The following is a 54953-nucleotide window of genomic DNA, read 5'->3' on the forward strand; positions in this document are numbered from 1 at the left end:
AAGGCCGGGCGCGGCACGATCGTCAATATCGCATCGGTTGTGGCATTGTTTCCCGAGCGTTTCAACGCGACGTACAGCGCCAGCAAGGCCTATGTATTGAGCTTGACTCAATCGTTGAGCGCCGAACTGAATGGCACTGGAGTGAAGATCCAGGCGGTGCTGCCCGGTGTGACACGAACCGAGATCTGGGAGCGCTCCGGTATCGATGCGTCGCAGATTCCTGCGGAAATGGTGATGGAGGCGGGTGAGATGGTCGATGCTGCGTTATCGGGTCTGGATCAGGGTGAACTCATCACCATTCCTTCGTTGCCTGATGCGGCGGATTGGGATGCGTTCGTGGCGGCGCGTCTTGTGATGGCGCCTAACCTTTCGAAAAGCAAGGCCGCAGCCCGTTATCGGTAAGCGCCATCAATCGGCTTGAGGTGTATTTGGTATGAATGATCGTCGAGTGGTTGTAACGGGCATGGGCCTGGTGTCACCGCTGGGGAGCGGTGTCGAAGCGGTCTGGGAGCGGCTGCTGGCCGGGCGTTCCGGGCTGCGCAATTTACCGCAAGAGGTGGTGGCCGATCTGCCGGCCACGGTCGGCGGTGCAGTGCCTGGGCTGGCGGATGATCCCGAGGCGGGGTTCGATCCGGACCGGGCAACCCCACCCAAGGAACAGAAGAAGATGGACCGCTTCATCCTGTTCGCCATGGAAGCGGCGCGTCAGGCACTGGAGCAGGCCGGCTGGCAAGCGCTGGATGCCGAATCCCAGGAGCGCACGGCCACCATCATCGGTTCAGGTGTGGGTGGTTTCGGCGCGATCGCCGACGCGGTGCGCACTACCGATAGCCGTGGTCCGAGACGTTTGTCCCCATTCACAATCCCTTCATTCCTGGTCAACCTCGCGGCAGGTCATGTGTCGATCCAGCATGGCTTCAAGGGGCCATTGGGAGCGCCGGTCACGGCGTGCGCCGCCGGGGTTCAGGCGATTGGCGACGCGGCGCGGCTGATTCGTGCAGGTGAGGCGGATATCGCGGTGTGCGGCGGCGCGGAAGCGGCGATCGATCGGGTCAGCCTGGCCGGGTTTGCGGCTGCTCGCGCCTTGTCCAGCGCTTACAACGAAACGCCTGAGCGCGCTTCGCGACCTTTCGACAGTGGTCGCGATGGTTTTGTCATGGGGGAGGGGGCCGGGCTGCTGGTCATCGAGTCTCTGGACCATGCGCTGGCCCGGGGCGCTCAACCCCTGGCGGAGCTGGTCGGCTACGGCACCAGCGCCGATGCCTTTCACCTGACTGCCGGACCCGAAGACGGCAACGGTGCGCGACGGGCGATGTCGTTGGCATTGGCACAGGCCGGTGTTTCACCAACTCAGGTTCAGCATCTGAATGCCCATGCAACCTCGACTCCGGTGGGGGATCTGGGTGAGCTGGCGGCGATCAAGGCGTTGTTCGGTGCGCAAAACGGCATTGCCGTGACATCGACCAAGTCGGCGACCGGGCATTTACTCGGTGCAGCGGGGGGAATCGAGGCGATCTTTACGCTGCTGGCGATCCGTGACCAGGTTGCACCGGCGACCCTCAATTTCGAGAACCCGGACCCTGCCACTGAAGGTGTCGACATCGTTCATGGCAACGCGCGGCCGATGGCCATCGAATATGCGCTGTCCAACGGCTTCGGATTTGGCGGGGTCAATGCCAGTGTGCTGTTCAAACGTTGGCAGGGTTAATCCTGCGAGTGCTTGAGGTGTTCGCGTGCGACGTCGAGAATCCGTTGGGCAAACTCGGCGTCGGCGACGCTGCGCGATAACAGCAAGGCGCCGACCAGCGTAGACATGATGACGATGCTGCGGTCGGCGGTGTGCTCACCCTCAAGGGTGTGCTGGATCTGATCGAGTCGCGCCTGGAGCACGACGTCGCTGGTCGGACTCGGTTGACCACGCAGCCCCAGTTCCGAAGAAATGGTCAGCAGAGGGCAGCCTTCGTGGGGTGAGGTTTGATGCCATTCGGACAGGTAGGCGTCAATGAAGGCTTCGAGTGGCTTTTCCTCGGCGAAGATTTGCGCGCACAACTCGTCGACTTGTGCGCCAGCCTCCTGCAAGGCTTTTTCTACCAGTTCATCTTTGGACTTGAAGTGCGAGTAAAAACCACCGTGAGTCAGGCCCAGTGCTTTCATCAGGGGTTGCAGCCCGGTCGCGCCGATACCGTCGCGTCGAAATCGCGCTGAAGCTTCCTTGATTATGCGTTGGTGGGTCTGGGCTTTATGGTCCTGCGAGTAACGCATCTGATATCTCCGCATCAATGCGGCCCATATTAACCAATGAAAATTGCATGGTGACTGTACTTCTACGTCTAAAAAGCATGCAGATGCTTCGATATGGGTACAAAGCGGCATGATTTCAGGGGAAGCCACGCAAAAACAAACCCCGCCGTCCAAGGCGGGGTTTTCAGTCAGCGGTCCTGCGCTTCCTTGGCGTCCATTTCCGCATTGCGTTCGGCGACGCGCTTGCGTTGTTCTTCGGTCAGTTCGACCTTGTTGGCGGTGTCGCGCAGCAGCATCAGACCACCAACGATCGAGCCGATGGCAACGACCAGGATCAACCAGGCATACCAGGGCATAGGACTCTCCTTGAAAAGCAGGCGGTCGGCGAGGGGTCGCCAACCGATCGTGCATACCGTTTTGAGTGATGGGGTTTCATCGCAGTTCCATCGCCATCATCCCCATTCTATGCCTGTTACTCGAGGTCTACCCGAACGCTTTCACAGTCCGGTCAGCATCGCATCCGCCGGCGCGTCGGCGCGCAGTTGTGCGGTGAGCATGAAGTACACGAAACCTGCCGCCATGAAGCCCAGAAAAATCACGCCGATCAAGGTGTTGAACCAGGCCATCGCCACCAGGCACACCACGGCCAGCATCAGTGCAATGAACGGCACCAGCGGGTAGCAAGGGGCACGGAAGGTGCGTTCCAGGTTCGGCTCGGTTTTACGCAGTTTGAACAGGCTGAGCATGCTCATGATGTACATCACGATAGCGCCGAAGACAGCCATGGTGATCATCGCGGCGGTCAACGTCATGCCGCCAAGGTTGATCAAGCCATCGCTGTAGATGGCTGCGATGCCGATGACACCGCCGACGATGATCGCCCGGTGCGGGGTTTGAAAGCGCGACAGCCTGGCCAGGGACGCCGGCAGGTAACCGGCCCGGGCGAGGGCGAAGAACTGCCGCGAGTAGCCAAGGATGATCCCGTGGAAGCTCGCCACCAGTCCAAACAGGCCGATCCACACCAGCATGTGCAGCCAGCCCGAGCTTTCGCCAACCACGGTTTTCATCGCCTGGGGCAGCGGGTCGTTGATGTTCGACAGGGTACGCCAGTCGCCGACGCCCCCGGCGAAAAACATCACGCCCATCGCCAGCAGCACCAGGGTCAGAATTGCGCTGATGTAAGCCTTGGGAATCGTGCGTTTCGGGTCCTTGGCTTCTTCGGCGGCCATGGCTGCGCCTTCGATGGCGAGGAAGAACCAGATTGCAAAGGGGATCGCCGCGAACATCCCGGCAATCGCCGGAGTACCGAAAACATCGGAGCCGGCCCAGCCATTGAGGGCGAAGTTGCTGAAACTGAATGCCGGGGCGACCACGCCCATGAACACCAGCAATTCAGCGACAGCCAACACGCAGACCACCAGTTCGAAGGTGGCTGCCAGTTTCACGCCGAGGGTATTGAGGCCCATGAATACGATGTAGGCACCGACTGCCGCGTGTTTCGGGTCCAGGGCTGGAAACTGGACATTGAGGTAGGCGCCGATGGCCAGGGCAATCGCCGGTGGGGCGAAGACGAATTCGATCAGAGTCGCCAGCCCGGCGATCAACCCGCCTTTCTCGCCAAAGGCGCGACGACTGTAGGCAAATGGACCGCCGGCGTGGGGAATGGCGGTCGTCAGCTCGGTGAAACTGAAGATGAAGCAGGTGTACATGGTGGCGACCATGAAAGAGGTCACCAGAAAGCCCAGGGTTCCGGCCACGCCCCAGCCATAGCTCCAGCCGAAATACTCTCCGGAAATCACCAGCCCGACCGCAATGCCCCACAGGTGCAAGGTGCCCAGCGTGGGTTTGAGTTGTGTGTTCATGGGTTTGCTCCCTGAGTGGTTTGGAAAGCTCGGGGGAGGCCAGTGCAGTGGGCGTGCCATTTTGTGATGTTGCGTCGTAAAGCGCTGAAAGCTGTCGTATCGGGGATGATCGCTGCTGGATGCGTGCTTTTTGATGCGCCAGTTGGGTGCGTTGTTGTCTGTTGTGCCGCCATCGCGAGCAAGCTCGCTCCTACAGTGGAGCCATGTTGTATGGGCTGACGCATCTCCAATGTGGGATCGCGATGAGGCCCGCGCATGCGCCATCAAACCTCGCTGTAACAAAGCCATAAACCCACTCTTTACGCTTTCTTTATGCCCCGCCCGCACCCTCGGTCTCGTTCCTTTACAGCCTCCTTACCGACAATGACTCCACACGCGGCAATACGCCGTAACACGGAGAACTTCCATGAGCGTTCTGGACGGGGTGTCGCTGCTGCTGGCAGTGGGGCTGTTCATTTATCTGTTGGTTGCGCTGCTGCGCGCGGACCGGAACTAGGAGCGGCTATGCACAGTTATGACTATTGGCTGATCCTCGGGTTTTTCGCCCTGGTATTGGTCCCGGCGCCGTTTCTCGGGCGCTTCTACTACAAGGTGATGGAAGGGCAGCGCACCTGGCTGACGCCGGTTCTCGGTCCGGTCGAACGCGGTTGTTATCGTCTGGCCGGCGTCGATCCGCAGGCTGAACAGAGCTGGCAGAAGTACACGCTGGCCTTGCTCGCCTTCAACCTCGCGGGTTTCCTGCTGCTGTTCACGATCCTGCTGTTGCAGGACCACCTGCCGCTCAATCCACAGAACCTGCCGGGCCAGGAGTGGACGCTGGCGTTCAACACCGCCGTCAGCTTCATGACCAACACCAACTGGCAGGCCTATAGCGGCGAAGCGTCCCTGAGCTACCTGAGCCAGATGGTCGGCCTCACCGTGCAAAACTTCGTCAGCGCCGCCACCGGCCTGGCGGTACTGGTCGCGCTGTGTCGCGGTATCGGCCGCAAATCCACCCGGACCCTGGGCAACTTCTGGGTCGACATGACCCGTGCCACCCTCTACGGCTTGCTGCCGCTGTGCCTGCTGCTGGCGCTGTATCTGGTCTGGCAGGGCGTGCCGCAAACTTTCGCGCAGTACGTGAATGCGGTGACGATGCAGGGTGTAGACCAAGTGATTGCGCTGGGGCCTGCTGCCAGTCAGATTGCGATCAAGCAATTGGGCACCAACGGTGGCGGTTTCTTCGGCGTGAACTCGGCGCATCCGTTCGAGAACCCGACGGCCTGGAGCAACCTGTTCGAAATGGCCTCGATCATTCTGATCCCCGTCGCGCTGGTGTTTACCTTCGGCCATTACGTGAAGGACCTGCGGCAAAGCCGCGCGATCATCGCCTGCATGCTGGCGTTGTTCCTGATCGGCGGCGCGACTTCGCTGTGGGCCGAATACCAGCCGAACCCGGCCCTGAACAATGTCGCCGTCGAACAGACCGCGCCGCTCGAAGGCAAGGAAGCGCGCTTCGGCACTACCGCCACTGTGTTGTGGTCGGTGACCACCACGGCCGCGTCCAACGGTTCGGTGAACGGCATGCACGACAGCCTCAACCCGCTGAGCGGCATGGTGGCGCTGGTCAACATGATGGTGGGCGAAGTGATCTTCGGCGGCGTCGGCGCCGGGCTCTACGGCATGTTGCTCAACGTGCTGATCGCGGTGTTCCTCGCCGGCCTGATGATCGGTCGTACTCCGGAATACCTCGGCAAGAAACTGCAAGCCAAAGAAGTGCAATTGCTGGTGGTGACCCTGATGGTCATGCCGATTGGCGTGCTGGTGCTCGGCGCGATTGCCGCCAGCCTGCCAGGTCCGGTGGCCGCGGTGAGCAACCCTGGTGCTCACGGTTTCAGTCAGCTGCTCTACGCCTACACCTCGGCCAGTGCCAACAACGGTTCGGCGTTCGGTGGCTTCGGTGCCAACACGCCGTTTCACAACCTGATGCTGGGCCTGGGCATGTTGATCGGTCGCTTCGGTTACATCCTCCCGGTGCTGGCTCTGGCCGGCAGCCTGGCGATGAAGAAAACCGCACCGATTGGCCAGAACAGCTTCCCGACCCACGGCCCGCTGTTCGTAACCCTGCTGACTGTGACCATTTTGCTGGTGGGTGGCCTGACATTCCTGCCGACCTTGGCGCTGGGCCCGATTGCTGAACATCTGAGCATGGGCTTCTGAGGACTATTTGATGAATATGCCCGTAATTAAACCGGCCACCGTAAAGGCACCGGAACAACCGAAAACCGCGATCTCGGCCCTGTGGCGTCCGGCGCTGGTGCAAGCCTTCGTCAAGCTCGATCCACGGCAATTGCAACGTGCGCCGGTGATGCTGGTCGTTGAACTTACCGCGATCCTGACCACCGTGCTGTGCTTTATTCCTGACACGGCGGTGCCGACTTTCGTCGCCGCGCAAATCGCTGTGTGGCTGTGGTTCACCGTGCTGTTCGCCAACTTCGCCGAAGCCCTGGCCGAAGGTCGCGGCAAGGCCCGCGCCGACAGCCTCAAGGCCGGCAGCGAAGGCCTCAGCGCCCGGCGCAAGACCGGCAACGGCAGCTTTCAGGTGGTGCCCGCCGCCAACCTGCGTAAAGGCGATGTGGTGCGCGTCGAAGCGGGGGAGATGATCCCCGGTGACGGCGAGGTGATCGAAGGCATCGCGGCGGTCAATGAAGCGGCGATTACCGGTGAATCGGCGCCGGTGATCCGTGAGTCCGGTGGCGACCGCTCGGCCGTCACCGGCAACACACGGTTGGTATCGGACTGGCTGCTGGTGAAGATCACCGCCAACCCCGGTGAGTCGACCCTGGACCGCATGATCGCCCTGGTCGAAGGCGCCAAACGCCAGAAAACCCCGAACGAAGTGGCGCTCGATATCCTGCTGATCGGCTTGACCCTGATCTTCCTGCTGGTGGTCGTTACCCTGCAACCGTTCGCCCACTTCGCCAATGGCAGCCTGCCGCTGGTGTTCCTGGTGGCGTTGTTGGTCACGTTGATTCCGACCACCATCGGCGGCTTGTTGTCGGCCATCGGTATCGCCGGCATGGATCGTCTGGTACGCCTGAACGTGATCGCCAAGTCCGGTCGTGCGGTAGAAGCGGCGGGGGACGTGCACGTGCTGCTGCTGGACAAGACCGGCACCATCACCTTCGGTAATCGTCGTTGCTCGGCGGTGTATGCCGCGCCTGGCGTAACAGCCAGGGAATTGGCCGAAGGCGCGTTGCTGGCGTCGCTGGCCGACGACACGGCTGAAGGCAAGTCCATCGTCGAGTACTTGCGTGGCCTTCACCCTCAGGCAGAGCCATCCGCCGAGCTGTTGACCGCTGTGCCGTTCAGTGCTGAAACCCGCTTGTCCGGTGTCGACTATCAAGGGCGCGTGTACCGCAAGGGCGCGGTGGATTCGTTGTTGGCGTTCGTGGGCCTCAAGCGCGCTGATCTGGCTGCACCGTTGTCCCGTGAAATCGACAAGATCGCCCAAAGCGGCGGCACCCCGTTGCTGGTGTGTGCCGACGGCAAGTTGCTCGGGGCGATCCACCTCAAGGACGTGGTCAAACCCGGTATCCGCGAGCGTTTCGCCGAGTTGCGCAAGCTGGGAATCCGCACCGTCATGGTCACCGGCGACAATCCGTTGACCGCCGCTGCCATCGCCGCCGAGGCGGGTGTGGACGATGTGTTGGCGGAAGCCACTCCGGAGAAAAAACTGGCGCGCATTCGTCACGAGCAAAACGACGGTCGTCTGGTCGCCATGTGCGGCGACGGTGCCAACGACGCCCCGGCCCTGGCCCAGGCGGACGTCGGCATGGCGATGAACGACGGCACGCAAGCGGCTCGTGAAGCGGCCAACATGGTCGACCTCGACAGCGACCCGACCAAGCTGCTGGACGTGGTGCAGATCGGCAAGGAATTGCTGGTCACCCGTGGGGCGCTGACGACCTTTTCCATCGCCAATGACGTGGCCAAGTATTTTGCGATCCTTCCGGCACTGTTCGCCGCGATCTACCCGCAACTGGGCGTGCTCAACGTGATGCAACTGAGCAGTCCGCAGAGCGCGATTCTGTCGGCGATCGTTTTCAACGCGTTGATCATAGTGGTGCTGATTCCCCTGGCATTGCGTGGTGTGCGCGTGCAGGCGGCGAGTGCGGCGGCGTTGCTGCGGCGCAACCTGCTGATCTATGGCCTGGGCGGGATCCTGGTGCCGTTCGTGGGCATCAAGGCGATCGACATGCTGTTGACGGCGTTTCATCTGGTTTGACCTGACACCCCCACAGGTTTTTCCTGTGAATTCGAGGATTTTGATATGTCCACATTGATACGCCCGGCCCTGAGCCTGCTGGTCCTGATGACGCTGATCACCGGGGTCGCTTATCCACTGGTGGTCACCGGCGTGGCCCAGGTCGCGTTCCCGGATCAGGCCAACGGCAGCCTGGTGCGCGATGCCGAGGGCAAGGTTCGCGGCTCCTCGCTGATCGCCCAGGATTTCGTCGGCGACGCCTGGTTCCACCCGCGTCCTTCGGCCGGTGCCTTTGCCACCGTGTCGAGCAGTGCCAGCAACCTGTCGCCGAGCAACCCGGCGCTGGCGACGCGGGTACTCGAAGATGCCAGCAAACTGCTGGTGCCCGGCCAGGGACCGGTGCCATTGGCGCTGGTCACTACGTCGGGCAGCGGTCTCGATCCGCACTTGCCACCGGCGGCGATTGCCTATCAACTGGCGCGTGTCGCGACGGCGCGCAACTTGCCGGTAGCGACGCTGCAACAACTGCTGGACGCCCACATCGAACAGCCTCTGATAGGCCCGCCGGTGGTGAATGTGCTTGAGTTGAATCTGGCGCTGGAAAAGCTTTAGGTCCGTGGTGCTGCCATTCGCGAGCAAGCCCGCTCCCACAATTGGAATGCGTACTCCTGTGGGAGCGGGCTTGCTCGCGAAGACGGTTTGACAATCACTACATCAACATCTGAAAGACGAGAACTCCAAGCATGAGCAACTCCGGCCGCGCCGACGCGCTGTTAGCAGACCTGCCCCGCGATGGCCGTGGCCGGCTAAAGGTATTTCTCGGTGCCGCGCCGGGTGTCGGCAAGACCTACGCCATGCTGCAAGCGGCCCACACCCAGTTGCGCCAAGGGGTGAAAGTCATCGCCGGCGTCGTCGAAACCCATGGCCGGGCGGAAACCGAAGCACTGCTCGGCGGCTTGCCGCAGCAGCCGTTGGTACGTTCCGAGTACCGTGGCGTGTTGCTTGAAGAAATGGACCTCGACGGTCTGATCAAAGCCAAGCCGAAGCTGGTGCTGGTCGACGAACTGGCGCACACCAACGCACCCGGCAGTCGTCACGAAAAACGCTGGCAGGACATTCAGGAACTGCTCGCCGCCGGCATCGATGTGTACACCACGATCAACGTTCAGCACCTGGAAAGCCTCAACGACCAGGTGCGCGGCATCACCGGCGTGCAGGTCCGCGAAACCCTGCCGGACTGGGTATTGCAGGAAGCCTATGAATTGCTGCTGATCGACTTGCCTCCACGGGAGCTGCTCGAGCGTCTGCGCGATGGCAAGGTCTATGTGCCGGAGCAGGCGCGGGCGGCCATCGACGCGTTCTTTTCCCAGACCAACCTGACAGCCCTGCGCGAACTGGCAATGCAAACCGCGGCGGCGCAGGTCGATAACGATCTGGCCCAAGGGTATCGTCAGTTGGGGCAAGCGGCGCCGGCCGTGCGCGGGCGTTTGCTGGTGGGGGTCGACGGCGATGCCCAGGCCGAACGCCTGGTGCGTCATGCCAGTCGTGTGGCCCAGCGGCGGCACCTGCCCTGGAGCCTGGTGCACGTGGACAACGGCAGCGTGCGTGACGAGCAGTCGCGCCTGCGTCTGCAGAGTGCCCAGCAACTGGCCGAGCGCCTGGGCGGCGAGGTGGTGTTGCTGCGCGCCGGTGAAGTGGCGAAAACCCTGATCCAGCATGCCGCCGAACGCCGCGCCAGCCTGGTGCTGGTCGGCCAGTCCCGGCCGCGATTGCGCCGGCGTCTGTTCGGTGGTGGGTTGGCGGCGCGACTGCTGCGCAATGCGCGCGGGCTGGAGATCAACGTTCTCGACAGCGATCACCAACAGCTGCAACCCCATCGGCGGTCGATGCATTCACTGGTCTGGTTCGACTACGCATTGGCCGTGGTCGCGACGGTACTGGCCAGCGCATTGGCCTGGGCTGTGGCGAGCGTGCTGCCACTGCCGAATATCTCTCTGGTGTTCCTTGCGGCGGTGTTGCTGGTGGCGGTGCGCAGCAGCCTCGGTCCGGCGTTGGCCTGTGCGGCGCTGTCGTTCCTGACCTATGACTTCCTGTTCATTCCACCGACTTTTTCTTTGAGCATACAGCGCGAAGAAGATGTGCTGACCTTGCTGTTTTTCCTGTTGATGGCTGCCCTCACCGGCAACCTCGCGGCGCGCCAGCGCAGGCAATTGCAGGCGCTGCGCGATACCCAGGAAGAGACCACTGAATTGCTCGACCTGTCACGCAAACTGACTGCCGCCACCGACCGCCAGGCCGTGGTCAGTGCGGCCGCCCAGCACCTCAACGGTTGGAGCGATGTGCAACTGTGCCTGCTCAATCGCGACGGGCAGAGTGGCTGGAAAGTCGAAACCGGTGGCCCGCTGGAGTTCAGCGAAGCCGAACGCGCCGCCGCCGACTGGGCCTGGCAGCACGATCAACCGGCAGGTGCGGGCACCGGTACATTGCCGTTCGGCCGCTGGTGGTGGTGGCCATTGTCGGTGGAAGACGGCCCGCTGGCGTTGCTTGGCGTGTGCGCCAGGGAAGGCCAGACCCTGAGCGGCCAGCGCCGACGCTTGTTGACCGCGCTGAGCCAGCCGCTGGCCCAGGCGCTGGCCCGGGCGCAACTGGCCGATGATCTGGAGGCGGCGCGGCTGCACGGCGAAACCGAGCAACTGCGCAGCGCCTTGCTGGCTTCGGTGTCCCACGATTTGCGCACTCCGTTGACGTCCATGCGCGGCAGTATCGATAGCCTGCTGGCCCTGGGGGAAGCGATCCCGCTGGAGGACCGGCGTGAACTGCTCGAAGGCACCCGCGATGAAGCCGAGCGCCTGGACCGTTACATCCAGAATCTGCTCGACATGACCCGCCTCGGCCACGGAGCCCTGAAGCTGGCGCGGGACTGGGTATCGCCGGCGGACATCGTCGGCAGTGCGCTCAATCGCCTGCGGGCAGTTCTTGCGTCGTTGCAGGTCACTACCGAGGTGCCGGCCGAGTTACCGCTGCTGTATGTGCATGCCGCGCTGATCGAACAGGCCCTGATTAACGTGATGGAAAACGCCGCGCGGTTTTCGCCACCCCACGGGCGCTTGCAACTGCGCGCCGGGGCCGATGACAGTGAGCTGTTTTTCTCGGTCTGCGATGAGGGCCCGGGGATACCGGAAGAGGAACGGGCGAAGATTTTCGACATGTTCTACACCGCGGCCCGGGGGGATCGTGGCGGGCAGGGTACCGGGCTGGGGCTGGCGATTTGTCAGGGCATGGTCGGTGCCCATGGCGGGCGCATCAGCGTCGCCGACGGCATCGAGGGGCGCGGCACCTGCATCACGTTGCACTTGCCGCTACAGGCTCAGCCGGGATACGAAAGTGAAGCCTGACCGCGCTTGCGCTACTCTCTTGCAACTTCTTTGTTTTGATGTGAATTCATGAGCCAGACCGCGACCATTTTGGTCATTGACGACGAACCGCAGATCCGCAAGTTCCTGCGCATCAGCCTCGCTTCCCAGGGCTACAAAGTGCTGGAGGCGGGTACCGGCAGTGAAGGATTGGCGCAAGCGGCGTTGAACAAACCGGACTTGCTGGTGCTCGATCTTGGCTTGCCGGACATGGACGGCCAACAGGTATTGCGCGACTTTCGCGAGTGGTCGACGGTGCCGGTGCTGGTGCTCTCCGTGCGCGCCGGTGAAGGGCAGAAAGTCGAGGCCCTGGATGGCGGCGCCAATGACTACGTGACCAAGCCATTCGGCATTCAGGAGTTCCTGGCGCGGATCCGGGCGTTATTGCGCCAGGCGCCCGCAGGCGAGGTGCAACAGGCGGCGCTGAGCTTCGGTCCGTTGACGGTCGACCTGGCGTATCGCCGGGTGCTGCTCGACGATGTCGAAGTCGCGCTGACCCGCAAGGAGTACGCCGTGCTGGCGCAACTGGCACGGCATCCCGGGCGGGTGATCACCCAGCAGCAATTGCTCAAGGACATTTGGGGGCCGACGCACACCGAAGACACTCATTACCTGCGCATTGTGGTCGGGCACTTGCGCCAGAAACTGGCGGATGACCCGACCCGGCCAAGGTTTATCGTCACCGAGGCGGGGGTGGGGTATCGGTTGTTGAGTGAGTAGTTTTGAAATTTTGTGGTGACTATCAGGGCCACTTCGCGGGCAAGTCGGATCGCCGCACCGCCGCTCCCACAGGGTTCGCGTCGTACACATGAATTGTGACCGACGCGGTCATTGTGGGAGCGGGCTTGCCCGCGAAGAGGCCCTGATAGTCACCTGAGAACTTTCAGACGTTCAATTCTGCTCATTCTCATACCGATCCAGCGTATCGCGCGCAATCTCCCGTCCCAGCGCGATCAGCTCCGGCGCCTTGTAGAACTCGAAAAACCGGCACACGCGCTTGGGCACGTTGATCAGGATGTCCGGCGGATACCCGGCAATCTTGTATTGCGCCAGCGACGTCTGCATCACCTCGAAACTCTGGTTGATCAAGTCGAGCAAGGACGCTGGCCCGACGTTGTCGATGATGAACGAACCGGTGGCGGAGCGGGGCGCGCCACTGGCTTCCGGAGCGGCGGCGGGTTGCTGCGCTTCGGGCTCGGCGGATTCGATCCACGGATTGAGGTCCGCCCCTTCGGCCCTCAGGGCTTCCTGCTCGAGGATCAACAATTGCTCGGCCTGTTTGCGGCGGAACGGCAGCTTCGAGCCCAGGGAATTGATCAGGCTGTCGAAGCGGGTCTTGAAGGCGGCGGGACGCTGGATGACCGGCAATTGATAGTGGCGCTGGTTGGTGGAGTTGAGGTTGACCGCAATGATCAAGTCGCAATGACTCGACACCACCGGCACGATCGGCAGCGGGTTGAGAATGCCGCCATCGACCAGCATGCGGTTGCCCTGCATCACCGGAGTAAACAGGCTGGGAATCGCTGCCGAGGCGCGCATGGCCTGATGCAGGCAACCTTCCTGGAACCAGATTTCCTGCTGGTTGGTCAGGTCGGCGGCCACGGCGGTGTAGGGGATACGCAAATCTTCGATGTTGATCTCTCCGACGATCTTGCGGATCTGCCCGAAGACTTTTTCGCCACGAATCGCCCCCAGACGGAAACTGACGTCCACCAGGCGCAACACGTCGAGATAATCCAGGCTCTCGATCCAGTCGCGGTAATCATTGAGTTTGCCGGCGGCGTAGATCCCGCCCACCACCGCGCCCATGGAGCAACCGGCGACACAGGCAATGTCATAGCCGCGCCGTTCGATCTCTTCAATGACGCCGATATGCGCATAACCCCGGGCTCCACCCGAGCCCAATACCAGTGCGACACGCTTTTTCATGGATCGCCCTCGTTTGAATGGTTCAACAATGCACCCATCGAGGGTCATGCTTCAATCGCCATGGTCGTTCGAGGGGACAAGTGCGTCGTATTTTCGACACTCCATGGCGGCACATGATTATTCTCGTCAGCGCTATAGTTGCATAGCGGACCAACGGCACTTTTCAGGTGCCACACCGTCTTACCTGCACGACTGTTGACCTATCTTTGAGGAATGAGTGATGAAAGCCTGGATCTGCTTGCCATTGATTGCCCTGGCACTCGCCGGTTGTGCCGGCAAAACCGCATATCGCGACAGTTGCGGGAGTAACCTGGATGCCGCGTGGCATGAGCTGGACCTGGCCAAGGCTGAAGGTTTCGCCGGGACCGTCAGCTACTCCAAGGCCTTGTCGCTGTTGACCGCAGCCAAGACCCAGCAGCAATTCGAGGGGTTCGAAGGCTGCGCCAAAAAAGCCGAGAAGGCCCGTTTCTATATTCGTGAGTCGCGCGCGGGGCGTTGAAAGCGAAAGGCGGCTACAAGCTCTAAGCTGAAAATTGCGAGACCCATCGAGCTTGCAGCCTGGAGCTTGCAATCTGGCGCTGTTTACGGAGTAAACCCCCATGATCGATCGCTTGGTGGCTCAGATTCTGGGCCTGGAAGTTCGTCTGCTGGCCTGTCAGGCCCGCTTGAAAGAGCGTACTGATCCTGAAGCGTTACACGACCTGCGCACGACCATGCGGCGGTTGCGCAGCCTGCTACGACCTTTGCGCGGGCTGCCTGGCGTCGAACAACTGGAAGCGGCGGCCTCCCGGTTGGGGGGGCTGACCACGCCATTACGTGATCGCGAAGTGCTGGCGGCGTACTTGCTCCAGCACCATCAACCCCAAGCCGCACAGTGGCGCATGGCGCAAATGGCCGAGGCCTATCCGGCCGTGGCTGCCTGCCCCGAGCTCGCGCAAATGCTGATCGTCCTCGATGCTTTTCCGCGTTTTCTGCGTGCCGCCCAGCGCCAGGGACTGCTCAAGGGCCTGCGCAAGCGCATCCAGAAACGCCTGGGCAAGCAGTGGAAAAAACTCGACGAGGCACTGCACGATCCGACCCATGACCGTCATCGGCTGCGCCTGCTGATCAAGCGCGTGCGCTATGGCATCGACGCTTACCCCGAGCTGGACCGTTTGCCGAAAGCGGCCATGCCCCGGTTGAAATCGGCCCAGGGCGCGCTGGGCGACTGGCATGATTGCGTGCAATGGCTGGCCATGGCCGAACGGGAAGCGGATTTGCAGCCCTGTGTTGCAGTGTGGCAAGCCACCATGGCCGAGGCGGAAAGCCGTGCGGACCAGGTGCTGGAAAAACTCAGCCGCGATTGCTTCAAATCCTGATCACCACCGATCAAATGTGGGGGCGGGCTTGCTCCGGGCGGCGCTCCGACGAAAGCGGTGTGTCAGTCAGCATTGATGCTTAGGCTGATGGCCTCTTCGCGAGCAAGCCCGCTCCCACAGGGGGGTTATGTTCGATATGAAACCTGCGCGACTTATCTGTCAGTCAATTTGTCCGGAATAGGCGATGTATCCACCTCGCCAGATGGTTAAGATCCCTTCATCTTTTTCCGACCCCTGAGGTTTTCATGCGTTTTTCCGAACTGCTCGATGCTGTCCGCAGCCAGCCGCTGGAGCTGTCTATTCCGGCCTCATGGGCCCAGGGGCGCGCCAGTTTCGGTGGCCTGGTGGCGGCTTTGCAGTACGAAGCGATGCGCGCCCGGGTTCCGGCGGATCGGCCGGTGCGTTCGTTGGCGATCACCTTTGTCGGCCCGGTTGAGCCCGAAGTACCGGTCAGTTTTGAAGTCGACGTATTGCGCGAAGGCAAGGCCGTCAGCCAAGTGCTGGGCCGGGCGGTGCAGAAGGGCCAGGTGGTGACGTTGATCCAGGGCAGCTTCGGCGCCTCGCGCCCTTCGGAAGTGGCGGTGGCCGCTGAACCGGCACCGGAAATGAAGCACTGGGACGAATGCCAGGAATTGCCTTTCGTCGAAGGCGTCATCCCGGAATTCATGCGCCATCTGGCGATGCGCTGGAGTGTCGGCGGGTTGCCGTTCAGCGGTAGCACATCCCGGCAAATGGGCGGCTGGGTACGCTTGCGCGGCGACGTAAAGGAGGAAGCTATCGGCGAGGCGCATATCCTGGCGCTGGTGGACGCCTGGCCGCCGGCCCTGATGCCGTTTTTGAAGAAGCCGGCGATGGGCAGCACGCTGACCTGGACCATCGAATTCGTGCAGCCGTTGCTGGAACTGACCACCCTGGACTGGTGCAAATACCTCGTCGAAACCGAATACGCCGCCGACGGCTACGGGCATGCCGCCGCAAAAATGTGGAGCGCGGATGGCCGGTTGATCGCCATGAGCCGGCAGACGGTGACCGTGTTCGCCTGATCAGTGACGGCGGTGGCGCTCACGCCAGGCGCGCCACCAGCCACCGCTGAGGAAGAACCGCGGAAACGTCAGGAACTGCTCGACCAGCAGGCGCGATACCGCATCCTTGCGATCACTGAAGGGTTCGGAGGCTTGGGTCTCCAGGCTGTGGCCGTGGCGTTGCAAGGCCAGCGCCGCAATCAGTCCGATCACGCCGATGGCGATGTTTGCCAGGCTCAGGCTGAACACCCCGGACACAATCAGCAGAAATGCCACGATGAACAGCGGCACTGCGATCAGGTGCAGCACCAGATTGGTCGGGTGCTGATGATTGTTCGGGTACGCTCGCCATTGCCAGGCGGGTAGGTTGGGGTGACGTTTGCCCATGATGCCGATCCTCGATCCATGTTGAACACATGTAGGAAGAATAGGCCCGGTCTATGCTGGCGGCGAATCAAGGCTGGCTATTGGCTTGATAGGTGTCATGACTGGAATAGATGGTGCCAGTTCTGACGCCTTCGCGAGCAAGCCCGCTCCCACATTTTGACCGTATTCCAATGAAAGAACGCGGTCCCCTGTGGGAGCGGGCTTGCCCGCGAAGAGGTCCTCAAAGTTTGAGCTGACCGATAGCCTTGCTCAACTCCCCGGCCAATGCCGCCAGCTCATTGCTGGTGGTCGCCGACGTCACCGTCTGCTGCACCGTGTTCTCGGTCACGTCACGGATGCTCACTACCGCCCGGTTCATCTCTTCCGCCACTTGGCTCTGCTGCTCGGCCGCCACCGCGATCTGCGTGTTGCTTTCACGCATCTGCGCCACCGCGCCGGTGATCTCGGCCAATGCCGCGCCGGCCTCTTGCGCCTGTTGTACGCAGTCGTCGGCCTTGAACGAGCTCTCCTGCATGAAATCCACGGCGTCCCGCGTGCCAGCTTGCAATGCCGACACCATGATCGTTATTTCATCCGTGGAGGCCTGCACGCGTTTGGCGAGGTTGCGTACTTCATCGGCGACCACCGCGAAACCGCGACCCATCTCGCCGGCTCGGGCCGCTTCGATGGCGGCGTTCAATGCCAACAGGTTGGTCTGCTCGGCGATGCTGTGAATCACGTTGACCACGCCATTGATCTTCTGGCTGTCCTCGGCCAGGCGTTGAATCATCTCGGCGGTCTGCTGGACACCGGTTGACAGTCCGGCAATCGAGCGCTGCACCCGCGTCACGACCTCTTGCCCGCTGCCGGCCAGGGTATTGGCCGATTGCGAAAGGTCACGGGTGGCACCTGCGTGTTGGGCGATGTGATAGACCGTGGCGGTCATTTCATTGATCGCCGTGGCGGCCTGATCGGTTTCGCTTTGCTGGCCCAGCATGCCGTGGCGCACGTCATTCATGCTGGCCGCCAGCCGTGCGGCGCCGATGTCCAGTTGTCGGGCGGTGCTGGCGACGGTGTTGACCACCCGTTGATAACCGGCCTGCATGGCGTTGAAGGCGTTGGCCATTTGCCCGACTTCGTCGCTGCAAGCCAATGGCACGCGGGCCGACAGATCGCCGCTTTTCTCCACGTGCAACATGACGTCTTTCAAAGTGTTGAGCTGGGTGAGCAGGAAGCGGATCAATAACTGCGATGCGCCGAGCATTGCCAGCATCAGGATGAACACGGCCAGCGCGTAGTTGGCGAAGCGCTCGCTGAAAACCTGACTCAGGCTTGGGCCGTGGGCAATTACGGCGACCTGCTGGCCGTCGGCACGGGTAAACACTTCGGCACCCATCAACGGGTTGTCACCGAACAGCGGCATCACGTTGATCTCGACCCAGCCGTTTGAGTCGGTGAGTTCAAGCACGGGTTGTCCATCCAGTGACGGCGCCTGTCCGCGACTGAATGTCAGAAGGTTATCGGCCCTGGGTAGCGGCTGCGCGGCAGGCCAGTCACCCAGCAATCGCGCTTGTGCCTGGGCCGAGGCCCGGGACGCATGACTACGGGCCTGCTGTTCAAGCTGCACCGCGTACAGCACTAACAACAGGGTGGTGACGAACGCGACGGCATTGACCGCCCAGAATTTGTATTTCAGCGAGATATTGCTAAGCCAGGCACCCATGGAGGTCTTCTCTGATAGCGGAAACAGTTTTGGCAAGGTGCCATTATTGTGCCGCCATGCAGAATTCGGATTTTGATACAGGTCAATGTGGGAGCGGCGGTGCGGCGATCCGACTTGCTCGCGAAGGCGGTGTGTCATTCAGCATTGAAGTCGATTGATACAGCGCTTTCGCGAGCAAGCCCGCTCCCACAGGAGGTTCTGTGTTTACTGTGGGATGGAGGGCAACCCGAAGAACGCCCGGGCACAGGCTGTGGTGTGCGCCGCCAGGTCTTCCTGGCTTTCCCCGCGATGCAGCGCCACTTCGCGCAATACTTCGGTCAGGTACGCCGGCTCGTTTCGCCCGTTTTTCGGCTTGGGGCGAAGGCTGCGCGGTAGCAGATACGGTGCATCGCTTTCGAGCATCAGGCGCCCGCGCTTGATCTCCTTGACCAACGGATGCAAATGCGTGCCCCGGCGCTCGTCGCAGATCCAGCCGGTGATGCCGATGTGCAGATCGAGGTCGAGGTAGCTGTACAGCGCCTTCTGTTCGCCAGTGAAGCAGTGCACCACCGCGGCCGGCAGCCGATCGCGGAAGTCGCGCAGGATTTCCAGCAATCGCTGGCTGGCGTCGCGTTCGTGCAGGAAAACCGGCAGCTGCAATTCAACGGCCATGGCCAGATGTTCTTCCAGGACCTTTTCCTGCTGCGGGCGCGGCGAGAAATCACGGTTGAAATCCAGCCCGCATTCACCCACGGCCACCACATTCGGCTCGTTGAGCAAGGTGCGCAAACGTCGGGCGCTGTCGGCGTTCCAGTCGCTGGCGCAGTGAGGGTGAATACCGGCGGTGGCGAACAGGCGCAGGGCGCTTTCGTCCAGTTGCTGGCACACTTCGAGGGCCTGTTCACTGCCCTCGACACTGGTGCCGGTCAGCACCAGTTGGCACACGCCGGCTGCGTAGGCGCGATCGAGTACGGCCTGGTGTTTGTCGGCAAAACTGGCGTTGGTCAGGTTGACGCCGATATCGATGAGTTGCATGGTGCTACCTCGGCCCAAAGGCCGGAAAGCATATCAGAGCCGTGGATTTATAAGAAAAGCCAAGAACTACAACGGGTTAACGCTGTCTCTTGAGCCGTGGACCAGGCTGGGTTGGTAGTTTTGCCATCATTGTGCCAGTCTTTCGTGCGTTGTCAGCGCCCTGGGCGCCCTGTTTTTGTCGCCGCGCTTCATTGAAGCGGCCTCATATTCTTTCCGGAGAGTGGATGATTCGTCCCTCGGTTTTGCTACTGCTGTGTTGTTCGCTGCTACTGCCGATGACGGCGGTCGCGCGTCTGCCCGGGCCGCTGCAAGCCGTACCGGCCAGCGAGGTGCGCGACCTTGCGCAGATCCGCAGCAGTCGTGTGCTGCGGGTTCTGGTCAACCAGAGCCGCAACAGTTCCGGCGAAGTCCAGGGGCAGGCGATCGGGGTCGAATACCATCGCCTCAGAGCGTTCGAGCAATACCTCAACGGCCACGCCCGTGACGGCCAGGAAATCACCCTCAAGATCATTCCCAAGGCCAAGGATCAACTGCTCGGCGCATTGCAGCGCGGGGAGGGCGATCTGGTGGCGCCAGGCGAGTTGCTCGATCTGCAACCGGGGTTCGCCGTCAGCACCAGTGAGCCGATTGCCAGCAACATCCCGTTGGTCCTGGTGGGCATCAAGGGCGAACGCCGTTACACCCGGCTTGAACAGCTTTCCGGCAAGACCCTGGCATTACCCGCCGGCAGCGCCGCCGGGGATGCCGTCAGCCAGATCAATCAAAAGCTCGCCCTGCACAAACTGCCACCGGTCACCATCGAATGGGTCGATCCGAGCCTTGCCGTCGAGGACGTACTGGAAATGGTGCAGGGCGGGATCTTCCACCTGACCATCGTCGAGCAGCCGATCGCCGAGCGCTGGGGCAAGATCCTGCCCAAGTTGCGTTTCGACAAGCAGGTACTCATCAGTGAGCCAGGCGAAGAGTTCTGGTTCGTGCGCCGCGATGCGTCGATGCTGCGGGCCAGCATCAATCGCTTCCTCACCGTCTACAAAAAACCATCGGATCAGGACGCTGCATTCCTGCGCATCTATCGTCGTCTCTATCAAGTGCACTATCCACTGGCCAAGGCGGACCGGCAGCGCCTGGAAAAACTCCGCCCGGTGCTGCAGAAACACGCCGATGCCCAGGGCATGGACTGGCTGAACCTGGCGGCGCTGGCCTTCAAGGAGTCAGCGTTGCAGCCCACCGCCCGCAGTGGCGGCAGCCCGACCGGCCTGATGCAGATCACGCCTTCTGCGGCGCAACGGGTGGGGGTCAGCAATATTCAGGACGTAGACGGTAATGTGCAGGCCGGGGCCAAGTACCTGGCGATGATCCGGCGCAAGTTCTTTGCCAGCCCGAAACTCAACGAGCGCGAACGCATGGCCTTCGTGTTGGCGGCCTACAACATCGGGCCGGAGCGGGTTCAGGGCATGCGCACCGAAGCCCGGCGGCGAGGCTTGAATCCCAACCAGTGGTTCTTCCAGGTCGAACGCGTGGCCATGGAGCAAGTGGGTATGGGGCCTGTCAGCTATGTTAATAGCGTGAACAAGTATTACTTGGCGTTCGATCGGGAGCGGGAGTCGTTGGAGCCCCAGGGGCAAAAGGTTGCCTCACGCAAATGATCAACTAATCTGATTGTTATGACGGGTTTTTTGCGCTTTTAACATGTGAATTACTGATTAATATAGCGGCCAACCAACACACACCTACAAGGAATGAAACAGCATGAGCACTCTGATCAACAAGGTACTGTCCACCCGCGCTGGCTACGGCCTGACCGTTCTGCGCATCGTGGTCGGCATTATTTTCGCCGCTCACGGCTCGCAGAAACTCTTCGGGGCATTCGGCGGCTATGGTCTGGCTGGAACCGCGCAGTACATGGAAAGCATCGGACTGACGCCGGGTTACCTGATGGCGGCACTGGCGGGCGGCACCGAATTCTTCGCCGGCCTGGCCCTGATCATCGGCTTGCTGGTTCGCCCGGCCGCGCTGGGCCTGATCTTCCTGTCGCTAGTCGCAATTTTCTCGGTGCACATCAGCAACGGTCTGTTCATGGCCAACAACGGTTATGAGTTCGCCCTGGCGTTGCTCGGTGGCAGTATCGCGGTATTGATCGAAGGTGCGGGCAAACTCTCGGCGGACCGTGCCATTGCCGGTTGACCGCTCTGGCTCAACGAAAAGGCCCGCATTGCGCGGGCCTTTTTTGTTGAGCGTCATTCTTGACACTGTCCAGTCAGCTTCTCTAGGATGTTGCTCATGCGCCGATTTAAACAGCTACTTGCGGGGCGCCAGGTGACTCATCCAGTTGCCGATAGAAGCCGGAACAGGCTTCGAAATTCCGCTAAAGCGCTGGTTCGGTGTTGCCTCTCACCTGCCATGCAGACTTTTGAGGCAGAGACACGACACAATGAATGCACTCAACTCCGTTGTACGTCCCGCGCCGATCACGGCACACCTGACCCAGCGCAATCCAAAAATCCTGCTTGGCGGCAAACATCAGCCGACGCTCTTGCGTTATCTCGATGGCTGGCCACGTCGTACCGGCGGTCCCGCTGCCTTCCTGATCCAGTTTGTCGAAGACGGTGAGTCCCTCGCTCGTTTCGCCGACGACAGTTTCGATCTGGCAGTGATTCAGTCCCCCAGCCTCGAAGATGCGCCTGAAGTGATCCGGCAACTGACCCGCGTTGCCCGGCAAGGGTTGATTACCCGGCGTTAAGGCTCACGGATAGTCGATTGCCACAATGTACACACACTGTTCGCCGGTCGGTGTCTGGACCCGGACTTCGGCGTCCAGTGCCTTGCCGATCAGTGCGCGGGCCAGGGGCGAGTCGATGCTGATCAGGCCCTGTTTGAGGTCCAGTTCATCGGGCCCGACAATGCGGTAGCGCGACTCCTTGCCATCCTCGTCCTCGATCGTGACCCAGGCGCCGAAATAGACCTTGTTCGGATCGCTGGGTTTTTCGCTGACAACCTTGAGCGCTTCCAGGCGTTTGGTGAGAAAACGCACGCGGCTGTCGATCTCTCGCAGCATCTTTTTGCCATAGGTGTATTCGGCGTTCTCCGAGCGATCACCCTGGGCCGCGGCTTCGCTGACAGCCTGGGTAACCTGGGGCCGACGAACATGCCACAGCTCATGGAACTCGGCGCGCATCCGCGCTTCGCCCTCGGGGGTGATCAGCGCGGTGCCGGCAGTGCGGGGAGGGCGGTAACGGCTCATGACAGCTTCTTGTGGTGAGGATGGCAGGAGTCTATCAACCCTCGCGCAGGACTGTCAGCGGGCTGGCGTTCAACGCCCGACGGGTGCCGAACACCCCGGCACCACCAATGAGCACGGCGCCCAGCAGTGGCAGCAATAACAGCCATGGATGCGGATGCCACGGCAGGTCAAAGGCATAGCGGTACAGCACCCAACTGACGACTTCCGAACCCAGCGCCGCCAGCAAACCACTGACCGCGCCCAGCAAGCCGAACTCGATGCGTCGAGCCTTGATCAGCAACTGCCGCTCCGCGCCCAGTGCCCGCAGCAATGCACCCTGGCGAATGCGTTCGTCCAGCGTCGCTTGCAGGCCGGAGAACAGCACTGCCATCCCCGCCGCCAACACGAACAACAACACGTACTCCACCGCCAGGGTCACCTGGGCGAGAATGCTGCGCAGTTGCTCCAGCAAGGCTTCGACCTGCAGGATCGTTACCGCCGGGAAGGCGCGGGACAGGTCGACAATCTGTTGGTCATGACCGGATGCCAGATAGAAACTGGTCAGGTACGTCGCTGGCAGATCCTTTAGGGTGCCGGGCTGGAAGATCATGAAGAAGTTCGGCTGGAAGTTGTCCCAGTTGATCTCCCGCAGGCTGGTGACTTTCGCCTCGCGATTGGCCCCGCCAACGCTGAAAACCAGATGATCGCCGAGCTTGATTTTCAGGCTTTCAGCGACCTTGCCTTCTACCGACACACCGGGAATATCGTCCGGCGTTTGTTCGTTCCACCAGTTGCCGGCCGTGAGCTTGTTGCCCGACGGCAGGTCCGCGGCCCAGGTCAGACTCAGGTCGCGCTGGATCGCCCGGTCGCCAGCCGATTCTTTGGTGACGATTTGCTGCACTGGCTCGCCGTTGATACTGATCAAGCGCCCCGGCACTACCGGGTACAGCGGCGCCGATTGTGCCGACACGGTGATCAGGTGGTCGGTGAAGGCCTGTTTGTCCGCTGGCAGGATGTTCAGCGCGAAATAGTTTGGCGCGTTCTTCGGCAGCTGGTTCTGCCAGGTGTCCAGCAACTCGCCGCGCAGCAGCGCAATCAGCGCCATCGACAGCAGAATCAGGCCGAATGCCAGGGACTGCCCGGCGGCAGCGAGGGGATGGCGCAGCAGTTGGCCCAGTCCCAGGCGCCAGGGCAAGGACGCACGGGCAAGCATGCGCCGCAGACTCTTCAACAGCAGCAACAACAAACCGCCCAGCACCAGTGCTGCAATCACGCCGCCGCCGAGCAGGGCAAAGGTCAGCACCAGGTCCAGGCTCAGACGCCACATGATCAGGCCGAGGGCGCCCAGCGCTGCGCCGTAGACCATCCATGTACTGGAAGGGATCGGCAGCATGTCCCGGCGCAGCACACGCAATGGCGGAACCCGACCCAGAGCCGCCAGCGGCGGCAAGGCGAAACCGGCCAGCGCCACCAGCCCGGTGCCGATCCCGGCGACGGCCGGAAACAGTCCGCCCGGAGGCACGTCGGTCGGCAGCAACTCATGCAGCAGGGCAAACAACCCCAGTTGTGCGAGCCAGCCGAGGAAGGCGCCGCTGATGCTGGCCAGTAGCCCGAGCACGGTCAGTTGCAGGCTGAACAACACCATGGTTTCCCGGCGCGACAGTCCGAGACAGCGCAGTAAGGCACTGGCATCGAAGCGGCGGGTGGCGAAGCGGGTCGCCGACAACGCCACCGCTACGCCGGAGAGCAGCACCGCCACCAGACTGGCCATGTTCAGGTAGCGCTCGGCCTTGCCCAGGGCGCCACCGATCTGTCGATTGCCGTCGCGGGCGTCCTGCAGGCGCTGGTTGGCGGCGAGCCCCGGTTTGATCAGTTGCCGATAGGTCTCGAGTGCCTGAGCGTTGCCTCGCCACAGTTCGCGATAGCTAACCCGGCTGCCGGGCTGGACCACGCCGGTGGCCGCAAGGTCGTCGAGGTTGATCAGCACCCGCGGCGTCAGGCTGTAGAAATTGCCGGCGCGATCGGGTTCGTAGGTCAGCACCCGCGCCAGTTTAAGGGTTTTCATGCCGACATCGATGCTGTCGCCGATCTTCAGGTCCAGGGCGGTCAGCAGGCGTGCCTCGACCCAGGCTTCACCGGGTTGCGGTCCGCCGCCGACTGTTTCCGTGGCGAAGGGGGCGGGCGCGCTTTTCAATTCGCCCCGTAGCGGGTAGGTGTCATCGGCCGCCTTGATGCTGGACAGTTGAATGCCGTTGTCGGTGGCGATGACGCTGGAGAACTCCACCACTTGGGCGTGCTCCAGACCCAGTTCGGTGCCGCTTCTGATCTGTTCGGGACGCGCAGGCGAACTACCTTCGAGCAGCAGGTCGGCACCGAGGAATTCGGTAGCGCGCAACATCATGGCGCCGTTCAGACGGGCACCGAAATAGCCAATGGCGGTGCTGGCGGCCACGGCCACCAGCAAGGCGAAGAACAACACGCGCAATTCACCGGCGCGGGCATCGCGCAGCAATTGGCGGATGGCGAGACTGAACAGGCGCAACAGCGGCAGACGTGCCATCAAGGCTCCAGAGGGGCGACCAGCAGGCCGGCTTCAAGACGGATCAGGCGCCGGCAGCGATGGGCCAGGCGTTCATCGTGAGTCACCAGCACCAGGGTCGTGCCGCGTTCCTGGTTGAGCTCGAACAGCAAGTCGCTGATACGCTCACCGGTGTGGCTGTCGAGGTTGCCGGTCGGTTCGTCGGCGAACAGCACATCGGGCTCGGCGGCAAACGCGCGGGCAATCGCCACGCGCTGTTGCTCGCCTCCGGAGAGCTGGCGCGGCGAGTGAGTCAGGCGTTTGCCCAGTCCCACCCGTTGCAGCAATTGGGTGGCGCGTTCGCGGGCGTCTTTGCGGCCCTCGAGCTCCAGCGGCAGCATGACGTTTTCCAGGGCATTGAGACTGTCGAGCAGCTGAAACGATTGAAAGACAAAACCCACGTGCTCGGCGCGGATGCGCGCACGCTGGTCTTCATCGAGGTTGCTCAGGCCTTGCCCGGCGAGGGTGACTTCGCCGCTGCTCGGCAGGTCGAGGCCGGCGAGCAGACCCAGCAGGGTGGACTTGCCGGAGCCGGAAGCGCCGACGATGGCCAGGCTGTCGCCCTTGTTCAGTTCCAGGCTGAGTTGGTGCAGGATGGTCAGTTCACCTTCCGCGCTGGGAACCACTTTGCTAAGGTCCTTCGCGATGAGAATGCTTGCGCCCATGGAGAGTCCGATGCGTGTGTGGTTTTTGAGTGCTGGCCTGGCCTTGATGTGCATGGCCCAAAACGCAGCGGCGGGTACAGTCCTGATCGTTGGCGATAGTATCAGCGCCGGTTTCGGGCTGGATACCCGGCTGGGGTGGGTGTCGCTGCTTGAGCAACGGCTCAGGCGCGAAGGTTTCGACGACAAAGTGATCAATGCGTCCATCAGTGGCGACACCAGTGCCGGAGGCCAGGCGCGCCTGCCCGCGCTGCTTGCAGAGCATAAACCGGAGCTGGTGATCCTCGAGTTGGGCGGCAATGACGGCCTGCGCGGAATGCTGCCAACTCAATTGCAACAAAATCTTGCTTCGATGATCGACAGCTCTCGGGCCAGCGGTGCCAAGGTGTTGCTGCTCGGCATGCAATTGCCACCCAATTACGGTGCGCGTTACACCAAGGCGTTCGCCGAGGTCTATAGCAACCTGGCCGACGAGAAAAAGATCCCGTTGGTGCCGTTTTTCCTCGACGGCGTGGGCGGCCATCCGGACTTGATGCAGGCCGACGGCATACACCCGGCGGCCGGGGCCCAGGACAAGTTGCTGGAAAATGTCTGGCCTACCCTAAAACCGCTGTTATGACACTTTTCTAGAAGCAGGCTTTCGGCTAAGGTGGCGCCCCCGATTTGGAGCCCCCGATGCCGCGTCCCGCCTGGTCACTATTTGCCTACCAACTGATCGAGCCTGACGAACAGCTGGATCTGTTCGCCTGCCAGGAAGTGCGGGTGCATCTGGTGACCCGTCAGCTGGAGTTGGGCGGCTCGGCGGACCGGACCCTGTGTGGCAGTCTGTTGCCGGCTTCGCCTCGCTGGTCGAGTGTTGATCGCCGGGTGTTTCAGGATCAGCGACTGTGTTCGTTGTGCCGGGCCATTCTTGAGTCGCAGAAGCGGGGCACTTCACCGATCTGGCCGGAGTTGCGATTCGAGCTTTGACCCGCCGAACGGCGCTGCGCGCCTTCCCCCCGGATGAACACCGGAACGAGGCCTCCCGAGGGGGCGGGTGGATCAAGAGCAAGAGCTGCAGGCGAGCTAACGCTCGGCCTGATGAGTGGTGAAGAGCGAAGGTGTACGCCGCTCGGCCTTTGCTCTTCTGTGGGAGCGGCGGTGCGGCGATCCGACTTGCTCGCGAATGCGGTTGATCATTCAACATCTCTGTTGGCTGACACTCCGCTTTCGCGAGCAAGCCCGCTCCCACAGGGATCTTCAGTGGCCAGGGGACCCAATGTGGGAGCGAGAATAATCGTAAAATCGCCTTACAGTGCCTGCAATCGGGGCATCTCCCCGAAATAACGGACAGCGGTGTACAATCGCGTTCTTATACCCTCTGTTGATCATGCGAAGGATTTTCCGGATGTTGCCGCGTTTTCCTGCCGTCACCCGCTGCCTGACTCTTGCCGCCCTCTTTGTGGCCGGCCCAGTCGCAGCATTGGAGTTTCCCCTGCCACCGCCAGGTGAGGACATCATCGGCCAGGTGCAGGTGATCAAGGCCAAATACGAAGATACCTTCGCCGACCTTGGTACCGCCTATGATCTGGGCTATACGGAAATGGTCGCGGCCAACCCGGGTGTCGATGCCTGGTTGCCAGGCGCCGGCACGGAAATCATCCTGCCCACCCGCTTCATCCTGCCACCAGGTCCGCGTGAAGGCATCGTGATCAACCTGGCCGAGTACCGCCTCTACTACTACCCCAAAGGCAAGAACGTGGTGTACACGTTCCCGCTGGGTATCGGTCGTGAAGGCTGGGGTTCGCCGATTGCCCACACCAGTATCACCGCCAAGACACCGAACCCTACCTGGACGCCTCCGGCTTCGATCAAGGCCGAGCACGCAGCCGACGGTGATCCGCTGCCCAACGTCGTGCCGGCCGGCCCTGACAACCCGCTGGGGCCGTTCAAGTTCACCCTGGGCACGCCGGGCTACCTGATCCACGGTTCGAACAAGAAGTTCGGCATCGGCATGCGCACCAGCCACGGTTGCTTCCGCATGTTCAACAACAACGTGCTGGAAATGGCGGGCATGGTGCCGGTCGGTACGTCGGTGCGGATCATCAACGACCCGTACAAGTTCGGCCTGAGTGGCGGCAAGGTCTATCTGGAGGCGCATACGCCGCTGGACGACAAGGGCAACCCGTCGGTGGTCGACAAGCACACCGCGGTCATCAATGCGATGCTCAAGCGCGAAGACATCACCAACAACCTGCGCATGAACTGGGATGTGGTGCGTGATGTGGTCGCCGCTGAAGACGGCCTGCCGGTCGAGATCGCTGTGCCGGGCAACGGCGTTACGCCGATGGTGTCCAGCATGCCGATCGACCCGCTGCAGTAACGCTGGCAAAGAGCCCGTCGACGCTGACCGCGTCGACGGGTTTTTTATTGCCTGGAGAAACGCCGGGCAATAAAAAAGCCGACCCAAAAAATGGGTCGGCTTGATAACAATCCCGAAGGATTATTACTTGCGGCTAGCTTTGTCCAGCATGCGCAGAGCACGCTCGTTAGCTTCGTCAGCAGTCTGTTGTGCTTTTTGAGCAGCAGCCAGAGCTTCATCAGCTTTACGGTAAGCTTCGTCTGCACGAGCCTGGGAGCGAGCAGCTGCGTCTTCAGTAGCGGTCAGACGTGCTTCGGTTTCTTTCGATGCGCTGCTGCAACCGGTAGCCAGAACTGCGGCCAGAGCCAGAGCAGAGAATTTCAGAACGTTGTTCATCGTGTTCCCCTTCAAGGACTTTCTATTAAGTAGCTATCTCCTCCGATTGAGGAAATAGCCGGCGTACATACTACCCATTACTTGTAGTAAGTAAAACTGACGTGACGCAAGAAGCAAAAAAAATTGTAGGCGTTGATTCTTTTTCGAGCAACTTTTAACTGAATTGTTTAAAAAATATCCAGCTGCAAGGCCCGTGGCTGAGCGAGCCGACGAGAAAAAGTTCCTGTGGCACGGCGCTGTTTTTCAGTCTGGCTAAAGTCCACCTACATGGATTCGTCTACACTTTTGTTCGGCTTTTGTGTAGCGCCTCTCAATATCTTTCTCGATGTTCAGGTGACTTTAACAACGGGTGCTCGTCTTAAGTCTCAACATCCGGCAATGTACAGGCTATCGACCTGGAGTGATCTTCGGTCGAGCGCAATCCTGCGTGATCCGGAGCAGCACCCGCCAACCCGCACGATGACGAGCGCACCTTGAGCATTTCTGCCAATGGTGCCTACTATTTGTACGTGCTCGGTAGCGCGAGATCGGTGCAGCTCTTCTCGGTGTCCATTCAGGCACGGGGTGGCGTAGATGTTCCTTCGCCGGAAAAACATCGGTAAGGTAGGGGTCGGAATTCCAGACCCGCGAGGAGTAGTGATGAGCGAGGCGTTGTCCATCCACCATGACCAGGCTGGTCATCAGTTCGAGACCAATGTGGACGGTCATCGTGCCTATCTGACCTATATGGATCTGGGGAAACAGACCCTGGATATCTATCGCACCTTCGTGCCCAACGCATTGCGTGGTCGCGGTATTGCGGCAGCCTTGACCGAGAGGGCGCTGGAGTACGCTGACGAAATGGGCTACACCGTCATTCCATCGTGCTCCTACGTCGAGCGCTACATGGAGCGTCACCAGCGGCATGCGGCCAAGCTGAGTCAGTGACCTTCAACAAAACGAATGCATAAAAAAACGCCGGGTTCAGCCCGGCGTTTTTTTGTGTGCGCTTTTTGCACCGCCAAACAGGCGATCAGCTGCGATCGCGTTTAGGCAACACATCCTTGAGCTTGGCATGCATGCTGCGCAAGGTATTTTCGGTCGCGGTCCAGTCGATGCAGGCGTCGGTGATCGACACGCCGTACTGCAGGTCGGCGAGGTCTTTCGGGATCGCCTGGGCGCCCCAGTTCAGGTGGCTTTCAACCATCAGGCCGATGATCGACTTGTTGCCTTCGAGGATCTGGTTGGCGACGTTCTCCATCACCAGCGGTTGCAGGGCCGGATCCTTGTTGGAGTTGGCGTGACTGCAATCGACCATGATGTTCGGCTTGATCTTCGCCTTGTTCAGCGCCTGCTCGCAGAGTGCAACGCTGACCGAATCGTAGTTCGGCTTGCCGTTGCCGCCGCGCAGCACCACGTGACCGTAGGCATTGCCCTTGGTGGTCACGATCGACACGCCACCTTCCTGGTTGATGCCCAGGAAGCGATGCGGGCTGGAAACCGACTGCAGGGCGTTGATCGCCACGGTCAGGCCACCATCGGTGCCGTTCTTGAAGCCGACGGCCGAGGACAGGCCGGAGGCCATTTCACGGTGAGTCTGGGATTCGGTGGTACGCGCGCCGATAGCCGACCAGCTGATCAGGTCCTGCAGATACTGCGGGGAGATCGGGTCGAGGGCTTCGGTGGCGGTCGGCAGGCCTTTTTCCGCCAGATCCAGCAGCAACTGGCGACCGATGTGCAAGCCGTCCTGGATCTTGAACGAGTCGTCCAGGTACGGGTCGTTGATCAAGCCTTTCCAGCCGACGGTGGTGCGTGGCTTCTCGAAATACACGCGCATGACCAGATACAGGGTATCGGACACTTCAGCTGCGAGGGCTTTCAAGCGATCGGCGTATTCGTGGGCAGCCTTGATATCGTGGATCGAGCAAGGCCCGATGACGACGAACAGGCGATGGTCGGTGCCATCCAGAATGTTGCGAATGACTTCGCGGCCTTTGGTGACGGTGCGCAGTGCGGCGTCGCTCAGGGGAATATCGCGCTTGAGCTGATCGGGAGTGATCAGTGTCTCGTTGGAGGCGACGTTTAGGTCGTTGATCGGTAAATCAGCCATCGTTTACTCGTCAGGTCACGGGTGCCGGCCGCCAGCGAACCCGCGCGGCGGAGCACAGCAAATTAAGCGCGTCGGGGAGCTGAACCTTAGCGCGTTACACCGTGGCTCGACAATGGGCAGACGCCGGTTTGGTGGGCTTTCGCAGTCAGTTTCCCTGCCGTGAGGGGTAAACCGATCAAGAATGCCTCTATTCCAGCACCGGTTGCGCAAAAGCCTTGCGCACCGAATCGTGAGAGAACTCGTCGGCATGCTCCTGGACCCATTCGAGGGCCAGGGCCTGGATATCCTGCAAGTCTTCGTGGGCGTCATGCAGGCGGCAGTAGCGTTCGATCTGGCACACCTGTTCGCCCATCCGGGCGCTGAACAGCGTTTGTTCGTCGACGAAAGCGATGCCTACCAGGTAACCGTGCTTGCGTCGCAGGCACCAGGCGACATAGCCCAGGTAGCGCATGTCCGGGTTCACGGTCGGCATGCGTACCTCCAGCGCCGTGCCGTGGCGCCACGCGCGGTGATAATTGCAAGCCATGCCGCCGAGGCTGATAGTGTGCAGCTGTCGTCGCGAAATACACTCAGGTTTCAGCAACGTTAACTCGACGGGCACATCGTCAGGGTGAGGAATAAAACGTCCCATGAACACAGACTCCATGTGTCGGCCATCTGACATTGTTCCCCCCAGTATAGTGGTCGAATTGGAACTGACCGATTTTGACGCCGACCAACGGCTGCTGGCGATGAGCGGTGTATCGCTGGTCATTTTCACCAGTGTCGGCTGCTCCGGTTGCCGTTTTGCCCGCGAGCAATTGCCGACACTCGACCTGGCAGTCGACCGACTGTGCTGGATCGATGCCGGCAACAACGGCGGGGTGGTCGAGCGTTATCAGGTCTTTCACTTGCCGGCGCTGTTTGTCGTTCGCGACGGCGAATTCTTTGGAACACTGAAGTCGCGCCTGACCGACACCGAGCTCAATCGGGCCGTGCGCCAGGCGCTGAGTCGAACAGCAGAGGAGTTGCCATGATGGGAGCAGTTGCCAGGCCGACGATCGGCATTATCGGGACCGGCGCAATCGGCGGTTTCTACGGGGTGATGCTGGCGCGTGCCGGTTTTGATGTGCATTTTCTGCTGCGCAGCGAGTTTTGCGCCGTGACCGAGCACGGGTTGCAAGTCGATAGCGCGCCCCACGGTGCGCTGAAACTGAATCCGGTACAGGCTTATTCGAACGCTGAAGACATGCCGCCCTGCGACTGGCTGCTGGTGGGGGCGAAAACCACCAGCAACGCCGACCTGGCACCCGCCATCCTGCAGGCGGCGGCACCGAACGCCAAGGTACTGCTGCTGCAAAACGGCCTGGACGTCGAAGACAGCCTGCGCGCGTTGCTTCCCGATTCGCTGCATGTGCTTGGAGGCCTCTGTTACATCTGCGTCCATCGCGAGGCGCCGGGCGTCATTACCCATCAGGCGCTGGGCGCGGTGCATGTGGGGTACCACAGCGGTCCCGCCGATGGGCCGGCACGCACTGCGATTGTCGAGGAGGGCGTCGGGCTGTTTCGCAGCGCCGGCCTCGATTCCCAGGCCATGGCGAATTTACATCAGGCGCGTTGGCAAAAACTGGTCTGGAATATCCCTTACAACGGTCTCTCGGTTTTGCTGGGAGCGAGCACTACACCGTTGATGGCCGATGCCGACAGTCGCGAGCTGATCAAGGCGCTGATGGCTGAAGTGGTGCAAGGCGCAATCGCCTGCGGGCACGACGTACCGGCAGGGTATGCCGAGCATTTGTTCATGGTGACTGAAAAGATGCCCGACTACTGGCCGAGCATGTACCACGATTACTTGCACAAGCGACCGCTGGAACTGGCCGCGATCTACGCCCGGCCTTTGGCGGCGGCGAAGGCGGCCGGGTGTGAGATGCCACGCATCGAGGCCTTGTATCGCAGTTTGAGTTTCATTGATCGACGCAACACCTGAGTCGACCGACCTGAGGGGGAAGGGCATGCCAAAGGCAATTGACGACAAACTGGTGCTGGCGATTTCTTCGCGGGCGCTGTTCGACCTGAGCGAAAGCCACAAGGTCTACCTGTCGAGTGGCGTCGAAGCCTACCGGCAATATCAGATCGAACATGAAGACGAAATCCTCGAGCCCGGCGATGCCTTCCCGTTGGTGCAGAAACTCCTGAACCTCAACAACAGCCTCGGCCGCGCCCGGGTCGAGGTGATTCTGGTGTCGCGCAACAGCGCCGACACCGGGCTGCGGGTGTTCAACTCGATTGATCACTACGGGCTGGCGATCTCCCGTGCGGCTTTTGTCGGCGGGCGCAGTCCATATCCCTACCTCAAGGCCTTTGGCTGCGACCTGTTTCTCTCGACCCACGCCGAAGACGTACGCAATGCGCTGGACGCCGGGTTCGCGGCAGCGACCATTCTGTCTGGCGGTGCCAGCCGTGCGGCCAGCGACGAGTTACGCATTGCCTTCGACGGAGACGCGGTGCTGTTTTCCGATGAGTCGGAGCGCATTTATCAGGCCGGTGGTCTGGAAGCGTTCCAGGCCAGCGAACGTGAGGCAGCCCGCGAGCCGTTGCGCGGCGGGCCGTTCAAGGGTTTTCTTGCGGCCCTCAATCTGTTGCAGCGTGAGTTCCCGCAGGACACCTGTCCGATCCGTACCGCACTGGTCACCGCGCGATCGGCGCCAGCCCATGAGCGGGTCATTCGCACGTTGCGCGAATGGGACATCCGTCTCGACGAGTCGCTGTTCCTCGGCGGCCTGACCAAGTCGGCCTTTCTCGAAGCCTTCGCGGCCGACGTGTTTTTCGACGATCAGGCCGGCCACTGTGAATTGGCCCGTGAAGTCGTGGCCACCGGTCATGTGCCCCATGGCATAAGCAACGAGCAAAAGGTTTAAGCCCACCGTTCAATGCGTTGCGCCGGACGCCGTAGTCGCCAAGGCACTGCTAAGCTGAATCAAATCTCCGCCATGTTGGCAGTCGAGGAGGTCATATGATTCGTACGATGCTGTATGCCACTGACCTTGGCCTGTACGCGCCCGTGGTGATGCAGCATGCCCTGGAACTGGCCAGGACCTTCAATGCCGGTTTGTATGTCGTGCATGCGGTTGAACCCATGGGGTTGTTTGCCGAATCGGTGCTGCAAAGTTATCTCGATGAGCAGGCGCTGAATGAGTTTCACAGCCAGGGCCTGAATACGGTGATCGCCAGTATCGAGCAGCGGGTGCTCGCCAGTTTTCGTGAGGAATTGGGGGATGAAGGGGAGCACGACCTGGAGCGGATTCAAGCAGTACGGGTGCTGCAGGGCGATCCATCGCAGGTGATTCTGGACCAGGCGCAGAAACTCTCTGTGGATTTGTTGATCGTAGGTAGTCACAGCCACGGCGCCGGTGCGGAAACGCCTCTGGGACGAACCGCCGCCCGTGTGTTGCAACTGTCCAAGGTGCCGGTCTATCTGGTGCCGCTGGTGCAACGTCGTCGTCAAGGGGACCGCTAGGACACGAATAATGGCAATTTGATAAAAAAGTTCTAGATTTATTCTTCGAGCCATTAATATAGTTATATATCGTCGCTGATGCCCGTGGCGTCTACCTGCTTTGAGGGATTCATATGAAGCTTCAACAATTGCGCTACATCTGGGAAGTGGCGCACCACGACCTCAACGTTTCCGCTACAGCCCAAAGCCTTTACACCTCTCAACCCGGCATCAGCAAACAGATCCGTCTGCTGGAAGACGAACTGGGCGTCGAGGTTTTTGCCCGCAGCGGCAAGCACTTGACCCGCGTTACCCCGGCCGGCGAGCGCATCATCACCACCGCTGGCGAAATTCTGCGCAAGGTTGAAAGCATCAAGCAGATCGCCCAGGAATTCTCCAACGAGAAGAAAGGCACCCTGTCGATTGCCACCACTCACACCCAGGCGCGCTATGCATTGCCGCCGGTGATCAGCAATTTCATCAAGCAATACCCGGACGTTGCCCTGCACATGCACCAGGGGTCGCCGATGCAAATCGCCGAAATGGCCGCTGACGGCACCGTGGATTTCGCCATTGCCACCGAAGCGCTCGAGCTGTTCGGTGACCTGGTGATGATGCCGTGCTACCGCTGGAACCGTTGCGTGGTCGTGCCTCAGGGCCACCCGCTGACCAAACTGTCGAAGCTGACCCTCGAAGCACTGGCCGAATACCCGATCGTGACGTACGTGTTCGGTTTTACCGGCCGTTCGAAGCTCGACGAAGCCTTCAGCCATCGCGGCCTGACGCCGAAAGTGGTGTTCACCGCCGCCGACGCCGATGTGATCAAGACCTATGTTCGCCTGGGGCTGGGCGTGGGCATCGTGGCGAAAATGGCTGTCGATACCAAGCTCGACAGCGACCTGGTGGTACTCGACGCCAGCGAACTGTTCGAGTCCAGCGTGACCAAGATCGGCTTCCGCCGCGGTACCTTCCTGCGGGGTTTCATGTGCGACTTCATTGAGAAGTTCGCGCCGCACCTGACCCGCGAAGTCATGGCCAAGGCCATTCAGTGCCACAACAAGCAGGAACTGGAAGAACTGTTCGAGGGCGTTGAACTGCCCGTTCACTGACAGCGTTTCTGCCGGTCAAACCACCTCGGTGACAGCGAACTGTTGCCGAGCGCCCGCCACCATGATCTCCACCTCGTCACCCTCGAACTTGCCCAGCAGGCTTTTGCCCAGCGGTGAGCGCGGGGTGATGACGGTAATCAGCTGCCCCACCAGATCGACCTTCAGGCCGGCTGCATCGGGGGCCAGAAACAGCCATTGTTCGCGCCCCTTCTCGTCCTCGAGCCCGAGCAGCGCGCCCACTTCGATGCCCCTCCGATCGTCATACGGGCGCAGGGTCAGGTTCTGGCAGAGGCTCAGTGACTGGCGAATTTCCTCGACCCGCCTGGCTTGCCCGGCCGCGAGATAGGACGCTTCCAGTCCCAGGGTGTCGTACTTGTTCTCGGCGATGTTTTCTTCGTGGGTCGCCGTTTCGTACGCGGTTTGCGCGGCCCGTTCGGCGATGTCGAGATCGATCCGCAGCTTGTCGAGAATCAGTTGGTGGACGGTTTGCTTATTCATGATCAATCGCAGAATTGCAGGACGTTGGCGCGGCTTTTTTCGCTGGGTGCAGTCCGGTCCTGTTGCAGCCAGAACTGACAGCTTGGGTTGGCCAGGTTGCGACTGCTGCTGCGCGCCTGATCGAGCCGTTGCTGCTGCTCGTTCTTGCGCAGGTTTTCTTCATATTGCTCGAACAGTGGGCTCTGTGGCGCAATGCTCGGTATCGGTTGAGTCTCCATCGGCGGTTTGGCCAGTTGCTCCACTGCCGCTGCCACGGGTGCCAGTTGTTCGCTGAAAAGCAGGCGCGAAGCGAGCCAGCAGGTCAGCACGATGGCAATGAACCCCAGCCACATGCCGAGGGCGATGCTGCCGGTCAGTTGCAGGGCGTTGAGGCTGATCGGGAAGGATCGGCGCTGAGTGGGGCGGTGGGGCATGGTTGCCTCCTGGCGAAAGGTCACTGGCGAGTGGCGATTGTCGCATGAAGAATAATCGTCGTCGGCTCTTCTGCACGGGGTAATTTATGCGGACAATCGGCGCCTTTGCCAACGGGAGCCTGCAATGCCTGAAATGAAAACCCGCTGGGATATTTTTTGCACCGTGGTCGACAACTTCGGCGACATCGGCGTGACCTGGCGACTGGCCCGGCAACTGGTGGCCGAACATGGGCTGGCGGTGCGTCTATGGGTCGATGACCTGCGAGCGTTCGAGCGTTTGTGCCCGGAAATCGACATCCACGCCGGGCAGCAGTGGCAGCACGATGTCGAAGTGCGCCAATGGCCCGCCGAGTGGCAGCCGACCGAAGCTGGCGATGTGGTGATTGCTGCATTTGCCTGCCAATTGCCTAGGGCCTATATGGAGGCCATGGCCGAGCGCGAGAAGCCACCGCTATGGATGAACCTGGATTACCTGAGCGCCGAGGACTGGGTGACCGGCTGCCACGGCTTGCCCTCGGTGAAGTACAAAAGCGTACAGAAGTTCTTTTTCTTCCCGGGTTTCCAGAAGGGCACTGGCGGATTGTTGCGTGAGCGCGGGTTGCTTGAGCGTCGTCGGCAATTTCAGCAGGACCCGCAAGCTCAAAGTGAATTCCTGCACGGTTTAGGGATTGATCCTGCACCCGGTGCACAGTTGATCTCATTGTTTGCCTATGAAAACACCGGGCTGGCCAGTTGGCTCGACGGGATGGCTGGAGATTCGACGGCCACTCATCTGCTGGTGCCGGAAGGGCGGATTCTCGGCGATGTCGAGCGCTGGCTCGGTGTGCAAGGTTTGGCGGCCGGTGCCGTGCATGTGCGTGATGCCTTGACCGTGCAAGTGCTGCCATTCGTCCGCCAGGACCAATACGACCGGTTGCTGTGGTGCTGCGATTTCAATGCCGTGCGCGGCGAAGACTCCTTTGTCCGCGCCCAATGGGCCGGCCGGCCATTTCTCTGGCACATCTACCGGCAGGAGGAAGACATCCACCTGGACAAGCTGGAAGCCTTCCTCGAACTCTATGTGAAGGGGTTATCTGCGCCTGCGCGGGAGGCGATCAGCTGCCTTTGGCGGGCGTGGAACGCCGGTGAAAAAATGGCCGACCACTGGCAATTCACCCGTAAACACTGGCCAGAGCTGGAAAAACACGCCGAGGCGTGGTGTCAGGAACAGGCCTTGCAGGCCGATCTTGCCACGGCGCTGGTACAGTTTTATGGAAATTGGATATGATACGCGGCCTAGATTTTTGTAAATCCCATCCAAATTCGGATATTCGCAATGAAAACTGGTAAAGAACTCAAACCCGGTACCGTGATCCGTATCGACAACGATCCTTGGCTGGTTCAGAAAGCTGAATTCACCAAGTCCGGTCGTAACAGCGCGATCATGAAGACCAAGCTGAAGAACCTGCTGACCGGCTACAAGACCGAAACCGTATACGGTGCGGACGACAAGCTGGACGACGTGATCCTCGACCGTAAGGAAGCGACCCTGTCCTTCATCAGCGGCGACTCCTACACGTTCATGGACACCACCGACTACACCATGTACGAGCTGAACGCTGAAGACATCGAAGCCGTTCTGCCGTTCGTTGAAGAAGGCATGACCGACGTTTGCGAAGCCGTGTTCTTCGAAGGCCGTCTGGTTTCCGTAGAGCTGCCGACCACCATCGTGCGTCAGGTTGCCTACACCGAAGGTTCCGCTCGCGGCGACACTTCCGGCAAGGTGATGAAGCCTGCCAAACTGAAGAACGGTACCGAGCTGTCGGTTGCTGACTTCATCAATATCGACGATATGATCGAGATTGATACCCGCGAAGGCGGTTCCTACAAAGGCCGTGCCAAATAAGCACAGCTTCAGGAATGAAAAAGCCCGACCATTGAGTCGGGCTTTTTTGTGCCTTTCAGAATCTGCGTTGAACCCCTGTGGGAGCGGGCTTGCTCGCGAAGGCGTCTTCATATTCGATATTTATGTCGACTGACAGTCCGCTTTCGCGAGCAAGCCCGCCCCCACAGTTTTATTTCAGGTGTTCCTTGAGCTCTTGCGAGGCCTGCAGCATCGCCGAACGTACCGCCGGCACCTGGCTCACCACGTTGAGCAAACCGTAGTCGTGGATCAGACCGTTGTAGCGAACCGAGGTCACCGGCACACCGGCCTCGTCCAGTTTGCGGGCATAGGCTTCGCCTTCGTCGCGCAACACGTCGGCTCCGGCGGTCTGCACCAGCGCTGGAGGCAGTCCTTTCAACTGGGCGGTGGTCGCGCGCAGTGGTGAGGCGTAGATCTCGTTCCGCTGATTGGCGTCGGTGGTGTAGTTGTCCCAGAACCACTTCATCATGTTTTTGGTGAGGAAGTGCCCCTCGGCAAACTGGTTGTAGGACGCTGTTTCGAAGTTGGCATCCGTCACCGGCCACAGCAGCATCTGGAACCTGATCGCCGGTGTGCCCTTGTCCTTGGCCATCAGCGCAACCACCGCCGCCATGTTGCCGCCGACGCTGTTGCCGGCTACCGCCAGGCGATGGCCATCGACGTTGATCTCTTTGCCGTGCTCGGCCACCCATCGGGTTGCGGCGTAAGCCTGGTTGATCGCCACCGGGTAATGGGCTTCCGGCGACGGCGTGTAGTTCACGAATACGGCCGCGGCACCCGAGCCCGTCACCAGGTCTCGTACAAGGCGCTCGTGGGTCGGGAAGTCCCCCAGCACCCAGCCACCGCCGTGGAAAAACATGAACACTGGCAGCTCACCCTTGACCCCGGCCGGCCGGACGATGGTCAGGTTCAGCGGTTGGCCATCGACTTGAATGGTCTTCTGGCTGACGTCTGCTTTTGGCAGCGTCAGCTTCACCCCGGCCTGCGCGCCCACCAGCACGGCGCGGGCCTCGGCGGGCGTCAGTTGCTCCATCGGTTTGCCGGCACCGGCATTCAGCACATCGAGGAACGCCTGGGTGTTGTGTTCAACCCCGTTACCTGCGAAGGCGTTGCTGATGGACAAGGCGAGAAGGGTACCGGTCAAGACTTTGCTGAAAGTGTTCATGTTCGTTTCCTGTTCGGGCCTGGGTAGTCAGCGTTTAGACGGTTACGTGCAGACGCACATCGACGTTGCCACGGGTTGCGTTGGAGTACGGGCAGACCTGGTGGGCCGCATCGACCAGTGCTTGTGCATCGGCTTGTTCAAGACCCGGCAGACTGATGTGCAGGTCGATGTCCAGACCGAAGCCGCCGGGGATCTGGCCAATGCCGACGTGGGCGGTGATCGATGCATCGTTCGGGATGCTGCGCTTGGTCTGGCTTGCCACGAATTTCAGGGCACCGATGAAGCAGGCGGAGTAGCCGGCGGCGAACAGTTGCTCAGGGTTGGTGGCTGCGCCGCCGGCACCGCCGAGTTCTTTCGGCGTGGCGAGCTTGACGTCGAGGATGTTGTCGCTGGAAACCGCACGACCGTCACGGCCACCGGTGGAAGTTGCGATTGCGGTGTAGAGAGTTTGCATGGTGAAAGCCTCGTTCAGGGTTTGGTTTGTTTTGCGCTAAATGTTTGCGCGCTAAGTAAGTGCGAGATGAATGTATCGCGCTAATGTTTTGCGCGCAAGATAAATTTTGAAAAAAATTTGGAAGCGAGGGGCGGACGAAGGCTTGTATGTGACTGGAGGTGTCGAGATAGAGCTATTCAGGCGGGATTTTCAGCAGAGATTTTTCGAGGGTGAACCGAATCTTTCAGGACACCCTAAGGCAAATGTGGGAGCGGGCTTGCTCGCGAAGGCGGTGTGTCAGTCGATGTAAATTTCGAATGACAAGACGCTTTCGCGAGCAAGCCCGCTCCCACAGGGGATTTGTGGTGGATTGGAGGCTAGAGGCTGTCTTGCAGGTGACGACGCAACTCCTGCAGCTCCGCTTGCAGCTTTTGCAGACGCTCCACTGTCATCCCGCTGGCACCGAGGATGCATTGGGGAATATCACGCGCCTTGTCGCGCAACGCCCGGCCCTGTTCGGTGAGTTCGACGATCACCACCCGCTCATCTTCGCGGCTGCGGGTTCGGCTTAGCAGGCCTTCGGCTTCCAGGCGCTTGAGCAGTGGCGTCAATGAGCCTGGATCGGTCAGCAACCGCGTGCTGATTTCACCTACGGTCAAACCGTCCCTTTCCCACAACACCATCATCGCCAGGTATTGCGGGTAGGTCAGCCCCAACGCTTGCAGCAAGGGTTTGTAGACTTTGGTCATCATCAGAGAAGTGGAGTGCAGGGCAAAGCAGGCCTGATTGTCCAGCAGCAGGTTGTCGCAGTTATCCAGGGTGTTGCGCTCGGTGTTCATGTCGAAGCCTTGATCTGTGATCTTAGGAATCTAGCGGGCGAATCTTTAATGCGCCAGATAATTCTGATCAGTGCCGTTGCAAATGGGTTTGAAGCACCAGATCCCAGGGTGGAACCGGACTGAAGCGGGTTTTCAGGTACTCCAGCAACAAGCGACTGCGGGAGTTGGGTTGCTGTTCCAGGCGCAAGGCGTAGATGCCGGCGCTTTCCGGTGCTGGCAGGCCGCTTTCGCAGAACAGCGGCAGCAACTCACCCCGCAACAGGTACTCGCTGGCCAGCCAGGTCGGCAGGTGTGCGATACCCAGTCCGGCCAATGCGCCGCACACCAGCGCCTCGGCATTGTTGGCGCTCATGCGGACCCGCGCTGGCCGGTGCAACTGCATTTGCCCGTCGCGCTCGAAGCGCCAGGCGAAGGGCGGGGCCAGGCCATCCCAGTCGAGTCCGTCGTGTTGACTCAGCTGTGACGGATCGCCCGGCACACCGCGACGCCGCAAGTAATCCGGGCTGGCGCAGGCGATACGCACCATGCTCGCCAGTGGCGTGGCCACCAGTCGGGTGTCGGCCAATTGCCCGGCGCGCAACACCAGATCGACCTTGCCGAGGTTCAGGCCCTGCATGTCGACGAAACTGTCGATCAAGTGCAGCTGCACATCGAGTCCCGGATAGAGCATCAGGAAATCGGCAATTACCGGTGCCAGGTGCCGCCGACCAAAGGCTGCCGGCGCATCGATACGAATCAGGCCTTCTGGCGCGCTGCTCAGAGACACGGCCTCGGCCCGGGCCAGGCGCAACTCGGCGACAATCCGCCGTGCGCGCTCGGCAAAGGCCAATCCCGCCGGGGTGGCGCGTACCGCATGGGTGCTGCGGATGAACAGCTGGCTGCCGACCGCGCTTTCCAGGCTGTCGATCCGCCGTGCCACGGCCGAAGGGGTCAGCGGATGACGGCGCGAGGCGGCGGAAAAACTGCCGGTTTCCAGCACATCGAGGAACAAAGCCAGTTGGTCGGTCAGTTGATTAGGGTTCATGGCAGGTTTGCGCTTGTGCGAATTTGGCATAGCCATTGTGCGTCGCTGTGCGTTTCCGTGCCAGAAGCAACTGCGTAGGATCAATGGCGTGATGTGAGGAGAAATCGGCCGTGATTGAGTTTGTGATGTATCTGGTGTTCGGCGCTGCGTTGGGCACGCTCGGCGGGTTGTTTGGTATCGGCGGCGGCCTGATCGCCATTCCGCTGCTGGGCGTGCTGTTCGGGCTCGACCAGCAGATTGCCCAAGGCACGGCGCTGGTGATGGTGGTGCCGAACGTGATGCTGGCGCTTTGGCGTTATCAGCAGCGCAACCGGATTGAACGACGACATGCGCTGCCATTGGCAACAATGGGCTTCAGTTTTGCCTGGCTCGGTTCGATGTGGGCCGTGGGCATTGATGCGCAAACCATGCGTCTAGGGTTTGTCGGGTTCCTCATCGCACTGTCGGCCTTTAACCTGGCACGCATGTTCTCCGCTAGCGCCCCCGCTGCTTCGCAGATGAATTATGCGTGGCCATGGCTGGGCGTACTCGGCGCAGCGTCCGGCACCATGGGCGGCGTGTTTGGCGTCGGTGGAGCCGTGGTGGCGACGCCGGTGCTGACCAGCGTGTTCGGGACCAGCCAAGTGGTGGCGCAAGGACTGTCCCTGGCCCTGGCGTTGCCAAGCACCGGCGTGACGTTGGTGACTTATGCCGTGCACCATCAGGTGGACTGGTTGATCGGCGTGCCCTTGGCGATAGGCGGGCTGCTCAGCATCAGTTGGGGCGTGAAGATTGCCCATGCAATTCCGGAGCGGTTGCTGCGTGGGCTGTTCTGCGGCTATCTGGTGGCGTGTGCGGTGACGCTCGCCTTCAAAGTTTGAAGCCTTCGACGATGTGCTCGGCCAGGCACTCGGTGATCGGCGACGGATTATGCAGGTTGCGCACGAGCATGATGCTGGCCTCGGGCAGCAGCGGCAGGTCCTCGGCTTCACCGAGGATGCGCATGTCCGCGGTGATCAGGCTTTCTAGCTGTGCCGTGACGGCCAGGCCGGCGCTGACCACGGCCATGATCGCCGACAGGCTGTCGCTGTTGTACGCCACCCGGTAATCGCGCCCCTGGGCATCAAGGGCGTTGCAGGCCCACTGGCGGCAGAAGCAGTCGCTGTTGAACATCGCCAGCGGCAACGGCGTCTGCTCGTGGGCGCTGTAGTATTGCGCCTCGGCCCAGACAAAACGTTCCTTGCGCAACAACTGGCCGATTTCGCTGCCCGGTTCGCGGGTGACGATGGACAGGTCCAGGTCCTGGCGCATCAGCAGCTGTTTTGATGATTCGCAGTGCACTTCTATCTGAATCAGCGGGTAAGACTGGGCAAACCGGCGCAGAATTCCCGGGAGGAACCGCATTACATAATCGTCCGGCGTGCCGATGCGCACGGTGCCGACCATGTCGGGCTCACGCAAGGTATTGAAGACCTCACTGTGCAACTTGAGGATTCGCCGCGCATAGCCCAGCAACACCTGGCCTTCGGCCGTCAGCCGCACCTGCCGCCCGTCGCGCTGGAACAACTGGCGCTGCAGCACATCTTCTTCCAGGCGCTTCATCTGCATGCTGACGGCTGACTGGGTGCGGTTGACCATTTCGCCGGCGCGGGTAAAGCCGCCCTGGTCGGCGATGGCGACGAAGGTGCGCAACACTTCGGTATCGATACTCGGGTAGGCGGACATCCATCAATCTCCGAGATATGTGACATCAGAAACATTCGTTGGATTGATCTTAGACCCGGCGCGAGACTGGAGCCATCCAAACGGAGGGCAACAAGATGAAAGGTCAACACGAGTTCCAAGGATCAGAAAAACACTCGATTCACGTGATATCCGATCTGCTGCACAAGGTCGGCCGCTGGTACGAACTGCATCGCGAGCGCGAATTGCTGGCGAGCTTGAGCGACGAAGCACTCAAGGACATCGGCATGAGCCGTGCGGATGTGGAGAACGAGTCGATCAAACCGTTCTGGAATGACCCGATGCATAAATGATGAATGCCACGCTACACAAACCCCTTACCGGTGAGGTAGGTTGCGAGCAGACAAGGAGACGCCCATGCCCGCAACGTTGTCCTTTACCCTCAAACAGGCTCGGCGTCTGGCGCTGGCCGCCCAAGGGTTCAATGGGCGGTCGCCGCCAGCGACGATCAAGGTTGTTGCGCTCAATCGCCTGATCGAACGTCTGGGCGCTCTGCAGATCGATTCGGTCAATGCAGTGGTGCGTTCGCACTACCTTCCGCTGTTTTCCCGCCTCGGCAATTACTCCTCCGATTTGCTCGACCAGGCTGCCTGGAGTCAGGGCCGGCGCCGTACGTTGTTCGAGTATTGGGGTCATGAAGCCTCGTTGTTGCCACTTTCCATGTACCCGTTGATGCGTTGGCGCATGCAGCGTGCGAGCCGTGGCGAAGACATCTATCAGCAATTGGCGCGCTTTGGCCGTGAGCAGCAAGACACCATTCGCCGGGTGCTGGCTTCGGTCGAGGAGCAGGGCGCGTTGGGTGCCGGAAGTCTGTCGACCCGTCAGGAACGGGCCGGCCCCTGGTGGGACTGGAGCGCGGAAAAGCATGCGCTGGAATGGTTGTTCGCTGCCGGTGAAGTGACTGTGGCCGGTCGGCGCGGGTTCGAAAGGCTCTACGATTTGCCGGAGCGGGTGATTCCCTCGGTGGTGCTTGCGCAGCCCGTCCTGGATGAAGCTGACGCCCAGCGTGGCCTGTTACGGCATGCGGCAACGGCCTTGGGTGTCGCCACGGAGAAGGACTTGCGTGACTACTTCCGCCTGAACCCTGCGGACAGTCGTCCACGTTTGGCCGAGTTGGTCGAGGCCGGTGAATTGCTGACCTGCGAAGTCCAGGGCTGGCGACAACCGGCCTATTGTCTGCCCGAGCCGAAGGTGCCGCGCAAAGTCGCGGCCGGTGCCTTGCTCTCACCGTTCGATTCGCTGATCTGGGAGCGCAGCCGGACCGAGCGGCTGTTTGATTTCCGCTATCGGCTGGAGATCTACACGCCGCAGGACAAACGGGTGTACGGCTATTACGTCCTGCCGTTTTTGCACAACGAGCGGATTGCCGCACGGGTGGATTTGCGCGCGGAACGGGCGGCGGGCCGTTTGGCAGTGCATGCGGTGCATGAAGAGGACGCGGGGCTGGATGAAGAGGGGATGCTGGCGTTGGCGGTCAATCTGCGGCAGATGGGGGATTGGCTGGGGCTGGCGCAGGTTCAGTTGAACTGCCCGCGGGCGAGTGCGGCGCGGTTGCGAGTGGCATTGGCACAAATTGGCGGTGACTGAGCCGGCCTCTTCGCGGGCAAGCCCGCTCCCACATTGGTTCTGTGTCGTTCACAAATCAAGTGTGGGAGCGGGCTTGCCCGCGAAGGCGGATTATCAGGCAGCAAAAAAGGTTACTGGCTCAGCGCCGAACCTGCTTCAGCGTTTCAGCAATCAAGAACGCCAGTTCCAGCGACTGATCGGCATTCATCCGTGGGTCGCAATGGGTGTGGTAGCGATCCGACAAGCCGTCCTCGGTAATCGGCCGCGCACCACCGATGCACTCGGTCACGTTCTGCCCGGTCATTTCGATGTGAATGCCACCGGCATAACTGCCTTCGGCCTGGTGCACCTGGAAGAACTGCTTCACCTCGCCAAGGATCTGCGCGAAGTCGCGGGTCTTGTAGCCGCTGCTGGCCTTGATGGTGTTGCCGTGCATCGGGTCGCAACTCCACAGCACCTGCTTGCCTTCACGCTGGACGGCACGGATAAGCTGCGGCAAGTGATCGCCGACCTTGTTCGCGCCCATCCGCGCGATCAGGTTCAGGCGACCCGGATCGTTCTGCGGGTTGAGCACATCGATCAAGCGAATCAGGTCGTCGGGGTTCATGCTCGGGCCGACCTTGACCCCGATCGGGTTGTTCACCCCGCGCAGGAATTCGACGTGGGCGCCGTCGAGCTGGCGGGTGCGGTCGCCGATCCACAGCATGTGGGCCGAGCAGTCGTAGTAGTCGTTGGTCAGGCTGTCGCGACGCACGAAGGCTTCTTCGTAGTTCAGCAGCAGCGCTTCGTGGGCGGTGAAGAAGCTGGTTTCGCGCAGCTGCGGCGAGCTGTCCATGCCGCAGGCCCGCATGAACGCCAGGGTTTCATCGATGCGGTCGGCCAGGTGGCTGTATTTATCCGCCAGTGCCGAGTTGGCGATGAAATCCAGGTTCCACTTGTGTACCTGATGCAGATCGGCAAAACCGCCTTGGGCGAATGCGCGCAACAGGTTCAGGGTGGCGGTGGACTGGTGGTAGGACTGCAGCAGGCGTTCCGGGTCCGGCACGCGGCTTTTTTCGTCGAAACCGATGCCGTTGACGATGTCGCCACGGTAGGCGGGCAGGGTCACGCCATCGATGGTTTCGTCGTTGGCCGAACGCGGTTTGGCGAATTGCCCGGCCATGCGCCCGACCTTGACCACCGGGCAGCCGGCGGCAAAGGTCATCACGATCGCCATCTGCAACAACACCTTGAAGGTGTCGCGGATTTTCGCCGCGGAGAACTCGGCGAAGCTTTCGGCGCAGTCGCCACCCTGTAACAGAAACGCGCGGCCCTGGGTCACCTCGGCAAACTGACGGCGCAACTCCCGGGCTTCGCCGGCAAACACCAGCGGCGGATAGCTGGCCAGGGTCTGCTCGACCTGCTGCAAATGCGCGGCGTCGGGGTATCGGGGTTGTTGCTGGATCGGCAGGGCGCGCCAGCTGTCAGGGCTCCAGGGTTGGCTCATCACGGTCTCTAGTGTTTTCGCTCGGACGTCCATGTTATCAGCAAATTAGTGCGTGACCTGTTCCCGTCGCATCGCTGACAATCTCGCCTTTGCCGCTCTCTACACGCGGTGTTATTGCGTTGCCGGCCCCGGTGACGGTCAGGAGATGAAATGACTGAGGAGCGCGTCGAGCATCTGCTCGCCGAGGTACAGGACGAGTTCGGCGTAATTCGTGTGCTGGAAGTGGCCGATTACCGTTTTCTCGAGTTCGGTGATGCCATCGAGCAAAGCTGCGTGTTCACGGCCGATCCGAGCTGGCTCGAGTACGACTACACCCGGGCGATGCTGATCGGCGCGCTTTGCCACGAGCAACCGGAAAGTGCGCTGTTTCTCGGCCTCGGCGCCGGGACGCTGACCCAGGCCTGCCTCAAGTTCCTGCCGCTGGAAGATGTCGAAGCCATCGAACTACGCCCGGATGTACCGCGCCTGGCCATCGAGTACCTGGGGCTGGATGACGATCCGCGCCTGTACATCCGCGTTGGCGATGCGCTGGAGCTGCTGGACACCGCCGAATCGGCGGACCTGATTTTCGTCGACCTTTATACCGATGTCGGTCCGGGTGTCGGTCATCTGGCCTGGAGTTTTCTGGAAAACTGCCAGAAGCGATTGAATCCGGGAGGCTGGCTGGTCATCAATCAGTGGGCTACCGACGATGGAAAACCCTTGGGCGCCGCCTTGTTGCGCGGTTTGTATCACCGACATTACTGGGAGCTGCCGGTGAAGGAGGGCAACGTGATTCTGATCGTGCCGTCGGAGCTGGACCAGGAACTGGACATGGACGGCCTGATTGCCCGCGCCGAAACGCTGGCGCCACGGTTGGGGTATTCGCTGGATTCGTTGATCAAGTGCATTCGCCCGGCAACCTGATTAATTGATTGTCTGGACGGCCCCCTTCGCGGGCAAGTCGGATCGCCGCACCGCCGCTCCCACATTTGAACGCGATCCCCTGTGGGAGCGGGCTTGCTCGCGAAGGGGCCATCAAAGCCAAAATTAAAATCAAATCCCTTTGAAGACCCCCGGCCGCCGCTCCACCATCGACCGCACACCCTCCTTGACATCCTCGCTGGCCATCAACTTCTTCACCAGCAGCGGCAACGCCTGTGCCGCTGCGGTTTCCCCTTCATACCGGGCCTGTCGCGCAGACATCAGCGTCGCCTGCACCCCAAGCGGTGCCTGGCGGGCAATCCGTTCGGCCAGTTCAATCGCCCGGGGCAGTAGATCCTCGCTGGCCATGACTTCCTGCACCAGGCCCAGGTGCAATGCATCACGGGCGTCGAATTCATCACCGGTCAATAACCAGCGCATGGCGTTACCCCAACCGGATACTTGATGCAGGCGCAGGGTGGCGCCGCCGAACGGGAAGAGCCCGCGTTGCACTTCCATCTGCGCGAACCGGGTGTTGCTGGCGCACAGGTTGATGTCGGCGGCCAGCATCAATTCGATGCCGATGGTCAGGCAGTAGCCTTGGGCGGCGACGATCACCGGTTTGCTGACCCTGGGACCTGCGAACACCCCCCACGGATCACAGCCGCCGGGCGGAACCTGCCAGCCATCTGCCAGTGTGACGCTGGCATTGACCAGGTCGAGCCCGGCGGTGAAGTGCTCGCCATGAGCGAACACCACCGCCACCCGCGCCTCGGTGTCGGCTTCGAACTCGCCATAGGCCATGCTCAATGCATTGAGCAGGTCGAGATCGAAGGCGTTGCGCTTGGCCACCCGATCCAGGCCGATCAGGAACACATGGCCATGTCGTTCGCGGCTGACTCGACTGGAGCTGGGCTGATTCATGGAGCGGTCCTCGGGGTGGGAAAGGCGTGCCAGACCGGCGGTCTGCACGGCAAAGGGTGAACCGTTTTAGCGCCATCACCCGCAAGGCCGGGCCTTTGAAAAATAGACGGCTGACCGATTATTCGCAAAGCCTGTTACACAACGGTGTATTCGGTGGGTTTCCGATAAAAAAAGCTCCCTTTTTGGGCGAATTCCGGTATAGTGCGCGCCGGCCTTTAACCGGGCCGCGTTTAGGTAGCGCAATTCCCCGAAGCCAGCTTCGGCTGCACGTCCGCCCAGCGGACTCTTCCTTGACGATTCTTTTCATTCATTCGTTTTCGCAAATCCCCGCCGACAAAGCTGCCAGGGCGACTCTTGAGTCTCAACACGGCATGTGCAGCTTTGGAGCATGGGTCTTTGCGGATGCACTTAGAGGCAGACCCATGACCCAGGAAATCGGCGGCTTCGCCGCTCTTGAACTTCATCCAAATATTGTCGCTGCAGTAGTCGCTACCGGCTATGAAGAGCCTTCGGCCATTCAGCAGCAGTCGATCCCGATCATTCTCGCCGGTCACGATATGATTGGTCAGGCGCAAACCGGTACCGGTAAAACCGCTGCCTTTGCCCTGCCAATTCTGCACCGCATTGATCCGTCCAAGCGCGAGCCGCAAGCTCTGATCCTGGCCCCAACTCGTGAGTTGGCGCTACAAGTTGCAACCGCTTTCGAAACCTACGCCAAGCAAATGCCGGGCGTGACTGTTGTGGCTGTCTACGGCGGCGCGCCGATGGGCCCACAATTGAAAGCAATCCGTAATGGCGCACAAATCGTTGTCGCCACTCCGGGCCGTCTGTGCGACCACCTGCGTCGCGACGAAAAAGTACTGGCGACCGTGAACCACCTGGTTCTCGACGAAGCCGACGAAATGCTCAAGCTGGGCTTCATGGACGACCTGGAAGTCATCTTCAAGGCCATGCCGGAAACCCGTCAGACCGTACTGTTCTCGGCAACCTTGCCTCAATCGATCCGTGCCATCGCCGAACGCCACCTGCGCGATCCGAAGCACGTCAAGATTCAGAGCAAGACCCAGACCGTTACCGCGATCGAGCAGGCACACCTGCTGGTTCACGCTGACCAGAAGACTTCGGCCGTTCTCAGCTTGCTGGAAGTGGAAGATTTCGACGCCCTGATCATGTTCGTGCGCACCAAGCAAGCGACCCTGGATCTGGCCAGTGCCCTGGAAGCCAAAGGCTACAAAGCCGCTGCGCTGAACGGTGACATCGCCCAGAATCAGCGTGAGCGCGTGATCGACTCCCTCAAGGATGGCCGCCTGGACATCGTTGTGGCGACCGACGTTGCCGCTCGTGGCCTGGACGTTCCGCGCATCACTCACGTGTTCAACGTCGACATGCCGTACGATCCAGAGTCCTACGTTCACCGTATCGGCCGTACCGGCCGTGCCGGTCGCGAAGGCCGTGCGCTGCTGCTGGTGACTCCGCGTGAGCGCCGCATGCTGCAAGTGATCGAGCGTGTAACCGGTCAAAAGGTTGCTGAAGTTCGCCTGCCGGACGCTCAAGCCGTTCTGGATGCGCGCATCAAGAAACTGACCAACAGCCTGTCGCCGCTGGTGGCCGAGGCCGAATCGACTCACGGTGATCTGCTCGATCGCCTGACCGCCGACATCGGTTGCAGCCCGCGTGCCCTGGCCGCAGCCCTGCTGCGCAAGGCAACCAACGGTCAAGCGCTGAACCTGGCCGCTATCGAGAAAGAACGTCCACTGGTGCCGAACAATGCACCGCGTGGCGATCGTCCAGAGCGTTCCGGTGATCGTCCAGAGCGTGGCGACCGCGAGCGTCGTGCTCCGATGCCACTGGGCGAAGGCCGTGCACGTTGCCGTACCGCGCTGGGCGCGCGTGACGGTATCGCCGCCAAGAACCTGCTGGGCGCCATCCTCAACGAAGGTGGTCTGGCGCGTGAAGCGATCGGTCGCATCCAGGTGCGTGACAGCTTCAGCCTCGTCGAGCTGCCGGAAGATGGTCTTGAGAAGTTGCTGACCAAGCTGAAGGACACTCGCGTTGCCGGTAAGCAGTTGAAGCTGCGTCGCTACCGCGAAGATTGATCCGCTCTCGGGCTGATTGATCGAACATGAAAAATCCCCGACTGGTTCGGGGATTTTTTTTGCCTGCTGTTTTGTGGTCGGCCATGGATTTGTGTCGCCGCCCTTCGCGAGCAAGCCCGCTCCCACAGACGACCGCTTTACTTCAGAAAGAACGCGGTCGTCTGTGGGGGCGGGCTTGCTCGCGAAGGCCGTGACGCGGTTTGGCTGTCAGCCGAATCGATAGATGTCCATCCCCAGTGCGCCCATGGTGAATCCCTGGTGGGCAACCCCGAACTGCCCCCCGGCAGCGCGGGCAAAGTACAACGGCAACAAGTGCTCATCACTCGGATGATTGCGTACAGCGTTCGGCGCCTGCGCGCGATAGTCGTGCAATGCGGCTTCGTCGTTCGCCGCAAGTTTCTCGATCATCCAGTCGCGAAATGCCAGGGCCCAGGGCTCAACGCTCTCGGGGCCGACATGCCAGTCCAGTTCCCGCAGGTTGTGAGTGATGCTGCCGGAGCCGATCAGCAGGACGCCTTGCTCACGCAGGCTGGCCAGCGCGTGGCCAACGCGGGTCTGCAAGGCGGGGCCGCCACGGGTGGGCAGCGAAACCTGGACGATCGGGATATCTGCCTGGGGGTACATCAGCGATAACGGCACCCAGACGCCATGGTCGAAAGGCCGATTGCTGTCGATACGCGCAGGCAAGCCAGCGGTTTTCAATAACTCGGCAACCTCTGCGGCGAGTCGTGGGTCGCCGGGAGCCGGGTACTGGACTTCGAACAGGGCTTTGGGGAAACCACCGAAGTCATGCCAGGTTTCCGGTTGTGGATTGCCGCTGACCAGCAGCTCATTGCTTTCCCAGTGCGCAGAAACAATCACGATGGCTTTGGGCCTGGGTATCTCGGCGGCCAGGCGGGCGAGTGCCGGTCCGCTGGCACCGGGTTCCAGGGCGAGCATGGGGGAGCCGTGGGATATGTACAGGCTGGGGAACATGAATGAGCTCCTGAGAGTTAAGATGCAACATCTTCAGTCAGATCATTAATCTAAATCTAATATAAGTTTTAGAGTGTTTTGATCGAATTTTCGGGGTTATTTATGCAGCCTGAGTTTTGGCACAAAAAGTGGGCGGCGAACCAGATCGGCTTTCACCTGCCGCAGGTGAACCCTCATCTGAAGCGGTTCTGGCCAGCGTTAAGCCTTGAAGAAGGCGCACGCGTGTTGGTGCCGTTATGTGGAAAAAGCCTGGATTTGCTCTGGCTCGCCCATCAAGGCCATGAGGTCCTGGGTGTCGAACTGTCGGAAAAAGCCGTCGAGGAGTTTTTCAGCGAACATGGCTTTGATCCGGCCGTCAGCGAGCAGGGACCTTTCAAGGTCTATCGGGCAGGTTCCATTGAGCTTTGGTGCGGCGATTTCTTCGAGCTGACGGCCGGCGATGTTGCCGATTGCTCCGCGCTTTATGATCGCGCGGCGTTGATCGCGTTGCCGGCGGAAATGCGAGAGCGCTATGCCGCCCATTTGAAGCGGATTCTACCGAGGGAGTCCCTTGGCCTGCTGATTACCCTGGACTATGACCAGGAGCAAATGCCCGGTCCGCCGTTTGCTGTGCTCGATGATGAGGTGCGGCGGTTGTTCGGGGACTCATGGGCGCTGAAGATCCTGGAAGATCAGGACGTGTTGAGCGAGAGCGGGAAGTTTCTGGAGGCGGGTGTCACGCGGCTTGAGGAGCGGGTGTATCGGGTTTCCAGTCGGTAATTGGTTGTTAGTCCAGGCCCCTTCGCGGGCAAGCCCGCTCCCACAGGATCTGTGGCGTTCACAGATCCTGTGGGAGCGGGCCCGCGAAGGGGCCCTGAAAAGCACTGAAGCTTTTGAACAGACAAAAAAAGGCCCGCATCGCTGCGGGCCTTTTGCTTTGCTGTGGCGTGTATCAGCCCCGGCGACGAGCCAGAGCGTCGATACGCTCTTCCAGCGGCGGGTGGCTCATGAACATGCGAGCGAACCCTTGCTTGATGCCACCGTTGATGCCGAAGGCGTTCAGGGTGTCGGGCATGTGCACCGGCAGACCTTGTTCCGCCCGCAGGCGTTGCAGGGCGCCGATCATCGCGGCGGTGCCGGCCAGGTTTGCACCGGCTTCGTCGGCACGGAATTCGCGCTTGCGCGAGAACCACATGACGATGGCGCTGGCCAGGATGCCCAGAACCAGTTCGGCGAAGATGGTTGCCACGTAGTAGGCAATGCCCTGGCCTTCTTCGTTCTTGAAGATCACCTTGTCGACGAAATTGCCGATGATCCGTGCGAAGAACATCACGAAGGTGTTCACCACGCCCTGGATCAACGCCAGGGTAACCATGTCGCCATTGGCTACGTGGCCGATTTCGTGGGCCAGGACGGCTTTCACTTCATCCGGCGAGAAGCGCTCGAGCAAGCCCTGGCTGACCGCGACCAATGCGTCGTTCTTGTTCCAGCCGGTGGCGAAGGCGTTCGCCTCGTAGGCCGGAAAGATACCGACTTCGGGCATCTTGATCCCGGCTTCGCGGGACAGTTGCTCGACGGTTTGCAGCAGCCATTGCTCGTGACGGGTGCGTGGCTGGGTGATGATCTGGGTGCTGGTGCTCATCTTCGCCATCCACTTGGAGATGAACAGCGAGAACAGGGAACCGGCGAAACCAAAGACCGCACAGAAGATCAGCAGCTGATTGAGGTTGAGATCAACCCCATTGGCCGCCATGAACCCGTTGAAGCCGAAAAGGCTCAGGGTGATGCTGGCAATCAGCACGACCGCCAGGTTAGTGGCCAAGAACAGCAGGATGCGCATCATGGTTGTAGGTATCTCCTCATGCTAAAGATGTAGCGTACTGCGGGGTATATAAGGTGCGGCACCGGGGTATTCAACCGGGTGACTATTTCAAACTGTGTCCTACGGCAACAGTCTAGCTGCTTGCAGGGCATTTCCGACAAGTATGCGGGAAGTGTTTGTCAGCCAATTCGTGTCGAAGGCCCCGCCTTTGTTAGGCGCGAGCAGGCAAGGCACTGACCGGCAGCGACAAAGCGACTGCCAGTGGCGCAATGCAAACAAATGTTGCCGGATGAATGACCGTGCGACCTGCGGGAAGGTCGCACGGTGACAGATCGCTTACTGGCGGTAGGACTTGAGGAAACCACCGATGCGTCCGATGGCCATCTCCAGGTCATCGACACGGGGCAGGGTCACGACGCGGAAGTGGTCTGGCCATGGCCAGTTGAACGCGGTGCCTTGAACCACCAGCAGTTTCTCGGAGAGCAGCAGGTCGAGGACGAACTTTTCGTCGTTGTGGATCGGGCAGACCTTGGGATCGATCCGCGGGAATGCATACAGCGCGCCCATCGGTTTGACGCAGCTTACGCCCGGAATGTCGTTGAGCAACTCCCAGGTGCGATTGCGTTGTTCCAGCAGTCGGCCCTGGGGCAGAACCAGGTCATTGATGCTCTGATAACCACCCAGGGCGGTCTGGATCGCATGCTGGCTCGGCACGTTGGCGCACAGGCGCATGTTCGCCAGCATGTCGATGCCTTCGATGTAGCTCTGGGCGTGGTGTTTCGGGCCGGAAATGGCGATCCAGCCGGAACGGAAACCGGCCACGCGATAGGACTTGGACAGACCGTTGAAGGTCAGGCACAGCAGGTCCGGCGCCAGGGAGGCGGTGCAGATGTGCACGGCATCGTCGTAGAGGATCTTGTCGTAGATCTCGTCGGAGAACACCACCAGATTGTGCTGGCGGGCCAGTTCCAGCATGCCCAGCAGCACTTCCTTCGAATACACCGCACCGGTCGGGTTGTTCGGGTTGATGATCACCAGGGCCTTGGTGTTCGGGGTGATCTTGGCCTTGATGTCGGCCAGGTCCGGCCACCAGTTGGCTTGCTCGTCGCACAGGTAATGCACCGGATTGCCGCCGGACAGGCTCACGGCTGCGGTCCACAACGGATAGTCCGGTGCTGGCACCAGTACTTCGTCGCCATTGTTGAGCAGGGCCTGCATCGACATAACGATCAGTTCGGAAACGCCGTTGCCCAGGTAGATGTCTTCAATGCCGACGCCTTCCACCTGCTTTTGCTGGTAGTACTGCATGACGGCCTTGCGCGCACTGAACAGGCCTTTGGAATCGCTGTAGCCCTGGGCGGTCGGCAGGTTGCGGATTACGTCCTGGAGGATTTCATCCGGTGCTTCGAAACCAAAGGGCGCCGGGTTGCCGATGTTCAGCTTGAGGATGCGATGGCCTTCCTCTTCCAGGCGCTTGGCGTGCTTGAGCACCGGGCCGCGAATGTCGTAGCAGACGTTGGCGAGCTTGTTCGATTTGCTGACCTGCATGGCGATGTGTTCCCGAAAATGAACGATCCAGACGGCGTTTGGGCAACCGTGCTGGGAATCCTGCGTATTCACACAGGCCTGACGCCTTGAGATGCAGCACCCATATTTCCGTTTGAATGCGCGTGGTCTGGCTGCCAGACTGGCGTTTGACGAGGCGCAATCATACGTGCCGCCCGATCCGTGGAAAAGGTACAGATCGGGCTTTTTCAGCCGCTGAGGTGTGATGATGGAAAAGTTGGAAAAAACCCTGGAAGAATGGAAGGCGATGCTCGACCCGGAGCAGTACAACGTGTGCCGCCTCAAAGGCACCGAACGTCCGTTTTCCGGCAAATACAACGCCACCAAGACCGACGGTATCTACCACTGCATCTGCTGTAGCGAGCCGCTGTTCGACTCCACGACCAAGTTCGATTCCGGCTGCGGCTGGCCGAGTTTCTACGCGCCGATCGGCGACAGCGCCATGACCGAAATCCGCGATGTCAGTCATGGCATGATCCGCACCGAAGTGGTCTGCGCCAAATGCGATGCGCATCTTGGCCACGTGTTCCCCGACGGCCCGCCCCCGACAGGCCTGCGCTATTGCATCAATTCGGTGTGCCTGGACCTGGTACCC

General features: G+C 60.9%; 57 protein-coding genes (2 of these 57 cut by a window edge). 32 read left to right on the top strand and 25 right to left on the bottom strand.

The genetic code is table 11. The annotated features are described in order from the left end of the window. Both AC07W4_RS11950 and fabF read left to right on the top strand, forming a co-directional pair. Nucleotides 1-402 carry the 3' portion of an SDR family NAD(P)-dependent oxidoreductase gene (locus tag AC07W4_RS11950; RefSeq protein ID WP_495032543.1) on the top strand. 393 nt of this gene lie to the left of the window's left edge, so 402 of the gene's 795 nt are visible here — the last part of the coding sequence; its start codon lies beyond the left edge, outside the window; its stop codon occupies nucleotides 400-402. A 31-nt stretch (nucleotides 403-433) separates the two neighbouring features. After that, on the top strand, nucleotides 434-1708 hold the full coding sequence (gene fabF, locus AC07W4_RS11955; RefSeq protein WP_495032544.1) for a beta-ketoacyl-ACP synthase II: 1275 nt from the start codon (nucleotides 434-436) through the stop codon (nucleotides 1706-1708). Here fabF and AC07W4_RS11960 read toward each other — a convergent pair. The 3 genes from AC07W4_RS11960 to eat form a co-directional block, all read right to left on the bottom strand. Further along, entirely contained in the window at nucleotides 1705-2262 is a 558-nt protein-coding gene (locus AC07W4_RS11960) for a TetR/AcrR family transcriptional regulator (RefSeq protein WP_008049032.1), read from the bottom strand. The genes fabF and AC07W4_RS11960 overlap by 4 nt on opposite strands. 167 nt (nucleotides 2263-2429) lie before the next feature. Beyond that, nucleotides 2430-2597, bottom strand: coding sequence for a DUF2897 family protein (locus tag AC07W4_RS11965; RefSeq protein WP_007985427.1), 168 nt, complete (start codon nucleotides 2595-2597; stop codon nucleotides 2430-2432). 141 nt (nucleotides 2598-2738) lie between these two features. Then, entirely contained in the window at nucleotides 2739-4103 is a 1365-nt protein-coding gene (gene eat, locus AC07W4_RS11970; protein WP_495032545.1) for an ethanolamine permease, read from the bottom strand. Nucleotides 4104-4509: 406 nt separating this feature from the next. Here eat and kdpF point away from each other — a divergent pair, with 406 nt between their 5' ends. The 6 genes from kdpF (at nucleotide 4510) to AC07W4_RS12000 (ending at nucleotide 12482) form a co-directional block, all read left to right on the top strand. Continuing rightward, nucleotides 4510-4599 carry a K(+)-transporting ATPase subunit F gene (gene kdpF, locus AC07W4_RS11975; RefSeq protein ID WP_007899818.1) on the top strand — a complete coding sequence of 30 codons (90 nt, stop codon included), beginning with the start codon at nucleotides 4510-4512 and terminating at the stop codon, nucleotides 4597-4599. A gap of 8 nt (nucleotides 4600-4607) precedes the next feature. Then, on the top strand, nucleotides 4608-6302 hold the full coding sequence (gene kdpA / locus AC07W4_RS11980) for a potassium-transporting ATPase subunit KdpA (protein ID WP_495032546.1): 1695 nt from the start codon (nucleotides 4608-4610) through the stop codon (nucleotides 6300-6302). Between the two features lie 10 nt (nucleotides 6303-6312). Next, nucleotides 6313-8370: a potassium-transporting ATPase subunit KdpB gene (kdpB, locus tag AC07W4_RS11985; RefSeq protein WP_495032547.1), complete on the top strand. Its 2058-nt coding sequence runs from the start codon at nucleotides 6313-6315 to the stop codon at nucleotides 8368-8370. Nucleotides 8371-8415: 45 nt separating this feature from the next. Continuing rightward, the gene (gene kdpC, locus AC07W4_RS11990; RefSeq protein WP_495032548.1) at nucleotides 8416-8961 is read left to right on the top strand and encodes a potassium-transporting ATPase subunit KdpC; all 546 of its coding nucleotides are present in this window, start codon (nucleotides 8416-8418) and stop codon (nucleotides 8959-8961) included. 131 nt (nucleotides 8962-9092) lie between these two features. Then, nucleotides 9093-11744 (top strand): DUF4118 domain-containing protein, encoded by a 2652-nt coding sequence (locus AC07W4_RS11995; protein ID WP_495032549.1) that lies wholly within the window; start codon nucleotides 9093-9095, stop codon nucleotides 11742-11744. A gap of 48 nt (nucleotides 11745-11792) precedes the next feature. Next, a complete protein-coding gene (locus AC07W4_RS12000; protein WP_008049040.1) occupies nucleotides 11793-12482 on the top strand; it encodes a response regulator in 690 nt (229 codons plus the stop codon). A 171-nt stretch (nucleotides 12483-12653) separates the two neighbouring features. On the opposite strand, the gene AC07W4_RS12005 is transcribed toward AC07W4_RS12000, so the two are convergent. Next, a complete protein-coding gene (locus AC07W4_RS12005) occupies nucleotides 12654-13691 on the bottom strand; it encodes a patatin-like phospholipase family protein (RefSeq protein ID WP_495032550.1) in 1038 nt (345 codons plus the stop codon). Nucleotides 13692-13911: 220 nt separating this feature from the next. Here AC07W4_RS12005 and AC07W4_RS12010 point away from each other — a divergent pair, with 220 nt between their 5' ends. The 3 genes from AC07W4_RS12010 (at nucleotide 13912) to AC07W4_RS12020 (ending at nucleotide 16092) form a co-directional block, all read left to right on the top strand. Further along, complete coding sequence (locus AC07W4_RS12010) at nucleotides 13912-14190, top strand: hypothetical protein (RefSeq protein WP_495032551.1); 279 nt, start codon at nucleotides 13912-13914, stop codon at nucleotides 14188-14190. Between the two features lie 100 nt (nucleotides 14191-14290). Further along, the gene (locus AC07W4_RS12015) at nucleotides 14291-15049 is read left to right on the top strand and encodes a CHAD domain-containing protein (RefSeq protein WP_495032552.1); all 759 of its coding nucleotides are present in this window, start codon (nucleotides 14291-14293) and stop codon (nucleotides 15047-15049) included. 245 nt (nucleotides 15050-15294) lie between these two features. Next, nucleotides 15295-16092, top strand: a complete 798-nt coding sequence (locus AC07W4_RS12020; RefSeq protein WP_495032553.1) for an acyl-CoA thioesterase — start codon at nucleotides 15295-15297, stop codon at nucleotides 16090-16092. On the opposite strand, the gene AC07W4_RS12025 is transcribed toward AC07W4_RS12020, so the two are convergent. From AC07W4_RS12025 to AC07W4_RS12035, 3 genes are all read right to left on the bottom strand, one after another. Next, nucleotides 16093-16458: a terminase gene (locus AC07W4_RS12025; protein ID WP_495032554.1), complete on the bottom strand. Its 366-nt coding sequence runs from the start codon at nucleotides 16456-16458 to the stop codon at nucleotides 16093-16095. Nucleotides 16459-16678: 220 nt separating this feature from the next. Continuing rightward, the gene (locus tag AC07W4_RS12030; protein WP_495032555.1) at nucleotides 16679-18160 is read right to left on the bottom strand and encodes a methyl-accepting chemotaxis protein; all 1482 of its coding nucleotides are present in this window, start codon (nucleotides 18158-18160) and stop codon (nucleotides 16679-16681) included. Nucleotides 18161-18364: 204 nt separating this feature from the next. After that, complete coding sequence (locus tag AC07W4_RS12035) at nucleotides 18365-19174, bottom strand: TatD family hydrolase (RefSeq protein ID WP_495032556.1); 810 nt, start codon at nucleotides 19172-19174, stop codon at nucleotides 18365-18367. A gap of 224 nt (nucleotides 19175-19398) precedes the next feature. On the opposite strand from AC07W4_RS12035, the gene AC07W4_RS12040 reads away from it, so the two are divergent. From AC07W4_RS12040 to AC07W4_RS12050, 3 genes are all read left to right on the top strand, one after another. Further along, nucleotides 19399-20820, top strand: coding sequence for an MltF family protein (locus AC07W4_RS12040; RefSeq protein ID WP_495032557.1), 1422 nt, complete (start codon nucleotides 19399-19401; stop codon nucleotides 20818-20820). A 103-nt stretch (nucleotides 20821-20923) separates the two neighbouring features. Then, complete coding sequence (locus AC07W4_RS12045; RefSeq protein ID WP_008049052.1) at nucleotides 20924-21358, top strand: DoxX family protein; 435 nt, start codon at nucleotides 20924-20926, stop codon at nucleotides 21356-21358. A 247-nt stretch (nucleotides 21359-21605) separates the two neighbouring features. After that, complete coding sequence (locus AC07W4_RS12050; RefSeq protein ID WP_495032558.1) at nucleotides 21606-21914, top strand: class I SAM-dependent methyltransferase; 309 nt, start codon at nucleotides 21606-21608, stop codon at nucleotides 21912-21914. 3 nt (nucleotides 21915-21917) lie between these two features. Here the strand turns inward: AC07W4_RS12050 and greB are convergent, their stop codons facing one another. The 3 genes from greB to AC07W4_RS12065 are packed head-to-tail and all read right to left on the bottom strand — an operon-like array spanning nucleotide 21918 to nucleotide 25637. Further along, nucleotides 21918-22415 carry a transcription elongation factor GreB gene (gene greB, locus AC07W4_RS12055; protein WP_007973570.1) on the bottom strand — a complete coding sequence of 166 codons (498 nt, stop codon included), beginning with the start codon at nucleotides 22413-22415 and terminating at the stop codon, nucleotides 21918-21920. A gap of 34 nt (nucleotides 22416-22449) precedes the next feature. After that, a complete protein-coding gene (locus AC07W4_RS12060) occupies nucleotides 22450-24954 on the bottom strand; it encodes an ABC transporter permease (protein WP_495032559.1) in 2505 nt (834 codons plus the stop codon). After that, complete coding sequence (locus tag AC07W4_RS12065; RefSeq protein WP_495032560.1) at nucleotides 24954-25637, bottom strand: ABC transporter ATP-binding protein; 684 nt, start codon at nucleotides 25635-25637, stop codon at nucleotides 24954-24956. Before AC07W4_RS12065 ends, AC07W4_RS12060 begins: the two co-directional genes overlap by 1 nt. A 10-nt stretch (nucleotides 25638-25647) precedes the next feature. Here AC07W4_RS12065 and AC07W4_RS12070 point away from each other — a divergent pair, with 10 nt between their 5' ends. From AC07W4_RS12070 to AC07W4_RS12080, 3 genes are all read left to right on the top strand, one after another. Further along, complete coding sequence (locus AC07W4_RS12070; protein WP_008049055.1) at nucleotides 25648-26253, top strand: arylesterase; 606 nt, start codon at nucleotides 25648-25650, stop codon at nucleotides 26251-26253. A 56-nt stretch (nucleotides 26254-26309) separates the two neighbouring features. Next, complete coding sequence (locus tag AC07W4_RS12075) at nucleotides 26310-26603, top strand: hypothetical protein (protein WP_007991769.1); 294 nt, start codon at nucleotides 26310-26312, stop codon at nucleotides 26601-26603. A 418-nt stretch (nucleotides 26604-27021) separates the two neighbouring features. Continuing rightward, entirely contained in the window at nucleotides 27022-27996 is a 975-nt protein-coding gene (locus tag AC07W4_RS12080; protein ID WP_495032561.1) for a L,D-transpeptidase family protein, read from the top strand. A gap of 123 nt (nucleotides 27997-28119) precedes the next feature. On the opposite strand, the gene oprI is transcribed toward AC07W4_RS12080, so the two are convergent. Beyond that, nucleotides 28120-28371: an outer membrane lipoprotei OprI gene (gene oprI, locus AC07W4_RS12085; protein ID WP_003199355.1), complete on the bottom strand. Its 252-nt coding sequence runs from the start codon at nucleotides 28369-28371 to the stop codon at nucleotides 28120-28122. 639 nt (nucleotides 28372-29010) lie between these two features. On the opposite strand from oprI, the gene AC07W4_RS12090 reads away from it, so the two are divergent. Beyond that, nucleotides 29011-29298, top strand: coding sequence for a GNAT family N-acetyltransferase (locus AC07W4_RS12090; RefSeq protein WP_008049058.1), 288 nt, complete (start codon nucleotides 29011-29013; stop codon nucleotides 29296-29298). A gap of 85 nt (nucleotides 29299-29383) precedes the next feature. On the opposite strand, the gene AC07W4_RS12095 is transcribed toward AC07W4_RS12090, so the two are convergent. Together AC07W4_RS12095 and AC07W4_RS12100 are read right to left on the bottom strand one after the other, a co-directional pair. Continuing rightward, a complete protein-coding gene (locus tag AC07W4_RS12095) occupies nucleotides 29384-30460 on the bottom strand; it encodes a 3-deoxy-7-phosphoheptulonate synthase (RefSeq protein ID WP_008049059.1) in 1077 nt (358 codons plus the stop codon). 187 nt (nucleotides 30461-30647) lie between these two features. Continuing rightward, nucleotides 30648-31091: a PilZ domain-containing protein gene (locus AC07W4_RS12100; protein WP_495032562.1), complete on the bottom strand. Its 444-nt coding sequence runs from the start codon at nucleotides 31089-31091 to the stop codon at nucleotides 30648-30650. Here AC07W4_RS12100 and AC07W4_RS12105 point away from each other — a divergent pair. The 5 genes from AC07W4_RS12105 to cysB all read left to right on the top strand — a co-directional run bounded on the left by AC07W4_RS12105 (nucleotide 31090) and on the right by cysB (nucleotide 35044). Beyond that, a complete protein-coding gene (locus AC07W4_RS12105) occupies nucleotides 31090-31476 on the top strand; it encodes a thioredoxin family protein (RefSeq protein WP_495032563.1) in 387 nt (128 codons plus the stop codon). The two genes, AC07W4_RS12100 and AC07W4_RS12105, sit on opposite strands and share 2 nt — an antisense overlap. Continuing rightward, nucleotides 31473-32426 carry a putative 2-dehydropantoate 2-reductase gene (locus AC07W4_RS12110; RefSeq protein ID WP_495032564.1) on the top strand — a complete coding sequence of 318 codons (954 nt, stop codon included), beginning with the start codon at nucleotides 31473-31475 and terminating at the stop codon, nucleotides 32424-32426. The genes AC07W4_RS12105 and AC07W4_RS12110 overlap by 4 nt, the downstream gene beginning before the upstream one ends. 25 nt (nucleotides 32427-32451) lie before the next feature. Further along, nucleotides 32452-33357, top strand: coding sequence for a 5'-nucleotidase (locus AC07W4_RS12115; RefSeq protein WP_008049063.1), 906 nt, complete (start codon nucleotides 32452-32454; stop codon nucleotides 33355-33357). Nucleotides 33358-33452: 95 nt separating this feature from the next. Beyond that, the gene (locus tag AC07W4_RS12120) at nucleotides 33453-33956 is read left to right on the top strand and encodes a universal stress protein (protein WP_495032565.1); all 504 of its coding nucleotides are present in this window, start codon (nucleotides 33453-33455) and stop codon (nucleotides 33954-33956) included. A gap of 113 nt (nucleotides 33957-34069) precedes the next feature. After that, entirely contained in the window at nucleotides 34070-35044 is a 975-nt protein-coding gene (cysB, locus tag AC07W4_RS12125; protein WP_015094029.1) for an HTH-type transcriptional regulator CysB, read from the top strand. Nucleotides 35045-35059: 15 nt separating this feature from the next. On the opposite strand, the gene AC07W4_RS12130 is transcribed toward cysB, so the two are convergent. Together AC07W4_RS12130 and AC07W4_RS12135 are read right to left on the bottom strand one after the other, a co-directional pair. Continuing rightward, complete coding sequence (locus AC07W4_RS12130; RefSeq protein WP_008049067.1) at nucleotides 35060-35542, bottom strand: GreA/GreB family elongation factor; 483 nt, start codon at nucleotides 35540-35542, stop codon at nucleotides 35060-35062. 2 nt (nucleotides 35543-35544) lie between these two features. After that, nucleotides 35545-35955 carry a hypothetical protein gene (locus AC07W4_RS12135; RefSeq protein WP_495032566.1) on the bottom strand — a complete coding sequence of 137 codons (411 nt, stop codon included), beginning with the start codon at nucleotides 35953-35955 and terminating at the stop codon, nucleotides 35545-35547. A 124-nt stretch (nucleotides 35956-36079) separates the two neighbouring features. On the opposite strand from AC07W4_RS12135, the gene earP reads away from it, so the two are divergent. Beyond that, nucleotides 36080-37222 (top strand): elongation factor P maturation arginine rhamnosyltransferase EarP, encoded by a 1143-nt coding sequence (gene earP / locus AC07W4_RS12140; RefSeq protein ID WP_495032567.1) that lies wholly within the window; start codon nucleotides 36080-36082, stop codon nucleotides 37220-37222. 48 nt (nucleotides 37223-37270) lie between these two features. Then, on the top strand, nucleotides 37271-37840 hold the full coding sequence (locus AC07W4_RS12145) for an elongation factor P (RefSeq protein WP_007983530.1): 570 nt from the start codon (nucleotides 37271-37273) through the stop codon (nucleotides 37838-37840). Nucleotides 37841-38009: 169 nt separating this feature from the next. On the opposite strand, the gene AC07W4_RS12150 is transcribed toward AC07W4_RS12145, so the two are convergent. From AC07W4_RS12150 to AC07W4_RS12165, 4 genes are all read right to left on the bottom strand, one after another. Next, on the bottom strand, nucleotides 38010-39023 hold the full coding sequence (locus tag AC07W4_RS12150) for an alpha/beta hydrolase (protein ID WP_495032568.1): 1014 nt from the start codon (nucleotides 39021-39023) through the stop codon (nucleotides 38010-38012). 34 nt (nucleotides 39024-39057) lie between these two features. Then, nucleotides 39058-39477: an organic hydroperoxide resistance protein gene (locus tag AC07W4_RS12155; protein ID WP_046031808.1), complete on the bottom strand. Its 420-nt coding sequence runs from the start codon at nucleotides 39475-39477 to the stop codon at nucleotides 39058-39060. A gap of 356 nt (nucleotides 39478-39833) precedes the next feature. Further along, entirely contained in the window at nucleotides 39834-40295 is a 462-nt protein-coding gene (locus AC07W4_RS12160; RefSeq protein WP_495032569.1) for a MarR family winged helix-turn-helix transcriptional regulator, read from the bottom strand. A gap of 67 nt (nucleotides 40296-40362) precedes the next feature. Continuing rightward, a complete protein-coding gene (locus AC07W4_RS12165; protein ID WP_495032570.1) occupies nucleotides 40363-41319 on the bottom strand; it encodes a LysR family transcriptional regulator in 957 nt (318 codons plus the stop codon). Between the two features lie 110 nt (nucleotides 41320-41429). On the opposite strand from AC07W4_RS12165, the gene AC07W4_RS12170 reads away from it, so the two are divergent. Beyond that, nucleotides 41430-42179 (top strand): sulfite exporter TauE/SafE family protein, encoded by a 750-nt coding sequence (locus AC07W4_RS12170; RefSeq protein ID WP_495032571.1) that lies wholly within the window; start codon nucleotides 41430-41432, stop codon nucleotides 42177-42179. On the opposite strand, the gene AC07W4_RS12175 is transcribed toward AC07W4_RS12170, so the two are convergent. Next, nucleotides 42169-43023, bottom strand: a complete 855-nt coding sequence (locus AC07W4_RS12175) for a LysR substrate-binding domain-containing protein (RefSeq protein WP_495032572.1) — start codon at nucleotides 43021-43023, stop codon at nucleotides 42169-42171. The two genes, AC07W4_RS12170 and AC07W4_RS12175, sit on opposite strands and share 11 nt — an antisense overlap. A 95-nt stretch (nucleotides 43024-43118) precedes the next feature. Between AC07W4_RS12175 and AC07W4_RS12180 the strand changes: the two genes are divergently transcribed. Together AC07W4_RS12180 and AC07W4_RS12185 are read left to right on the top strand one after the other, a co-directional pair. Next, a complete protein-coding gene (locus tag AC07W4_RS12180) occupies nucleotides 43119-43334 on the top strand; it encodes a DUF1127 domain-containing protein (protein ID WP_008049076.1) in 216 nt (71 codons plus the stop codon). 64 nt (nucleotides 43335-43398) lie between these two features. Continuing rightward, a complete protein-coding gene (locus tag AC07W4_RS12185) occupies nucleotides 43399-44628 on the top strand; it encodes a winged helix-turn-helix domain-containing protein (protein ID WP_495032573.1) in 1230 nt (409 codons plus the stop codon). Nucleotides 44629-44746: 118 nt separating this feature from the next. Here the strand turns inward: AC07W4_RS12185 and AC07W4_RS12190 are convergent, their stop codons facing one another. Beyond that, nucleotides 44747-46093 (bottom strand): class II 3-deoxy-7-phosphoheptulonate synthase, encoded by a 1347-nt coding sequence (locus AC07W4_RS12190; RefSeq protein WP_495032574.1) that lies wholly within the window; start codon nucleotides 46091-46093, stop codon nucleotides 44747-44749. Between the two features lie 150 nt (nucleotides 46094-46243). Between AC07W4_RS12190 and AC07W4_RS12195 the strand changes: the two genes are divergently transcribed. Then, on the top strand, nucleotides 46244-46999 hold the full coding sequence (locus tag AC07W4_RS12195; RefSeq protein ID WP_008049079.1) for a spermidine synthase: 756 nt from the start codon (nucleotides 46244-46246) through the stop codon (nucleotides 46997-46999). Between the two features lie 129 nt (nucleotides 47000-47128). Here AC07W4_RS12195 and AC07W4_RS12200 read toward each other — a convergent pair whose 3' ends face one another. After that, nucleotides 47129-47920 (bottom strand): crotonase/enoyl-CoA hydratase family protein, encoded by a 792-nt coding sequence (locus AC07W4_RS12200; protein WP_495032575.1) that lies wholly within the window; start codon nucleotides 47918-47920, stop codon nucleotides 47129-47131. Between the two features lie 422 nt (nucleotides 47921-48342). Between AC07W4_RS12200 and AC07W4_RS12205 the strand changes: the two genes are divergently transcribed. After that, nucleotides 48343-50016: a DEAD/DEAH box helicase gene (locus AC07W4_RS12205; RefSeq protein WP_007973525.1), complete on the top strand. Its 1674-nt coding sequence runs from the start codon at nucleotides 48343-48345 to the stop codon at nucleotides 50014-50016. A gap of 207 nt (nucleotides 50017-50223) precedes the next feature. Here the strand turns inward: AC07W4_RS12205 and AC07W4_RS12210 are convergent, their stop codons facing one another. Then, nucleotides 50224-50991: a DODA-type extradiol aromatic ring-opening family dioxygenase gene (locus AC07W4_RS12210; RefSeq protein ID WP_495032576.1), complete on the bottom strand. Its 768-nt coding sequence runs from the start codon at nucleotides 50989-50991 to the stop codon at nucleotides 50224-50226. Between the two features lie 102 nt (nucleotides 50992-51093). Between AC07W4_RS12210 and AC07W4_RS12215 the strand changes: the two genes are divergently transcribed. Then, entirely contained in the window at nucleotides 51094-51750 is a 657-nt protein-coding gene (locus tag AC07W4_RS12215; RefSeq protein WP_495032577.1) for a thiopurine S-methyltransferase, read from the top strand. 172 nt (nucleotides 51751-51922) lie between these two features. Here AC07W4_RS12215 and htpX read toward each other — a convergent pair whose 3' ends face one another. Both htpX and AC07W4_RS12225 read right to left on the bottom strand, forming a co-directional pair. After that, entirely contained in the window at nucleotides 51923-52813 is an 891-nt protein-coding gene (gene htpX, locus AC07W4_RS12220) for a protease HtpX (protein WP_007973520.1), read from the bottom strand. 315 nt (nucleotides 52814-53128) lie between these two features. Then, entirely contained in the window at nucleotides 53129-54340 is a 1212-nt protein-coding gene (locus tag AC07W4_RS12225; RefSeq protein WP_007973513.1) for a pyridoxal phosphate-dependent aminotransferase, read from the bottom strand. A gap of 226 nt (nucleotides 54341-54566) precedes the next feature. Here AC07W4_RS12225 and msrB point away from each other — a divergent pair, with 226 nt between their 5' ends. Further along, nucleotides 54567-54953, top strand: partial view of a peptide-methionine (R)-S-oxide reductase MsrB gene (msrB, locus tag AC07W4_RS12230; protein WP_008049084.1) — the 5' portion only. The gene runs 9 nt beyond the window's last position; only the first 387 of its 396 coding nucleotides appear in the window; the start codon lies at nucleotides 54567-54569; its stop codon lies beyond the right edge, outside the window.

It is taken from the genome of Pseudomonas sp. GW821-FHT02A08 (genome assembly GCF_059422045.1).

Coding starts and splice junctions, on each gene's coding strand:
- AC07W4_RS12030 (WP_495032555.1), bottom strand. CDS start 18,160: ATGGGTGCCTGGCTTAGCAATATCTCGCTGAAATACAAATTCTGGGCG.
- earP (WP_495032567.1), top strand. CDS start 36,080: ATGCCTGAAATGAAAACCCGCTGGGATATTTTTTGCACCGTGGTCGAC.
- AC07W4_RS12225 (WP_007973513.1), bottom strand. CDS start 54,340: ATGCAGGTCAGCAAATCGAACAAGCTCGCCAACGTCTGCTACGACATT.
- greB (WP_007973570.1), bottom strand. CDS start 22,415: ATGAGCCGTTACCGCCCTCCCCGCACTGCCGGCACCGCGCTGATCACC.
- kdpF (WP_007899818.1), top strand. CDS start 4,510: ATGAGCGTTCTGGACGGGGTGTCGCTGCTGCTGGCAGTGGGGCTGTTC.
- AC07W4_RS12065 (WP_495032560.1), bottom strand. CDS start 25,637: ATGGGCGCAAGCATTCTCATCGCGAAGGACCTTAGCAAAGTGGTTCCC.
- AC07W4_RS12100 (WP_495032562.1), bottom strand. CDS start 31,091: ATGGGACGTTTTATTCCTCACCCTGACGATGTGCCCGTCGAGTTAACG.
- AC07W4_RS12010 (WP_495032551.1), top strand. CDS start 13,912: ATGAAAGCCTGGATCTGCTTGCCATTGATTGCCCTGGCACTCGCCGGT.
- AC07W4_RS11960 (WP_008049032.1), bottom strand. CDS start 2,262: ATGCGTTACTCGCAGGACCATAAAGCCCAGACCCACCAACGCATAATC.
- oprI (WP_003199355.1), bottom strand. CDS start 28,371: ATGAACAACGTTCTGAAATTCTCTGCTCTGGCTCTGGCCGCAGTTCTG.
- AC07W4_RS11995 (WP_495032549.1), top strand. CDS start 9,093: ATGAGCAACTCCGGCCGCGCCGACGCGCTGTTAGCAGACCTGCCCCGC.
- AC07W4_RS12070 (WP_008049055.1), top strand. CDS start 25,648: ATGCGTGTGTGGTTTTTGAGTGCTGGCCTGGCCTTGATGTGCATGGCC.
- AC07W4_RS12080 (WP_495032561.1), top strand. CDS start 27,022: ATGTTGCCGCGTTTTCCTGCCGTCACCCGCTGCCTGACTCTTGCCGCC.
- eat (WP_495032545.1), bottom strand. CDS start 4,103: ATGAACACACAACTCAAACCCACGCTGGGCACCTTGCACCTGTGGGGC.
- AC07W4_RS12160 (WP_495032569.1), bottom strand. CDS start 40,295: ATGAACACCGAGCGCAACACCCTGGATAACTGCGACAACCTGCTGCTG.
- AC07W4_RS12035 (WP_495032556.1), bottom strand. CDS start 19,174: ATGCAACTCATCGATATCGGCGTCAACCTGACCAACGCCAGTTTTGCC.
- AC07W4_RS12120 (WP_495032565.1), top strand. CDS start 33,453: ATGATTCGTACGATGCTGTATGCCACTGACCTTGGCCTGTACGCGCCC.
- AC07W4_RS12200 (WP_495032575.1), bottom strand. CDS start 47,920: ATGAATCAGCCCAGCTCCAGTCGAGTCAGCCGCGAACGACATGGCCAT.
- AC07W4_RS12205 (WP_007973525.1), top strand. CDS start 48,343: ATGACCCAGGAAATCGGCGGCTTCGCCGCTCTTGAACTTCATCCAAAT.
- AC07W4_RS12165 (WP_495032570.1), bottom strand. CDS start 41,319: ATGAACCCTAATCAACTGACCGACCAACTGGCTTTGTTCCTCGATGTG.
- AC07W4_RS12040 (WP_495032557.1), top strand. CDS start 19,399: ATGATTCGTCCCTCGGTTTTGCTACTGCTGTGTTGTTCGCTGCTACTG.
- AC07W4_RS12060 (WP_495032559.1), bottom strand. CDS start 24,954: ATGGCACGTCTGCCGCTGTTGCGCCTGTTCAGTCTCGCCATCCGCCAA.
- AC07W4_RS12155 (WP_046031808.1), bottom strand. CDS start 39,477: ATGCAAACTCTCTACACCGCAATCGCAACTTCCACCGGTGGCCGTGAC.
- AC07W4_RS12015 (WP_495032552.1), top strand. CDS start 14,291: ATGATCGATCGCTTGGTGGCTCAGATTCTGGGCCTGGAAGTTCGTCTG.
- AC07W4_RS12025 (WP_495032554.1), bottom strand. CDS start 16,458: ATGGGCAAACGTCACCCCAACCTACCCGCCTGGCAATGGCGAGCGTAC.
- AC07W4_RS12175 (WP_495032572.1), bottom strand. CDS start 43,023: ATGTCCGCCTACCCGAGTATCGATACCGAAGTGTTGCGCACCTTCGTC.
- AC07W4_RS12145 (WP_007983530.1), top strand. CDS start 37,271: ATGAAAACTGGTAAAGAACTCAAACCCGGTACCGTGATCCGTATCGAC.
- kdpB (WP_495032547.1), top strand. CDS start 6,313: ATGAATATGCCCGTAATTAAACCGGCCACCGTAAAGGCACCGGAACAA.
- AC07W4_RS12215 (WP_495032577.1), top strand. CDS start 51,094: ATGCAGCCTGAGTTTTGGCACAAAAAGTGGGCGGCGAACCAGATCGGC.
- AC07W4_RS12115 (WP_008049063.1), top strand. CDS start 32,452: ATGCCAAAGGCAATTGACGACAAACTGGTGCTGGCGATTTCTTCGCGG.
- AC07W4_RS12190 (WP_495032574.1), bottom strand. CDS start 46,093: ATGAGCCAACCCTGGAGCCCTGACAGCTGGCGCGCCCTGCCGATCCAG.
- fabF (WP_495032544.1), top strand. CDS start 434: ATGAATGATCGTCGAGTGGTTGTAACGGGCATGGGCCTGGTGTCACCG.
- AC07W4_RS12050 (WP_495032558.1), top strand. CDS start 21,606: ATGAATGCACTCAACTCCGTTGTACGTCCCGCGCCGATCACGGCACAC.
- AC07W4_RS12090 (WP_008049058.1), top strand. CDS start 29,011: ATGAGCGAGGCGTTGTCCATCCACCATGACCAGGCTGGTCATCAGTTC.
- AC07W4_RS12005 (WP_495032550.1), bottom strand. CDS start 13,691: ATGAAAAAGCGTGTCGCACTGGTATTGGGCTCGGGTGGAGCCCGGGGT.
- AC07W4_RS12150 (WP_495032568.1), bottom strand. CDS start 39,023: ATGAACACTTTCAGCAAAGTCTTGACCGGTACCCTTCTCGCCTTGTCC.
- AC07W4_RS12180 (WP_008049076.1), top strand. CDS start 43,119: ATGAAAGGTCAACACGAGTTCCAAGGATCAGAAAAACACTCGATTCAC.
- AC07W4_RS12210 (WP_495032576.1), bottom strand. CDS start 50,991: ATGTTCCCCAGCCTGTACATATCCCACGGCTCCCCCATGCTCGCCCTG.
- kdpA (WP_495032546.1), top strand. CDS start 4,608: ATGCACAGTTATGACTATTGGCTGATCCTCGGGTTTTTCGCCCTGGTA.
- AC07W4_RS12075 (WP_007991769.1), top strand. CDS start 26,310: ATGCCGCGTCCCGCCTGGTCACTATTTGCCTACCAACTGATCGAGCCT.
- AC07W4_RS12000 (WP_008049040.1), top strand. CDS start 11,793: ATGAGCCAGACCGCGACCATTTTGGTCATTGACGACGAACCGCAGATC.
- AC07W4_RS12020 (WP_495032553.1), top strand. CDS start 15,295: ATGCGTTTTTCCGAACTGCTCGATGCTGTCCGCAGCCAGCCGCTGGAG.
- AC07W4_RS12110 (WP_495032564.1), top strand. CDS start 31,473: ATGATGGGAGCAGTTGCCAGGCCGACGATCGGCATTATCGGGACCGGC.
- AC07W4_RS12105 (WP_495032563.1), top strand. CDS start 31,090: ATGAACACAGACTCCATGTGTCGGCCATCTGACATTGTTCCCCCCAGT.
- AC07W4_RS11965 (WP_007985427.1), bottom strand. CDS start 2,597: ATGCCCTGGTATGCCTGGTTGATCCTGGTCGTTGCCATCGGCTCGATC.
- AC07W4_RS12130 (WP_008049067.1), bottom strand. CDS start 35,542: ATGAATAAGCAAACCGTCCACCAACTGATTCTCGACAAGCTGCGGATC.
- AC07W4_RS12185 (WP_495032573.1), top strand. CDS start 43,399: ATGCCCGCAACGTTGTCCTTTACCCTCAAACAGGCTCGGCGTCTGGCG.
- AC07W4_RS12135 (WP_495032566.1), bottom strand. CDS start 35,955: ATGCCCCACCGCCCCACTCAGCGCCGATCCTTCCCGATCAGCCTCAAC.
- kdpC (WP_495032548.1), top strand. CDS start 8,416: ATGTCCACATTGATACGCCCGGCCCTGAGCCTGCTGGTCCTGATGACG.
- htpX (WP_007973520.1), bottom strand. CDS start 52,813: ATGATGCGCATCCTGCTGTTCTTGGCCACTAACCTGGCGGTCGTGCTG.
- cysB (WP_015094029.1), top strand. CDS start 34,070: ATGAAGCTTCAACAATTGCGCTACATCTGGGAAGTGGCGCACCACGAC.
- AC07W4_RS12195 (WP_008049079.1), top strand. CDS start 46,244: ATGACTGAGGAGCGCGTCGAGCATCTGCTCGCCGAGGTACAGGACGAG.
- AC07W4_RS12095 (WP_008049059.1), bottom strand. CDS start 30,460: ATGGCTGATTTACCGATCAACGACCTAAACGTCGCCTCCAACGAGACA.
- AC07W4_RS12045 (WP_008049052.1), top strand. CDS start 20,924: ATGAGCACTCTGATCAACAAGGTACTGTCCACCCGCGCTGGCTACGGC.